36 protein-coding genes and 3 tRNA genes are annotated in these 46213 nt (G+C 68.0%); 17 read left to right on the top strand and 22 right to left on the bottom strand.

Going from position 1 to position 46213, the window contains the following annotated elements; translation table 11 throughout:
• Nucleotides 1-9: 9 nt before the first annotated feature.
• The 4 genes from ABD243_RS05555 to ABD243_RS05570 form a co-directional block, all read right to left on the bottom strand.
• Entirely contained in the window at nt 10-1170 is a 1161-nt protein-coding gene (locus ABD243_RS05555; protein WP_344362997.1) for a globin domain-containing protein, read from the bottom strand.
• A 148-nt stretch (nt 1171-1318) separates the two neighbouring features.
• Entirely contained in the window at nt 1319-1768 is a 450-nt protein-coding gene (locus ABD243_RS05560; protein WP_344363000.1) for an RrF2 family transcriptional regulator, read from the bottom strand.
• 20 nt (nt 1769-1788) lie between these two features.
• Nucleotides 1789-2274, bottom strand: coding sequence for a hypothetical protein (locus ABD243_RS05565; RefSeq protein ID WP_091255386.1), 486 nt, complete (start codon nt 2272-2274; stop codon nt 1789-1791).
• 2 nt (nt 2275-2276) lie between these two features.
• A complete protein-coding gene (locus tag ABD243_RS05570; RefSeq protein WP_344363004.1) occupies nt 2277-3695 on the bottom strand; it encodes a phosphomannomutase/phosphoglucomutase in 1419 nt (472 codons plus the stop codon).
• Nucleotides 3696-3854: 159 nt separating this feature from the next.
• Between ABD243_RS05570 and ABD243_RS05575 the strand changes: the two genes are divergently transcribed.
• The gene (locus tag ABD243_RS05575) at nt 3855-6068 is read left to right on the top strand and encodes a RecQ family ATP-dependent DNA helicase (RefSeq protein ID WP_344363007.1); all 2214 of its coding nucleotides are present in this window, start codon (nt 3855-3857) and stop codon (nt 6066-6068) included.
• Here the strand turns inward: ABD243_RS05575 and ABD243_RS05580 are convergent.
• From ABD243_RS05580 to ABD243_RS05595, 4 genes are all read right to left on the bottom strand, one after another.
• A complete protein-coding gene (locus tag ABD243_RS05580) occupies nt 6013-7482 on the bottom strand; it encodes an MFS transporter (RefSeq protein ID WP_344363009.1) in 1470 nt (489 codons plus the stop codon). The genes ABD243_RS05575 and ABD243_RS05580 overlap by 56 nt on opposite strands.
• Before the next feature lie 22 nt (nt 7483-7504).
• Nucleotides 7505-9118 carry a phytoene desaturase family protein gene (locus tag ABD243_RS05585; protein ID WP_344363012.1) on the bottom strand — a complete coding sequence of 538 codons (1614 nt, stop codon included), beginning with the start codon at nt 9116-9118 and terminating at the stop codon, nt 7505-7507.
• A gap of 105 nt (nt 9119-9223) precedes the next feature.
• Nucleotides 9224-9311: transfer RNA gene (locus ABD243_RS05590), tRNA-Ser, on the bottom strand.
• A 144-nt stretch (nt 9312-9455) separates the two neighbouring features.
• Entirely contained in the window at nt 9456-11753 is a 2298-nt protein-coding gene (locus tag ABD243_RS05595; RefSeq protein WP_344363015.1) for a prolyl oligopeptidase family serine peptidase, read from the bottom strand.
• Between the two features lie 85 nt (nt 11754-11838).
• Here ABD243_RS05595 and ABD243_RS05600 point away from each other — a divergent pair, with 85 nt between their 5' ends.
• The gene (locus ABD243_RS05600; protein ID WP_344363017.1) at nt 11839-13989 is read left to right on the top strand and encodes an FAD/NAD(P)-binding protein; all 2151 of its coding nucleotides are present in this window, start codon (nt 11839-11841) and stop codon (nt 13987-13989) included.
• A 563-nt stretch (nt 13990-14552) separates the two neighbouring features.
• Here ABD243_RS05600 and ABD243_RS05605 read toward each other — a convergent pair.
• The 5 genes from ABD243_RS05605 to ABD243_RS05625 form a co-directional block, all read right to left on the bottom strand.
• A complete protein-coding gene (locus ABD243_RS05605; RefSeq protein WP_344363020.1) occupies nt 14553-19109 on the bottom strand; it encodes an ExeM/NucH family extracellular endonuclease in 4557 nt (1518 codons plus the stop codon).
• Between the two features lie 410 nt (nt 19110-19519).
• A complete protein-coding gene (locus ABD243_RS05610; RefSeq protein ID WP_344363023.1) occupies nt 19520-20323 on the bottom strand; it encodes a VOC family protein in 804 nt (267 codons plus the stop codon).
• A gap of 266 nt (nt 20324-20589) precedes the next feature.
• Nucleotides 20590-21417 (bottom strand): glycosyl hydrolase, encoded by an 828-nt coding sequence (locus ABD243_RS05615; RefSeq protein WP_344363025.1) that lies wholly within the window; start codon nt 21415-21417, stop codon nt 20590-20592.
• A gap of 70 nt (nt 21418-21487) precedes the next feature.
• Complete coding sequence (locus ABD243_RS05620; protein WP_344363028.1) at nt 21488-22819, bottom strand: hypothetical protein; 1332 nt, start codon at nt 22817-22819, stop codon at nt 21488-21490.
• Nucleotides 22820-23046: 227 nt separating this feature from the next.
• Nucleotides 23047-23134 (bottom strand) — tRNA-Ser (locus ABD243_RS05625).
• Between the two features lie 157 nt (nt 23135-23291).
• Here ABD243_RS05625 and ABD243_RS05630 point away from each other — a divergent pair.
• From ABD243_RS05630 to ABD243_RS05660, 7 genes are all read left to right on the top strand, one after another.
• Entirely contained in the window at nt 23292-24275 is a 984-nt protein-coding gene (locus tag ABD243_RS05630) for an NAD(P)H-quinone oxidoreductase (protein ID WP_344363031.1), read from the top strand.
• Nucleotides 24276-24490: 215 nt separating this feature from the next.
• A complete protein-coding gene (locus ABD243_RS05635; RefSeq protein ID WP_116768353.1) occupies nt 24491-25027 on the top strand; it encodes a PadR family transcriptional regulator in 537 nt (178 codons plus the stop codon).
• A gap of 217 nt (nt 25028-25244) precedes the next feature.
• Nucleotides 25245-27587 carry a carbon starvation CstA family protein gene (locus ABD243_RS05640; RefSeq protein ID WP_344363034.1) on the top strand — a complete coding sequence of 781 codons (2343 nt, stop codon included), beginning with the start codon at nt 25245-25247 and terminating at the stop codon, nt 27585-27587.
• A 13-nt stretch (nt 27588-27600) separates the two neighbouring features.
• Nucleotides 27601-27792 (top strand): YbdD/YjiX family protein, encoded by a 192-nt coding sequence (locus ABD243_RS05645; protein ID WP_344363036.1) that lies wholly within the window; start codon nt 27601-27603, stop codon nt 27790-27792.
• 193 nt (nt 27793-27985) lie between these two features.
• Nucleotides 27986-28669, top strand: a complete 684-nt coding sequence (locus tag ABD243_RS05650) for a bacterial proteasome activator family protein (protein ID WP_344363039.1) — start codon at nt 27986-27988, stop codon at nt 28667-28669.
• Nucleotides 28670-28676: 7 nt separating this feature from the next.
• The gene (locus ABD243_RS05655) at nt 28677-29153 is read left to right on the top strand and encodes a hypothetical protein (RefSeq protein ID WP_344363042.1); all 477 of its coding nucleotides are present in this window, start codon (nt 28677-28679) and stop codon (nt 29151-29153) included.
• A gap of 62 nt (nt 29154-29215) precedes the next feature.
• Nucleotides 29216-30061, top strand: coding sequence for an aldo/keto reductase (locus ABD243_RS05660; protein ID WP_116768599.1), 846 nt, complete (start codon nt 29216-29218; stop codon nt 30059-30061).
• 169 nt (nt 30062-30230) lie between these two features.
• Here the strand turns inward: ABD243_RS05660 and ABD243_RS05665 are convergent, their stop codons facing one another.
• Both ABD243_RS05665 and ABD243_RS05670 read right to left on the bottom strand, forming a co-directional pair.
• Nucleotides 30231-30464 carry a hypothetical protein gene (locus ABD243_RS05665; protein WP_344363045.1) on the bottom strand — a complete coding sequence of 78 codons (234 nt, stop codon included), beginning with the start codon at nt 30462-30464 and terminating at the stop codon, nt 30231-30233.
• Nucleotides 30465-30500: 36 nt separating this feature from the next.
• On the bottom strand, nt 30501-31472 hold the full coding sequence (locus tag ABD243_RS05670) for a hypothetical protein (protein WP_344363047.1): 972 nt from the start codon (nt 31470-31472) through the stop codon (nt 30501-30503).
• Nucleotides 31473-31564: 92 nt separating this feature from the next.
• On the opposite strand from ABD243_RS05670, the gene ABD243_RS05675 reads away from it, so the two are divergent.
• Nucleotides 31565-32038 carry a DUF2231 domain-containing protein gene (locus ABD243_RS05675; RefSeq protein ID WP_344363050.1) on the top strand — a complete coding sequence of 158 codons (474 nt, stop codon included), beginning with the start codon at nt 31565-31567 and terminating at the stop codon, nt 32036-32038.
• Here ABD243_RS05675 and ABD243_RS05680 read toward each other — a convergent pair.
• On the bottom strand, nt 32035-33336 hold the full coding sequence (locus ABD243_RS05680; protein ID WP_344363053.1) for an MFS transporter: 1302 nt from the start codon (nt 33334-33336) through the stop codon (nt 32035-32037). The two genes, ABD243_RS05675 and ABD243_RS05680, sit on opposite strands and share 4 nt — an antisense overlap.
• A 295-nt stretch (nt 33337-33631) precedes the next feature.
• Here ABD243_RS05680 and ABD243_RS05685 point away from each other — a divergent pair, with 295 nt between their 5' ends.
• The 4 genes from ABD243_RS05685 to ABD243_RS05700 all read left to right on the top strand — a co-directional run bounded on the left by ABD243_RS05685 (nt 33632) and on the right by ABD243_RS05700 (nt 37128).
• A complete protein-coding gene (locus ABD243_RS05685) occupies nt 33632-33889 on the top strand; it encodes a DUF4190 domain-containing protein (protein WP_344363055.1) in 258 nt (85 codons plus the stop codon).
• A gap of 156 nt (nt 33890-34045) precedes the next feature.
• The gene (locus ABD243_RS05690) at nt 34046-35656 is read left to right on the top strand and encodes a cellulase family glycosylhydrolase (protein ID WP_344363056.1); all 1611 of its coding nucleotides are present in this window, start codon (nt 34046-34048) and stop codon (nt 35654-35656) included.
• 306 nt (nt 35657-35962) lie between these two features.
• The gene (locus ABD243_RS05695; protein WP_344363059.1) at nt 35963-36709 is read left to right on the top strand and encodes a hypothetical protein; all 747 of its coding nucleotides are present in this window, start codon (nt 35963-35965) and stop codon (nt 36707-36709) included.
• A gap of 20 nt (nt 36710-36729) precedes the next feature.
• Complete coding sequence (locus tag ABD243_RS05700) at nt 36730-37128, top strand: hypothetical protein (RefSeq protein WP_344363062.1); 399 nt, start codon at nt 36730-36732, stop codon at nt 37126-37128.
• Between the two features lie 259 nt (nt 37129-37387).
• Here ABD243_RS05700 and ABD243_RS05705 read toward each other — a convergent pair whose 3' ends face one another.
• The 5 genes from ABD243_RS05705 to tmk all read right to left on the bottom strand — a co-directional run bounded on the left by ABD243_RS05705 (nt 37388) and on the right by tmk (nt 42444).
• On the bottom strand, nt 37388-38134 hold the full coding sequence (locus ABD243_RS05705) for a biosynthetic peptidoglycan transglycosylase (RefSeq protein WP_116768629.1): 747 nt from the start codon (nt 38132-38134) through the stop codon (nt 37388-37390).
• Between the two features lie 665 nt (nt 38135-38799).
• Nucleotides 38800-38872, bottom strand: a tRNA-Thr gene (locus tag ABD243_RS05710).
• A gap of 130 nt (nt 38873-39002) precedes the next feature.
• On the bottom strand, nt 39003-40589 hold the full coding sequence (locus ABD243_RS05715; protein ID WP_344363064.1) for an alpha/beta hydrolase: 1587 nt from the start codon (nt 40587-40589) through the stop codon (nt 39003-39005).
• 59 nt (nt 40590-40648) lie between these two features.
• Entirely contained in the window at nt 40649-41791 is a 1143-nt protein-coding gene (locus ABD243_RS05720; RefSeq protein WP_344363067.1) for a DNA polymerase III subunit delta', read from the bottom strand.
• A complete protein-coding gene (tmk, locus tag ABD243_RS05725) occupies nt 41788-42444 on the bottom strand; it encodes a dTMP kinase (protein WP_344363132.1) in 657 nt (218 codons plus the stop codon). Before tmk ends, ABD243_RS05720 begins: the two co-directional genes overlap by 4 nt.
• Nucleotides 42445-42567: 123 nt before the next feature.
• Between tmk and ABD243_RS05730 the strand changes: the two genes are divergently transcribed.
• Both ABD243_RS05730 and ABD243_RS05735 read left to right on the top strand, forming a co-directional pair.
• Nucleotides 42568-43764, top strand: coding sequence for a trans-sulfuration enzyme family protein (locus ABD243_RS05730; protein WP_344363069.1), 1197 nt, complete (start codon nt 42568-42570; stop codon nt 43762-43764).
• A 9-nt stretch (nt 43765-43773) separates the two neighbouring features.
• Nucleotides 43774-44127 (top strand): DUF2516 family protein, encoded by a 354-nt coding sequence (locus tag ABD243_RS05735; RefSeq protein ID WP_091255337.1) that lies wholly within the window; start codon nt 43774-43776, stop codon nt 44125-44127.
• A gap of 232 nt (nt 44128-44359) precedes the next feature.
• Here the strand turns inward: ABD243_RS05735 and ABD243_RS05740 are convergent, their stop codons facing one another.
• On the bottom strand, nt 44360-45208 hold the full coding sequence (locus tag ABD243_RS05740; RefSeq protein ID WP_344363070.1) for a class I SAM-dependent methyltransferase: 849 nt from the start codon (nt 45206-45208) through the stop codon (nt 44360-44362).
• Between the two features lie 144 nt (nt 45209-45352).
• Here ABD243_RS05740 and ABD243_RS05745 point away from each other — a divergent pair, with 144 nt between their 5' ends.
• Nucleotides 45353-46099: a phosphoglyceromutase gene (locus ABD243_RS05745; RefSeq protein ID WP_344363071.1), complete on the top strand. Its 747-nt coding sequence runs from the start codon at nt 45353-45355 to the stop codon at nt 46097-46099.
• Nucleotides 46100-46213: the final 114 nt, after the last annotated feature.

Genomic DNA, 46213 nt, shown 5'->3' on the forward strand with positions numbered 1-46213 from the left:
GATGGGTGTCTAGCTGGCGAGCCAGATGTCCGGGCCGAAGACCTCGTAGTGGATCTTCGTGGCCGGGATGCCGGCGTTGATGGCCTCGTTGCGGATGTTCTTCATGAACGGCAGCGGGCCGCACAGGTACAGGGACGCGTTGGCGGGCAGGTCCACTTCGCGCAGGGACATGAAGCCGGTCTTGGCGCCGGCTTCCGGCTGCTCCAGCCAGAGCTGGAGGTCGGCGCCGTCGAGGCGTTCGACGTCGTCAGTCATCTGGGAGCGCAGCGCCCAGCTGTCCAGGGTGCTTTCCGCGTGCAGGACCAGGACCTGGCGGTCCGAACCGGACTCGGCGAGGGAGCGCAGGATGGACGCCGTGGGGGTACAGCCGATGCCGGCCGAGGCCAGGACCACGGGGCCGTCGCCCTCCTTGAGTGTGATTTCGCCGTAGGGGTTGGAGATTTCGATGACGTCGCCGACCTCCACGGTGTTGTGCAGCACGGGGGAGACCTCGCCGCCGTCGTCGAGCTTCGTGGTGAAGCTGCGGCTGGTGCCGGCGTCGCCGGAGAGGGAGTACTGGCGGACCTGACGGAGCCCGTCCGGCAGGGTGACTTTGACGCTGACGTACTGGCCGGGGAGGGCCGCGGTGATGGGGGTGTCGTCGGCCGGTTCCAGGGTGAAGGTCATGGAGCCGGTGCCGGCGGGAGTCTTGGCGGCAACCTTCCAGGGGGTCCACATCTCGCCGTTCGCCTGGGCGGCGTAGAGGCCTTTCTCGAGCTTGATCAGCGCGTCCGCCATGAGCCAGTAGACCTCGGTCCAGGCCTCGGCGATTTCCGGGGTGATGACCTCGGCGAGGTCCTCGGCGATGGCGGCGAAGAGGTGCTCGTAGACCACCTGGTACTGCGGTTCGGTGATGCCCAGGGAGGCGTGGCGGTGCGCGATGCGGGACAGGACGGTCTCGGGCAGGGTGCCGGGGTTGTTCACCAGGTGGGTGGCGAAAGCGGCGATGCTTCCGGCCAGGGCCTGCTGCTGGTTGCCGTTGCGCTGGTTGGAGCGGCTGAAGAGCCCGTCCAGCAGTTCCGGATGCGCGGCGAAGAGCCGGGCGTAGAACTTGGGGGTGATCTCGCCGATGCGGGAACCGACCAGCGGCAGGGTGGCCTCGATGACCGGGAAGGACTTGTCCGAGAGCATGCTGACTCCTGAGTTAGTGGCCCGGGGTCTTCAACCGGACCGCGATGCGAATACTAATATTTGAAATGCGAGTATTTACACCTCAGTTCTACATGGCGTAGAAGAGTGATGCAAATCGGGTGGGCAGGGCTGTGACGAGGGGCCGTGACTAGAGTCCGGGACGCAGCCCGATCATTTGGAAGACGGGCGTCATTTGCCGGGAGGTCGGCAGCGAGGCGATGACGATCCCGTCGAGTTCGCGATAGAAGGCCTCGCGGGCCCGGGCAAGCGCGGCCCGGAGATGGCATTCGGTGATGAGCGGGCAGGTGCCGCCCGCGGCGACGCAGTCGGCCGGGTCCTGGCGGGTGTCGAGTTCCCGCAGCAGCTGGCCCACCGTCGCGGCGCGGCCGGCGCTGCTGAGCCGGGATCCGCCGTTGCGGCCGCGTTCGACGTCGATCATGCCCAGTTCGCGCAGCTTCGCCATCGCCTTGCTGACGTGGTTGTAGGGCGTGCCGACGGCGTCGGCGATGTTCTGGGTGGTCAGGAGCCCGCCGTCGGGAGCGGCCGCGAGCACCATCATGGCGCGCAGGCTCACATCAGCGAAGGCGTTGATCTTCATATCCCCAGCTTACGGCCGGTCTAGTCCACCCACACGGCGGGTTCGTTGGTATCGGCGGAGAGCTGGCCGAATTCGAGCTCGCGGGTCCCGGGGTTCGGGGCGTAGGGCAGGACCGCGGCGAACAGCGATCCGTCCTGGTGTTCGGCGGCCACGTGAATGGCGTCCGAGTCCTCCTCGATCAGCGTGATGTCACAGACCACCGCGGCGGCCCGGAACTCGTCCCGGTGCTGGCGGAGCAGCTCGTGGAGGTCCCGGATCATGGTGTCCGCGTCGAAGTCAGCGTCGGATCCGTCGCTCGCGTCCGCGGGGGTCACGGCAACCAGCCGGACTTCGCCGTCGTTCTGCACTACGAGCGCGAACGGCAGGAAGCCGCCGTTACGCTCCAGCTGCTCCTGCGCGGCCCCGACGCCGGTGCCGAGCAGATTTTCCAGGTCCGTGGCGCTGGCTTCCGGCACGGACTCGCGCCAGGAGCCGGCGTCCGGGGTTTCTTCGGGATGCGCGGCCACTGCTAGCCCCGGACCAGCGCCAGGACGCGGTCGCGGACCCGCTCCATGGTGGCGGTGTCCGTGGCTTCGACGTTGAGGCGCAGGAACGGCTCGGTGTTGGACGGGCGCAGGTTGAACCAGTAGCTGCCGTCGGTGGCAATGAAGGTGCTGCCGTCGAGGTAGTCGACCTCGACGTCTTCGTCAAGGAAGTCCTCGCGGACGCGCTCGACCGCGCCGGCCTTGTCCTCGATTTCCGAGTTGATCTCGCCGGAGGACCGGTACGGTTCGTATTCGCGGCCGAGTTCGGAGAGCGGGCCGTCCTGTTCGCCCAGGGCGGCCAGGACGTGCATGGCCGCCAGCATGCCGGTGTCCGCATTCCAGAAGTCGCGGAAGTAGAAGTGGGCCGAGTGCTCCCCGCCGAAGATGGCTCCTTCCGCGGCCATGACGGCCTTGATGAAGGAGTGCCCCACGCGGGTGCGCACGGCGCGGCCGCCGTGGCGTTCGACGAGTTCCGGAACCGCGCGGGAGGTCAGCAGGTTGTGGATGACGGTCGGCATGTCCTCGCCGAGGGCCTGGGCGCGGGCGATTTCGCGGCGGGCCACCATGCCGGTGATGGCCGACGGCGAGACGGGCTCGCCGTTTTCGTCGATCACGAAGCAGCGGTCGGCGTCGCCGTCGAACGCCAGGCCGATATCCGCGCCGTGCTCGACGACGGCGGCCTGCAGGTCGCGCAGGTTTTCCGGCTCCAGCGGGTTGGCCGGGTGGTTCGGGAACGAGCCGTCGAGCTCGAAGTACAGCGGCACGATCTCCAGGGGAAGCTTGGGCAGCAGCGCATCACCCAGCACGGCCGGCGTGGTGAGGCCGGCCATGCCGTTGCCGGCGTCGACGACGACCTTCAGCGGCCGCGAGCCGCGCAGGTCCACGAGGCTGCGCAGGTACTCCGCGTACCCCTTGAGGACATCATGCACGCCCACCAGGCCGCGGGTGCCGGCGGCCGGGATGGTGCCGGCGTTGAGGTATTCCTCGGCGCGGGCCTGGATTTCCTTGAGCCCGGTTTCGGAGGAGATCGGCACCGCGCCGGCCTTGGCCATCTTGATGCCGTTGTACTCGGCCGGGTTGTGGCTGGCAGTGAATGTGGCGCCGGCGGCGTTGAGAGCGCCGCACGCGTAGTAGAGCTCGTCGGTGGAGATCAGGTCCAGCAACTGGACGTTGGCGCCGCGGGTGGCGGCGCCGTTGGCAAAGGCCTTGGCGAACTCGGGGGAGGAGGGGCGCATGTCCCCGCCCACGAGCACGGTCTGCCCCGTGAGCTCCAGGACGTCGACGAAGGCCGCACCGACGGCTTCGACGATTTCCGCGGTGATGGATTGGCCCACGATTCCGCGCACGTCATAAGCCTTGAACGAGGCCGAGAGGTCAAAAGTCTTTGTCTTGTCCGTAGTCACGGGTCTTATCTTACGTTGCGGCTCTGACGCTGCGGGCTGACGTGGCCGCGCCGGTGTTGTCCGCCGCGGTGTTGTCTGCCGCGGTGTCCACTGCGTGGGTTGTCCACATAGCGGGGTGCTCGCTGTGGCGGTGTCGGAGGGGGCTGGGATACTGAATCAATGGCCAGTAACCAGAACGTCCTTTCCAGCCCAGCAGATTCCGCCACCTCAATTTCCGGCGCCGCAGTTTCCGGGGCCGCTGTCTCCCCGACCCGGGAACAGGCCCAGGCTGTGCTGCGGGAGCTTGTGGGGCACCCCGAGGCGCAGTTCCATGACGGCCAGTTCGAGGCCATTGAGGCACTGGTCGACGGCGGCCGGCGCGCCCTGGTGGTGCAGCGCACCGGCTGGGGAAAGTCGGCCGTGTACTTTGTCGCCTCGCTGCTGCTGCGCCGCCGCGGCGCGGGACCCACCCTGATAGTGTCCCCGCTCCTGGCCCTCATGCGCGACCAGGTGGCCGCCGCGGCCCGGGCCGGGGTTCGGGCGGTCGCCATCAACTCCGCGAACCAGCTGGAGTGGGACACCGTGCGCGAGCAGCTCGCCGCCGATGAAGTGGACGTCCTGCTGGTTTCGCCCGAGCGCCTCACCAACCCGTCCTTCCGGGAAAACCAGCTTCCCGAACTCGTCCGCCGGACCGGGCTGCTGGTGATTGACGAGGCCCACTGCATCTCGGACTGGGGCCACGACTTCCGCCCCGACTACCGGCGCATCGCGGACCTCATCACTCAGCTGCCGGAGACTGTCCCGGTGCTCGCCACCACCGCCACGGCCAATTCCCGGGTGGTCCATGACATCGAAGAGCAGCTCGGCAAGGACGTCCTGACCATCCGCGGCGCCCTCGGCCGGGAATCGCTCCGGCTGGGCGTCCTGACACTGCCGGATTCCCGCGAGCGGCTGGGCTGGCTGCTGACCCACCTGCAGGACCTGCAGGGCAGCGGCATCATCTACACGCTCACGGTGTCCGCCGCCGAGGACACCGCCCGGCTCCTGGCCGAAGCCGGGCACGAGGTGCTTGCCTATACCGGACGCACCGACCCCGCGGACCGGGAACGCGCCGAGCAGCTCCTCAAGGACAACCAGGTCAAGGCGCTGGTTGCCACCTCCGCCCTCGGCATGGGTTTCGACAAGCCGGACCTCGGCTTCGTGGTGCACCTTGGCGCGCCGTCCTCTCCCGTGGCGTACTACCAGCAGGTGGGCCGTGCCGGGCGCGGCGCGGCGAACGCCGACGTCCTGCTCCTGCCCGGTTCCGAGGACCGCGACATCTGGCAGTACTTCGCCACCGCGTCCATGCCGTCCGAGGACAAGGCCGCAGCCGTCCTGACGGCCCTTGCCGAGGCCGGTACGGCTGTGTCCACGGTGGCGCTCGAGGCCCGGGTGGACCTGCGCCGGACCCCGCTGGAGCTGCTGCTGAAGGTGCTGGCCGTGGACGGCGCCGTCGGACGCGTCGGCGGCGGCTGGCGTTCCACGGGACAGTCCTGGAGCTACGACGCCGAACGGTACGGCCGGATCGCCGAGGCCCGGGTGGATGAGCAGGACTCGATGGTCATCTACCAGGACACCGCCGGCTGCCGGATGGAATACATCACCTCGGTGCTGGACGACGAAACAGCCCACGCCTGCGGCCGTTGCGACAACTGTGCTGGCCGCTGGTTCCCGGCCGATATCGCCGAAGCAGCCACGGAGGCCGCCGGGCAGACACTCCGCCGGGCCGGCGTCGTGCTGGAGCCGCGGCTGCAGTGGCCCACCGGCATGGACCGGCTGGGGGTGCCCGTCAAGGGCAAGATCAAGCCGGACGAGGCCCTCGCGGACGGCCGGGTCCTGGCACGCCTGACGGACCTCGGCTGGGGCGGTGCCCTGCGCGAGGCCTTCGCCGCCGGTGCGCCCGACCGGCCCGTGGACCCCGGCATGCTGCAGGCCTGCGTCCAGGTACTCAGGGAATGGGGCACCGGAGACTCGCGGGCCCCGGGCTGGAGCGGCGCCGGCCGGCCGGCCGCGATCATCAGCCTGCCCTCCCGTGGCAAGCCCGTGCTGGTGGACTCCCTGGCCCGCGGGATCTCCGAGATCGGCCGCATCCCGTATCTTGGCCAGCTGCAGCTCCACCACGGCGGACCCACCGGCGGCCGTGGCGGCAACAGTGCCTACCGGCTCGCCGCCGTCTGGGACCGCCTGGTGGTGGGGCCCGAGCTGGAGGAAGCCCTGGCCGGAATCCGCGGCCAGAGCGTGATGCTCATCGACGACCTCGTGGACAGCCGCTGGACCCTGACCGTCTCCGGGCGCGCCCTCAGGCTTGCGGGCGCCGGCGCCGTTTTGCCGCTGGTGCTGGGCCAGGCCGGCTGACCGCGGCGCCCGCGTGCCGGGGGAGCGCCAGGCTGTCCAGCGTGCTCAGGAGCATCAGGACGGCGATGGCCACGAACGCCGCCCGGTACGGCGCCGCCGGGTCACCGGCCGCTGGGCCGGCGAGGGCATGGCTGCCTGACTCGAATACCCGCAGCAGCAGCGCCCCGACGGCAATCCCCGCCGCGGTCGCGAGCTGCACGAGCGTGGCGGAGACGGCGTTCGCGGACGGCAACTGGGCCGGGACGACGTCGGCGTACTGGACGGACGCGTAGGCCGAGAAGCCGATGGAGCGGAAGGCTCCGCTGGCCACGAGGACCGCGACGATCAGCGGCTCCGGCGTGCCGGCGTCGAGCAGCGCGCACAGCGCAAAGGTGACCGCCGAGGCCAACGATGCGAACACCAGGACGGGCTTGAAGCCGAACCGCCGGATGAGCGGCGTCGTGGCCGGCTTGATCCCGATGTTGCCCACGAACACGGCGGACACCATCGCCCCGGCATGCAGGGGGTCCCAGCCGAAGCCGGCCTGGAACATCAGCGGCAGCAGGAACGGCACGGCGCTGATGGTCAGGCGGTACACAAAGCCGCCCGTGGCCGTCGCGCGGAACGTCCGCGCGCCGAAGACGGACAGATTGAACAGCGGCGTGCTGGACCTCCGCATCCAGGCCACGGCGGCGGTCAGGAACAGCAGGCCCGTCACGATCCCCGCGGCCGCCGCCAGTCCGGCGTCCCGGCCGCCCGTCAGTTCCAGACCCACCAGCAGGGAGCCCACCCCGAGCGTGGTCAATGCCAGCCCCAGCCAGTCGAGTCGCCGCGTGCTGTCGCCGCCGACCGCCGGGACCAGGCGCAGCGCGGCCAGGAACGCCGCCAGGCCTAGGGGGAGGTTGACCAGAAAGATCCAATGCCAGGACAGGTACGTTGTCAGGGCGCCGCCCACCAGCGGGGCCAGGACCGGGGCCAGCAGCCCGGGCCACACCAGGAACGCGGTCGCCCGCAGCAGGTCCTTCTTCGGCGTCCCGCGGAGCACCACGAGGGTTCCCACGGGGACCATCATGGCGCCTCCGGCCCCCTGCAGGACCCGGCTCAGGGTCAGCATGGTGAGGTCCTGGCTCAGCGCGCAGAGCAATGACGCGGCGGTAAAGGTTGCGATGGCCAGGCAGAACACCCGGCGTGCCCCGATCCTCTCCGCGAGCCAGCTGCTGAGCGGGATGCCCATCGCGACCGTCATCAGGTAGGCCGTCATGGTGATGTTGACGTCGGCCGGGGCGACCGAGAAATCGGCGGCGATGCTGGGAATGGCCGTGGTCAGGACGGTCCCGTCGAGGAATTCCATGAAGAACGTTGCGGCCACCAGGAGGGCCAGCCGCGGGCTCCAGCTGCCCTCGGCCGGAACAGTGCTGCGGGAGGAGGTTTTCATGCTCAAGGGTCCGCCGTCGGGGTCACGCATGGCGGAGCGGCTGTTCAGCTTCCAGCACGGCCATGGCGGCGTTGTGCCCGCCGATCGCGCTGACGGCACCGCCGCGGCGGGCGCCGGAGCCGCAGAGCAGGATCTGCGGATCGTCCGTGGCCACGCCCCAGCGGCGCGCCGGCGTGTCCAGCGGGTCGCCGTCTTCCACGAACGGCCAGTCGAGCCCGCCGTGGAAGATGTTGCCCCGGGGCATGCCGACGGCGCGTTCGATATCCAGGGTGGTCTTGGTTTCGATGCAGGGGCGACCGTCCGGACCCGTCAGGAGCAGATCCTCTATGGGTTCAGCCAGGACAGAGTTCAGAGAGGCCAGGACGGCGGACTGCAGTTCGGTCCGCCGGTCCTCATTGTTCTCCGCCGTGACCAGCCGGTTCGGGACGTGCAGCCCGAAGACCGTCAGCGTCTGGGCACCTGCGGCCTGCAGTTCCGGGGACAGGATGCTGGGGTCGGTCAGCGAATGGCAGTAGATTTCACACGGCAGCGGCGAGGGCACGGATCCGCCCGCGGCGCTGAGGTAGGCGGCGTCGAGCTGGGACCACGTCTCGTTGATGTGGAACGTCCCGCCGAAGGCCGCCTCCGGGCTGACGGACCCGTCCAGCAGCCGCGGTAGCCGTTTGAGCAGGAGGTTGACCTTGACCTGTGCGCCCTCGCGGCGATGGTTCGGGTTGTCGGTGCCGTTGCGGGTTCCGCTGTCCCGGAGCCGGTCCAGGACCACCGGTGCCACATTGGAGAGGATCCACCGCGCGGTTGCCCTGTGGTCCTCCCCGCCGTGGCGGTAGCCCACGACACCGCCTGGGCGGACGGCCGTGACGTCTGCCGAGGTCAGGATGGTCGCGCCGGCGTGGCGGGCGGCCCGCTCCAGCTCACCGGACACGGCGCCCATGCCGCCGACCGGCACGTCCCAATCGCCCGTCCCGCCGCCGATCAGGTGGTACAGGAAACAGATGTTCTGCTGCAGATCCTCGTCGTCGGCCCGGGCGAAGGTGCCGATCAGCGCGTCGGTGAGGACCACGCCGCGGACCAGGTCGCTGTGCAGGTCCTGGCTGATGGCATCTCCGATGGGACGTTCGATCATGGCCTCCCAGGCCGCGGACGCCCCGGCCCGGGCGGCGAGGGACCGCGCTTCGGACCGCGGCAGCAGCGGCGCGGTCATGGTGGGCCAGAGGGCTTCCGTGAGCTTCCGGCACGCGGCGTAGAACGCGGTGAAGGCGCCGAATTCGCCGTCGGGCGCGCCGACGGCGGCGAAGGACGCCGCGGTGGCGGCCGCGTCCTCGTTGTCCACCAGCAGGGCCCGGCCGCTGTCCCGGGGGTCCGGGGTATACGAGGAATAGCGCCGCCGCGCCAGTTCGATGCGCAGGCCGAGGTCATCGATGATTTGCTGCGAGAGGAGGCTCACGAGGTACGAGTAGCGCGAAAGACGGGCGTCGACGCCGTCGAACGCGTGCGCTGAGACTGCGGCGCCGCCAGCGTGCTCCAGCTTTTCCAAGACCAGGACGTCCCGCCCGGCCTTGGCCAGATACGCCGCCGCGGCAAGGCCGTTGTGGCCGCCGCCGACGATGATCGCGTCAAATTCCGTGTTGCTCGACATGGGCCTATCCTGCCATCCGGATCCGCCGTCGGGCGCGCGGCGTCCGGCCACCGGACGGGTGCCCCGGGAATGCAAAAGGCCCCGGTCAGGGACCGGGGCCAAACGCGGAGACGGGGGGATTTGAACCCCCGGTGGAGTTGTGCCCCACACTTCATTAGCAGTGAAGCCCATTCGGCCGCTCTGGCACGTCTCCAATTGCTATTAACTAGCCAACCAAGGATACGCAGAAGGTGCCACACAGTGCAAAACGGCCGGTCCGGGACAACGCGGGATCACCTACGGCCCATGATGGGCCGGATGTGACCCCGCGTTGCTTGTCGCTAACGGGAGTGCGGGATCAGGCCTCCCGGCCGGCCAGGGCACGCCACAGGAAATGCTGACTCCGGCTTTGCAGGGCCGCGGCCTGCCGGTTGTCGGACGCGCCCGCGTGACCGCCCTCCAGGGCCTCATGGAACCAGACGTTCGGGATGCCCATGGCCTGCATGCGCGCCGCCATCTTCCGGGCCTGGACCGGCCCCACCCGGTCATCGGAGGTCGCCGTCCAGATGAACGTCTCGGGGTAGTCCACCCCGTCCTTGAGCAGATGGTAGGGCGAGAACGTCTTGATGGACTCCCACTGTTCCGGGTCGTCAGGGTCGCCGTATTCGCCGATCCAGGAGTAGCCCGCGGAGAGTTTGGTGTACCGGCGCATGTCCAGGAGCGGGACCCCGCAGGACACGGCGCCGAACAGTTCCGGATACTGCGTGAGCATGTTGCCCACCAGCAGCCCGCCGTTGGAGCCTCCCACGCAGCCGAGCCGCTCGCGGGACGTGACACCGCGGGAGATCAGGTCCTTCGCCACGGCGGCGAAGTCCTCATAGGCGCGGTGGCGGTTGCCCTGCAGTGCGGCGCGGTGCCAGGACGGCCCGTATTCGCCGCCGCCGCGGATGTTCGCCACCACGTAGACGCCGCCCCGGCGGTGCGGGGCCCCGCCCTCAGCGCCGGCGGACGCCGCGGTGCGCCGTTCCAGCCAGGCCCGGCCGACTGCCCCGCTGTAGGCCGGGGTCCGCGAGATCTCGAAGCCCCCGTAGCCGGACAGCTGGGTGGGGTTCTGGCCGTCCAGGACCAGGTCCTTGGAGCCTACCTGGAAGTAGGGGATCTTGGTGCCGTCCTTGGAGACGGCGAAGTGCTGCTGGACTTCGTAGTCCGCCTCGTTGAAGAACGACGGCGAGGTCCGGATCACCTCGTGCGTGCTGGTTGCGCCGGCGCCGGAGTCACCGCCGCGGGTGAGTGTTCCCCGGGTCAGGGTGGTGGGGGTCGTGAAACCGGTGGCGATGAGCCAGAAGTCATTCCCGGCGCCGGGCGACTCGCCCTCGGACACCGAGGCGGCGCCGCCGGTGCCGTCATCGCCGTCATCGTCCGTGCCTTCGGCGTCGTCTTCGTCGTCAACTGCGAAGGCGTTGACGTCGTGCAAGGGCGGGCAGGCGTCCAGGACGGTGGCCTCCCATGCCGAGTCCGTTCCCGGGCGCCGCGGATCCAGGACATGGATCTCCGAGGACACGTCCCGAAGCAGATTCAGCAGCAGGAAGTCCCGCGTCCAGCTCCAAGACTGCAGGGAGGTGTGCGGATCGGGCGAGAAGAGCACGGCCAGGTCCCGGCTGCCGGCGAGGAAGTCCTCGAAGCCGGCCGCGAGGAGGGAACCCGCGGGATATGTGGTGCCGTTGACCGTCCAGTCGCGCTGCGGGCGGAACAGCAGCCATTCGCGGTGGGAGCTCAAGTTCACGTCCGCGGGCACGTCGATCTGCACCCACTGGCCGTCGCGCAGCACGGAGGTGTTCTTTTCGAAGAAACTGATCCAGTCGACGGCAAACGTGCGTTCGAAGCCCGGCGTGGAGTCGTGGGCCACGATCGCCATCATGTGGTCCTCGGGGATGTCGAAGAGCTTCTCGGCCTGTGTGAGGGATTCGCCCCGGCGCAGCTTCACCCCGGTCCGGGCGTAGGAGGAGGTGGTCCGCGGCAGGCCGTCGGCCGTGGTGGCGACAAGCAAGGTGTCAGCGTCCAGCCAGGAGGCGTTGCCCTTGCCGGTCGGGAGGTCGAAGCCGCCGTCCGCCGGATCCACGAAGCCGCGGGCCTCGACGTCGAACTCCCGGTAGCGGTTCGCGTCCCCGCCGTCGGGAGAGAAGGCCAGCAGCGCCCGACGGTGCGGTTCGCCCGGGGCCGGGCGGAGGAAGTTGCCGCCGTGGAAGACCCAATCCTGGCCTTCGGCGGCGGCGAGGGCATCGACATCCAACAGGACGTCCCATGCGGGGGCCCCGGCCCGGTAGCTGTCCCAGCCGGTCCGCCGCCACAGTCCCTTGGGGTTGTCCCGGTCCTTCCAGAAGTTGTAGTACCACTCGCCGTGCTTGCCCACCATGGGGATCCGGTCGGTGGAGTCGAGGACCTCCAGGATTCTGTTTTCGAGGTCGGTGTAGTCGGCATCCTCGAGGAGTTCTTCGGTGCGGGCATTTTGCTCACGGACCCACGCCAACTGCTCCTGGCCGTAGACGTCCTCGAGCCAGATGTTCTCGTCGATTGGTTCGGGTGCAGTCCCTGCAGCCGGGGCGGCGCCGGCGGCTTGGCCGGACGCGGACGGGTGATCAGCTTCTGTGGCGGTCATTTTTCCATCCAAGAACATCGGTGCGGCAGTAGCAAGTCATGCGGCGGGTCCGGCCCGCGGCCGGGTTGCCGATACGCTGGATGCCGTGGGCATATCGCGAAGCATCCGGACGGCAGTGATTGGCGCCGGTCCCCGGGGCACGAGCGTGCTGGAGCGGCTCCTCGCCAACTGGGCCGCCGCCGGCCCCGCCGGAACCCTGCACATCGACGTGATTGACCCGTACCCTGCCGGGCCCGGGCATGTCTGGCAGCCCGGGCAGTCGCGGCTGTACCTGATGAACACGCAATCGTTCTATCCCACGGTCATCCCGGAAGACCCGGCGCTCGCCGCGCCCCTGGCCGGGCACACCTTTGACCAGTGGCGCGACCTCCAGCAACGCCACCCGGATCCGTCGCTGACTGACGAGGAACGGGCCGAAGTCTCCGGGCTCGGCCAGGCGGACTTCCCCAGCCGGGCCCTGTACGGCCGCTACCTGCGCTCCACCCTCGAGGAGCTGCTCACCCGGATCCCGGCCGGCGTCACCGTGGACTTCCACCCGGCGACGGCGACCTCCGTGCGCCACGCGGCCGCAGCGGGCGCTGACCCGGCGGCTGCTGACCCTGTTGCCGCACAGGATTCTGCGGTGCGGTTCGACGTCGTCCTCGACGACGGCACGGTGCTCACCGTCGACTCCGTGGTGCTGGCCCTGGGCCATCTGGACGCGCGGTTGAACGCCGAACAGCGGGAGCTGCTCACCGCGGCGGAGGAGCTCGGCCTCCTGTACCTGCCGCCAGCGGCGCCCGCCGACGTCGACTGGTCCGTGGTGCCGGCCGGAGAACCAGTCCTCGTGCGCGGTATGGGCCTGAACTTCTTTGACGTGATGGGACAGCTGACGGAAGGGCGCGGCGGGCGGTTCCTGGCCGCGGAGGACAACGCCGAACTGACATACGTGCCGTCCGGCCGCGAACCTCTCATCATCGCCGCCTCACGCCGCGGGACCCCCTACCGGGCCAAGGCGACGCTCACCGGCTACTACCCGGGCTCGGTCCAGCTGCGGTACTGCACCGAGGACGCGATCGCGAAGTTCGCCGAGTCCGGCATCCGGCCGTCCTTCGACTTTGACCTCTGGCCGCTCCTGCACCGCGACGCGATCTGGGCCTACTACTCGACGCTCGCGCGCTCGCAGCCCGGTGCGGTCCTGACCGATCCGGCCGAGTTCCTGCGCGCCCTGGACGAGTCACTGCGGCCGCACGCGCATTCGACCGGCAAGTGGGAAAACACCATGGAATCCGTGGTCGCCATCCATGTCCGGGCAGCCCACCGCCTGGACTTGCTCGGCCTCGCAGCTCCCCTGGCCGGGCGCTCGTTTGGCTCCCGGTCTGAACTGGATGCCGCCGTCGTGGACTATCTGCTCGACGACGCCCGGCGTTCGGCGCTCGGCGAGAACGACGCCGTGAAGATGGCCATCGGCGCCCTGCACCACGGCCGGGCGGTGCTCAAGACTGCTGTGGCCGACAGTGGCATCACGGACGAATCGTGGGTCGCGGGCCTGCGCGGCTGGTTCGAATCTTTCGTGGAAGGCCTGGCGAGCGGTCCGCCGGCGCTGCGTGCCGCGCAGCTCGCGGCCCTGGCCCGCGCGGGGGTTGTCCGCTTCGTGGGCCCGGACCCCAAGTTCGGCGTGGACCGCCGAGCCCGGACGTTCATCGCGGCGTCGCCCTGGGTGGGCTTCGGCACCGATGAAAGCGTCGACGGCGGGTCCGGCGGTGTTCTGGGCGGCGCGGGGGGTGCCGGCGCGAGCTCCCGGACGGGGAGCGGCGCGGGCGGTGCCGGCCTGGGGACCGCCTCGGGCGGTGCTGGCTTGGGGGCCGCCGTGGCGGGCGACTCCGCGGCGGGCTCCGTGGCGGCGTCGGCGATGATCGAGGCGCTTGCGCCGGCCAACCGGGTGGCCGCGAACGCCTCGCCCCTGCTGGAGCAATTGCTGGCCGAGGGGCTGGTGCGGCCGCGCCTCATGATGAGCGTGGAGGGGACCCCGGTCCAGACCTCGGGACTGGATGTCGTCCCGCATCCGTATCGGCCGCTCGGGGCTAACGGGTCCGTGACGGAGGGAATCTACGTGCTCGGGCTCCAGCTCTCCGCCGCGCAATGGGGCACGGCAATCGCCGCCGAGGCCCGGCCGGCGTCGGGTCCCGTCTACCGCAGCGGGCAGCGCACCCTGCGCGACGCCGACGAGATCGCCCGGGACATCCTGGGCCGCTGACACGCAGCTGCACGTCTCTGGCCCGCATCCGCCCCTGTGAAAAGTGGACATGCCCTCCCCTGGGGCCCGGCGGTGGGCTCTTGGTGCTTGTGTCCACTCCTGAGGCTTAGGGCTGAGCATGTCCCGTGTTGTGGCGGGCCGTGAAAAATGAGCATGCCCTCCCGGGGCGCCGGGCGGTGGGCTCTTGGTGCTTATGTCCACTCGTGAGGCTTAGGGCTGGGCATGTCCCGTGATGTGGCCGCGGCATCCTGACTCCTTGGGTTCCACCCCGACACCTCGAAAAATGGGCATGCCCTGCCGTGGGGCCCGGCGGTGGGCTCTTGGTGCTTATGTCCACTCGTGAGGCTTAGGGCTGGGCATGTCCCGTGATGTGGCCGCGGCATCCTGGCTCCTTGGGTTCCACCCCGACACCTCGACAAATGGGCATGCCCTCCCGTGGCGCCGGGCCGTGGACTATTGGTGCTTATGTCCACTGCTGCGGGCCAGGGGAGGGCATGCTCACTGCTGCGGGAGCTACGAGAACCCGGCTACGTGCCCCGGGCTACGGAAGCCCGGGACACGGATCAGCCCTTGAGGCACTTCCTGTAGGCGGCCATGGCTGTCCCGTAGTTCACCTGGCCCACGACGTCCGCGGGCCGCGTCGGCTTGACCGGCGGGACGCACTTCGGCGGGACGGGGGTGCTGGCCGCGATCAGCACCGCAGTCTTCACCACAGTGCCGGATTCGACGGCGGTGAGCACCAGGGTGCCCGTGCCGGCAGCCGCGGCTGCAGGAACCTTCACGTCCACCGTGGCGGCGCCGGCGGACACCGGAACTGAGCCAAGGGACGTCACGGCACCTGCAGCATCCGTGAATTCGACGCGCAGCGAGGTATTCAACGGGCTGCCCAGCGAGGTGAGGTCCAGCTTCGAAACCGCCAAGGTGACGGACTCACCACTCTTGACCTCGGCCGCCGTCGTGTTCACGACCGCCACGGAGCGCCGTGCGAAATCAGGCGAAACGGGGTTGTGGGTCTGCAGGTACTTGATCCACGCGTCGCGGTCCACCAGCCCGGAGTCCTTGGTGCCGGCACCTTCCTTGAAGATGCGGAAGTTGTCGCCGCCGGTGGCCAGGAAGTTGAACGTCCCGATTCGGTAGGACTTCGCCGGGTCGACCAGCACACCGTTGACCCGGATCGAGGTGATCCGGTCACCGGCGGCGCGAGCGGCGTCGTAGGTGTAGTTCACGTTCTTGGACAGGCCCAGCTGCTGGTACGCGCGGCTGGGAACCGTGCCGTCCGGGTTGGTCTGCCACTGCTGCTCCAGCAGCGTCTTGAACTGCGCGCCCGTCAGGGACGTGGTCCACAGATTGTTCACGAACGGCAGCACCGCGTTGGCCTCGGCGTACGTGATGGTGCCGTCGGGCGCGTAGTACAGCTCGTTGCGCAGACCGCCCGGATTGACGACGCCGATTTCTGCGGCGCCGAGTTCCGGCGCCTTCAGCGCATCCACGAGGGAGTCGGCCACCAGGTTGCCGAGCGTGGACTCGCTGGCCCGGTCATCGCGCACGGCCGGGGAGCCGCCAAATGCCGTCGTGATATCCGCGGTGACCTTGCCGACAGGCTGGTTGCCCACCACGGCGGCGTCGGCCAGGGCCTTGTCCACGATGGTCTTGACGGCGGCGACCCGCGGGTACTGGGCCACGAGGTCCGCTGCAGGCTGCGCGGCACTCGTGGTGCGCTGGACGTTGCCGGCCTTGTAGCCGGTCACCGACATGGTCTTGGTGTCGACGGTGAGCTGGATCTGGCCGATGAACTCGCCGTAGTTTCCGGTCTGGACGATCGGGCGGGTCCTGCCGGTGGGCTGGCCCGCCGAATCCAGGACCGGCGCGTCCCAGGCGTACTGCTTGTGGGTGTGGCCGTTGAAGATCGCGGCAACATCCGGGGTGACCTTCTGGACCATCTTGGCGAAGGGGCCGCCGGCGGCGACTTCCTGTTCCAGGGTGGCGCCCTCGGGCGCACCGGACCCGGCGCCGTCGTGGTTCTCCACGATGATGACGTCGGCGAGCTTGTCCGCCTTGATCTTTGCCGCGACCCGGTTGATGGCGTCGACGGGATCCCCGAACTCCAGGTCCGCGATGCCCGACGGCGTGACGAGCGAGGGCACTTCCTGGGTCACGGTGCCGATCACGGCGACCTTGACGCCGTTCATGTCCAGGACCGTGTACTCCGGCAGAACCGGCGTGGTGGTGCCCTTGGCATAGACGTTGGCGCCCAGGTACGGGAATTTCGCGTTGGTTCCGCCGGCGCTGACGCGGTCGCGCAGGTCCGCCCAGCCGCCGTCGAACTCGTGGTTGCCCACCGCGGAGGTGCGCAGGTCCAGCGCGTTCAGCACGTCGATGGTCGGCTGGTCCTTGGCGGTCGCGGAGGCGAACAGCGAGGCGCCGATGTTGTCTCCGGCCGAAATGAACGCCGTCGCGCCCGGCACGGCGGCGGCGCGAAGCTTCTCGATGGTCCCCGCGAAGAACACGGTGTTGGAATCGATGCGGCCGTGGAAATCGTTGATGCCCAGGAAGTTCAGCTCAACGCTGGCCGGGGTGACGGGCAAGTTCAGGCCCACCACCACCGGATCGTGATCGCTCGCCCGGAACTGGTCCGGCGTGTAGTAGTCGGTGACGTTGTTGTTGTAGCGGCTGTACTCCAGCGCCACGGACTCCACGGAGTTGATGTTCCAGATGTCAGCGCCCGTGACCGCGGCGTTGGCTGCGGGGGAGGCGAGGATGTGGTCCAACGAACCCACGAGGCCGCCGAAGAGGTAGGAATGCTTGGCGGAGCCGTCGGCGTTCTTTGCCTTCTCATCCTGGTTGACGTAGCCGGCGCCTGTGAGGACGTTGATCGGGTCCTCCTTGGCGTAGGAGTTGAAGTCGCCGATCAGGAAGACCTTGTCCGTGCCCTTGGACTTCTGCAGTTCATCCGAGAACGCCAGCAGGGACTTGGCTTGGGCGGTGCGGGCGAGGTTGGAGGCGCCCTGGCCCTTGTCGGTGTCCTCCGGAGTGGCGGCGGAGCCCTTGGACTTGAAGTGGTTGGCGATCGCGATGAACTTCTTGTCATCCGAGGCGCCGACGGGCTTGAAGACCTGGGCCAGCGGCTTGCGGGCGCTGGCGAATGCGACGGTGTCGTTGTGGATGATGGACTCGCCCACCGGCTCGGCGGTGGCCTTTTTGAAGATGAACGCGGTGCGGATCATGTCCTCGTCGGCCAGCGGGGGTGCGTTGGCGGGCGTTCGGACGTAGTCCCAGATCCCGGGCGTGGCGATGTTCAGGGCATCGACGAGCTTGGCGAGGGCGTCGTCACGGTTCTTGCCGAACTGGGCCGAGTTCTCGACCTCCATGAGGGTGACGACGTCGGCGCCGGACTTGGAGATGGCGGCGACGATCTTGTCCTGCTGCCGCTTGAAGTTCTCCGCGTTGGCGGCGCCGCGGACGTCGCAGCCGCCGCTGACGGTGATGGGGTTGCCCGCCCGGTCGTTGTAGAACTTGCAGCCGGAGATCGTGTCGCCCGTGGTGGGAAAGTAGTTCAGCACGTTGAAGGAGGCGAGCTTGAGGTTGCCGCCGACGGCCGCCGGGGAGTCCGCGCGGGTGGCGCCGAAGCTTGCCGGCTGCACGGTGTCCGCGTTGGCGGCCGTGAGCTGTGTCAGGGGCTGGAACTTCCAGACGTTGTTCGCGTAGCTGAGCACCACATTGGTTTTGAACGTCACCGGCGCGCCGACCCGGACGTGGTCGTCCGTGGTCAGGTACGGGAGCAACTGGGCCTTCGTGGCGGCGTCCTTGAGGAAGTTCGTGGTGGCACCGTCGTCGAGCTTGATGCCGCGGGCGGCATTTGCCGCCACAGCGGCGGTGTATTCCGCGGAGCCGAACGGCGCGACGGCGGTGGGCTGCTCCAGCGCGGTGGTTCCACCGGCCAGGCCGATCTCGCCGTACTGGTTCAGCGAGAAGTTGTCCGCCACGGTGACCGGTCCCTGCGGGGTGAGCAGCATGCCTTCGAGGGACTCACGGAACGCCTCGTCGGCCGGGAGGGCGAAGCCGGTGGCCTTGACCTCCGGGGCGGCCTCGGTGAGCTTCTTCAGATCGGCTGCCGCGGCAACGGTCAGCTGGGTCATTCCGAAGAATTCGCTGACGGCGCCGGTGAGCTCGACGTAGTCACCGATCCTGACGGAGTCCACCGTGGAGGGCGAGTAGACGAACACAGCGTCCGACGCCGTGTGGTTGGCCGGCGTGAGATCGCCGCCGGTGCCGGCGGTCTGGACGTAGTAGCCGGCGAAACCGCCGGTGGGGAACGTCGCGGTGACCCTACCGCGCGTCGTGACCGTGGACCCGGCCAGCGGGCTGGCCGCGCCGGTGCCCTGGATTTCGGCGATGGTCTTGGTGGCCGGGGGCGTGCCGGGGTCCGCGGGCGGGTCGACCGGGCCGGGATCTGCGGTGCCGTTGGCAGCCTTCGGCGTGATGGCTGCGTTGAGCGCGAGGTCGGCGGAGTTGTTGTTGGTGTCCGCGCCGTTGCTGCGGTTCAGGCTCTTGACGTCGGTGTTGCCCGACGGCGCCGCGGCCGCCTGGGTCTCGAAGGTGTTCGACGTGCCGTAGCCGAGCACGTCCGCGACGTTGGCCGGTTCAATGACAGAGCCGGTCAGCAGCGGGTTGAGTGCGGTGGACTGTTTGGCCAGCACGATCGTGCCGCCGCCCCCGGCCGGGTTGAACCCGGTGGCGGTGGCGTCCGCGGCCGGGAGGTCCGCGCCGGCGGTGCCGTTGCTGCCGCCCTTGAGGAGGTAGTACCCCTGGGCGGGGATGCTGCCGCTCAGGGCTGCAACCGAGCTCGGCGCTCCCGTGCCTGTGGCGGAGCGGTACTGGAGGGACCAGCCGTCCACCGAAACGGGCGCGTCGGAGCTGTTGTAGAGCTCGACGAATTTGTTCTTGAAGGCGGCGCCGGTGCTGCCGCCGCTGAGGTAGGCCTCGTTGATGACCACCGGTGAGGTTCCGGTTGCCGCCGGGGAAGCCTCCACGGCATATGCCGGGGCTGCCGCCAGCGGAGCCGCTATGAGCGCCGCCGACAGGGCTGTGCCCAGCACTGATTTCCAGGGTGTTTGTTTCATCCGCTCTAACTCTCATTAGGGTGCCCCGGGTAAAGGGCAGGGTGCAGTGCGTCCGCCGGGTGCAGCGGACAGTGGCCGGCCTGAACTCCTGGTCAAGTCGTGCCGGGCCCATCCAAACAGGGGTGAATGAACAACGTATGGATTAAACGTGCATTCGGCGGGACGTCCCCCAGCGAGACGCGCCGCAGCCTTCCCGGAGCGGCTCGAAAGCCCCGGGCAGCGGTGACTGATGATGCAGGTGAGCGGTGTCCGGGTGCCTCCACCGGGCGCTCCACAGCAGAATACCGGCCAGTAGCCCTCGGGGAAGGGACTGGCCGGTATTTCTTACAACAATTTTTGTAATTAGGTGGCAGAGGCCTTTCGGCCCCGCCTGTCGGGGAGGCCGGGGTTAGCGGTCCCGGGCTCCGGGGCTACGCGTCCGCAGCGGGCTGGCCTCCCTGGCCGGTGTCAGCCACGATCTTGAACATCGCGCCGGTGGGGTCGGTCAGCGTCGCGAGCCGGCCGAAGGGGGTGTCCTCCGCCTCTTGGATCACCGTGGCGCCGAGGGAGACGGCCTGGGCAACCGTGGCGTCCGTGTCTTCCACGGCGAAGTAGACCTGCCAATTGGAGGGAACCTCCGCGGGCAGGTAGGCCGAAGCGTCCATGATGCCGGCCTTGGCCGCCGGTCCCGCGCCCAGCGTGGTGTAGCGGAATTCCGGGGTGTCGCTCATGACGTCGGTGTCCCAGCCGAACACGTCCTGATAGAACTTGACTGCAGTGGCGTAGTCCTTGGTGTGGAGCTCATGCCAGGCCGGCGCGCCCGGTTCGGCCGCCAGCTCAAAGCCCTTCATCTCGGCCGGCTGCCACACGCCGATCGACGCGCCTGTGGCGTCCGCGATCATGGCCATGCTGCCCTGCTCGGGAACTTCCATGGGCTCCATATGGACCTGCCCGCCATGCTCCGTCGCAGCCTCGACCGTGGCCGCGGCGTCCTCAGACCGCAGGTACGTGGACCACATGTCGGGCCAGGCTGCCTGGTCCGGCCGCTGCTGCATCATGCCGGCCACGGACTTTCCGTTCTTCGAGGCGGTGATGTAGCCGCCGTACTTTTCCGCGTCGCCGGTCTGGAAGGTCCAGCCGAACAGTGCGCCGTAGAAGGACTTCGCCTTCTCGGCGTCCGATGTACTGAGGTCGATCCAGCATGGTGCGCCGTTGGAGTGGTCGGGTGTGGGCATGGGGACTCCTGCTCTCTGTGGCGGACTGGCATCGTCGTGCGGCCGCCGGACTAGTGTGCGTGTTGGAGGCGTTGTGGTGGAGACGAACTGGTGGAGACACAGCGAGACTATGACGGGGCCCCGACACTTTCAATGGGGAGGCTGTCCGCGGCGCAAATGGCAGCACGCGTGGCCGCACTCAACCCGTGCTCCGCTGCGGCCGCCGTCGTGTTCCCCGCGCGGTCAACAAGCGGTCAAGCACCGCCGCAAACGCGCACCACGCGCGCTTAGAGTGACGCGTAGAGCTTGCCCGTTGATGTCAACGTGCCGTCCAGTTTGAACAGCGAAGACGTGCCCATTTGGGGGTCGTTGATGGGGCGGTTCTTCCACGCGAACCGTTCGACGTACGGCAGCTTTCGCATGCCAGCGACGGTCTCGCGCATGAACTTCTCGACCATCGGGCGGGTGAACTCGTTCTTGTGGGTCTTGGAGACATTCCAGTCTGCGACGGCGTATTCGGTGACCCAGACGGGGCGCTGGTACTTGTCGTGGAGGCGGGCAACCTTCCTGAGGAAGTCTGCGGTGTCCGGCCAGGCGTAGCAGTGCATGGTCATGAAGTCGACGCGCAGGTTTTCCCGCTTGACCCGGAGCATGAACTGGTCCAGCCATTTGGCGTCCGGGCTGATCGTGGCCGGAGAACCGAGCCGCAGCCCGGTCGTCTGCAGCAGCGGCCACAGCCGGACGGCTTCATCGACGGACATGTTGGCCTGGAGCGGGTGGTCGGGTTCGTTGAAGCCGAGGAGGTTGGCGGTTTTCGTCTGGCTCAGCTCCCGGTTCACAAAGCCGAGCGCATCTTGTTGGAGCAGTCTCCTGCCGTCCTTGATCATCGGGACGAAGGGTTTGCCGGTGTAGGTCCGCGTGGCCTGCCAGGTGTAATACCAGTCGGGGTTGAGGCTCGTGATCTGCCTGAATGACAGGGCGTCACTGCCGCCGTTGGATGCGCCTTTGAGAGCCCGGACAGGAGTGGCCGCATTAGCCGAGCCGGCACCGGCTGCCATCAGTCCGGGGACCGCCAGAGCGGCCAGCGGGAGTGTGAGAAAGTGTCGGCGTTCCATGGGTTCCTTTATCAGGTCGTGGGGCGTTCTGCCTTGGCCCCGCTGTTCGATGGGCCTTTCGCTTCAGGTGTCAGCTTTTGTACGCAGGGTAGCTTGCGCGCAGACGCGCCAGCGCCGTGGTGTATTTCGTCCCTGCCGCCGCGAAGGCGGTGACGGTGGCCGCCAGCCGGGTTCCATTGCCGGCTACTGTCCGGGCGTATTTGGTGCGGAGCGCAGAGGTGCTGGCTTTGTAGTCGGCCACGGCCTTGGCGTGCGCGTCCGCCAGCTGGGCCCGTTTGAGGCTGTAGTCGGCCTGGGATTTGGTGTACCCGTCTTTGAGGGCGGCGACCCGCGCGTCCCGGGCGGGGGCTTCCTTGGCGTAGGCGTTCTTGAGCTGCGTCCGGGCCTTCTTGTAGTCGGCCTTGGACTGGGTGTAGGCGTTCTTTAGGGCTTCGATGCGGCTGGATTTGGCGCGGTATTCGCTGTCGCGTTGTGCCGCCAGCTGGGCTCGCGCGGCTGTGTAGGCTGCCTTGGATTGGGTGTACCCGTCGCGGAGCGCCTGGATGCGGGCGTCCCGGGCGGGGGCCTCTTTGGCGTACGCGGCCTTGAGTGCGGCGATTTCAGCGGTGTAGCTGGCTGTGGCTTTCGCGTACGTCGCTTTGGCCAGGTCCTTCGCTGCGGTGGTTTTCGCCGCTGCGTATTCCTTGGCGTAGGCGACTTTCTTCGCGGAGAGCGTCGTATTGGCTTTGGATACTGCCGCGTCGTAGGCCGCTCTCGTGCTGGCGTATTTGGCGTATTCGTTGGCGATGCCTTGTTCGAGCGCTGGTTTGACCCGGTTATTCGCTTCCGTCAGGTCGGCGACGGCTTTGGCGTAGGCCTGGGTCTTCCGGTCGAAGGCAGCGTTTTCGGCCGCGATAGCGGCATCCAGGGCGGGCCGCTTTTTGTCTTGGGCGGTGGCGAGATCGTCCATGGCTTTGATGTGCTCGGCGGCTTTCTGGGCGTACGCCGCCTTTTCCGCTGCCAGAGCCCTGTCGAGCGCGGGCCGTTGTGCGCTGTTCGCCTTGCTCAGCGCCGCGGTCGCTTTGTCGTAGGCCGCGTTGGTGGCGTCAATGTCGGCTTTTTTGGCCGCGAGTGCTTTGTCCAGGGTGGGCCGGAGGCTCGCCTGGTAGGCGTATTCGCTGGCCTGAGCGTCAACGAAACGCTGGGCGGCGGCCTGATAGTCAGCCGCCAGGAGGACGAAGGATGCATTGTATGCGGCCCTGGTCATGGGGGCTGCCGTGACAGAGGGGGCCGCTGTGCCTGCGGAGCGGGTTGCGGTGGTTTGGGTGGCAGCGCCGGCGGCTGGAGACACCGCCATGGCACCAAAGGTCAGCGCAAGGCTGAGGCCAAAGATGCTGGTGATGCTGGTGGTGTTCTTCTTCACGAGGCTGATCGTACCGCCCAGCTTTGCGTTTTGGGCATCAGAGTGCTAGTCACGCGGAAAGAATGCGCTGATCTTGCGGCATGCAAAGCGAAACCCTCGGCCGCAATGCCGGACGAGCGAGCCGGGGAACGAGTGAGGCCGGCTGGGACAATCTCTCGATTGCCTCAACCGGCCCCTGAACCGCGCAAACTTTGCGCTAACTGCATCGCGCAGACTCTGCGCTCTCGCGGAAGGTAAGAGATTCGAACTCTTGGTACGGGGTTACCGCACACTGGTTTTCAAGACCAGCTCCATCGGCCGCTCGGACAACCTTCCCTAACGAGTAGTCTTTCATAGGCAGTCGGCTGCCACAAAAAACGCGCTGCGCTTGCGGACGCGTATGGCTCCCCGCCATATTCTGGGGAGAGATGTTGATCGGACCTGGCGATCGCGGCGCAGGTGCGCGGGGCCAGTTAGGAATCGGGAGTGCTCCATGAAGGCTGTCTATATCTCTGAGCCCGGCGGACCCGAGGTCCTGGAAGTCCGTGAGGTCGAGGCCCCGGTGGCCGGCCCCGGCGAGGTTCTGATCGACGTCGTGGCCGCCGGCCTCAACCGTGCGGACGTCCAGCAGCGCAAGGGGTTCTACCCGCCGCCCCCGGGCGCCTCCGAGATCCCCGGGCTGGAGGTCTCCGGCAGGATTGCGGGCTTCGGCCCGGGCGTCACCAAGGCGTTCTCGGTGGGGGACAAGGTGGTGGCGCTGCTCTCCGGCGGCGGCTACGCCCAGAAGGTTGCCGTGCCCGCCGGGCAGGTTTTGCGGATTCCCGACGGCGTGGACCTGGTCACTGCGGCATCGTTGCCGGAGGTCGCGGCCACCGTCTATTCCAACCTGATCATGACGGCGCAACTGCAGCCGCGCGAAACCGTCCTCATCCACGGAGCCACCGGCGGTATCGGCACCATGGCCATTCAGCTGGCCAAAGCCATCGGCGCGCGGGTGGCCACGACGGCCGGGAACGCGGAGAAGGTCAGCACTGCCAAGGCGTTCCTCGGCGCTGACATCGCCATCAACTACGCGGAGGAAGACTTCCCCGCGAGCCTGCGCGCGCAGAACGGCGGCAAAGGGGCGGACGTGATACTCGACGTCGTCGGCGCCAAGTACCTTGGGCAGAACGTCGAGGCGCTCGCCGACTACGGACGTCTGGTGGTGATCGGGCTGCAGGGCGGAGCGAAAGCGGAACTGGACCTAGGGCAGCTGCTGCGCAAACGGGCGGCCATCATCGCCACGGCACTGCGTCCCCGACCGGTCGAGGAAAAGACCGTCATCATGAACGCCGTCCGCGACGCCGTCTGGCCGATGCTGACCGACGGCAGGATTCGGCCCCTCGTGGCCAAGACCTTCCCCTTGGACCAGGTCGCCGCCGCGCACACCTACTTTGATTCAGGCGACCACGTCGGCAAAGTCCTGTTGGTCATGTAGCGCCGGGCTCGGAGCGGACGCTGTGGACTAGACGCCACGGCCCCGCCGGGTCTTAATCCGCAGGTCAAACAGTAGGTCGGCAACGACTTATTCCATCAATGGCATGCGCTGTTTTGCTGTCGGTCCATGAATGACGATAATGTAATTCCATACGCGGTATACACGCGTCTTGGGGCGCGTGTATGCTGTGTGGTTTCCTGCCCTCCGGGAGTGCCATGTCTATCCGCCACAGTCTCCTCGCCCTCTTGCAGGACCGGCCGCGCTACGGCTACCAGCTCAGGACCGAGTTCGAGGACCGCACGGGAGCATCCTGGCCACTGAACATCGGGCAGGTATACACCACCTTAGACCGGCTGGAACGCGACGGACTCGTCCAAAAAGACGGCGGCGACGGCGACGGGCACATCATCTACAGCATCACCCCGGCCGGCCGAACCGAGGTCCGGGAGTGGTTCGCGCTCCCGGTCTCCCGCGCGAATCCGCCCCGGAATGAACTGGCCATCAAGCTCGCGCTCGGTCTGACGATTCCCGGAACCGACGTCGGCGCCATCATCCAGGCCCAGCGCGCCGTGTCCATCCGGGCCCTGCAGGAGTACACCAAGTCCCGGCGCGACACCGCCGCCCTCCAGCGCCCGGCCGATACCGCCAGAGTCCTGGTGCTGGACTCCCTCATCTTCCAGACCGAGGCCGAAGTGCGCTGGCTGGACCTCTGCGAGGCCCGCCTGATGCAGCTCAGCAACCCCCCGGCTTAGACCGCGGCCCCCGGCCTACCCCGCCGCCCCCGGCCGCGGCCTCAAGGGCCCTAGCCCAGCCGCGCCCCCGGACCGTTCACCGCGTCCGGCCGACCGCTCGTCGCGCGGACTGCACCGCCGGGCGCAGGTGCGGCGCCGGGGCGCGGCCGCGTTGGTAGGGTGCGGGGGGCAGTTCTGCACCGGTGGGCTGCCCAGCTGGGATTCTCGAGGAGGAGACATGGGCACAATGCCAGACGGCACACAAGGCGACAGCACACACAGAACCACGCAAGAAGTCAGCACGCACGGAACAGTACAGCTCGACGACGGGATCGTTCCGGACCCGTCCCTTCCGCGGACGTCGGTGGATGAGTCGGTCCGCGACGCCGCGGATCGCACATGGACCCCCGCCAAGATCGCGCTGTGGGCGGCCATCGCCCTGCTGGGCGGCGTCGCCTGGTTCATGCTCGCCATCATCCGCGGCGAGACCGTCAACGCCATCTGGTTTGTGTTCGCGTCAGTGTGCACGTACCTGATCGGCTACCGCTTCTACTCCAAGGTCATTGAGCGCTACCTGCTCAAGCCCAACGACCGCCGTGCCACCCCGGCCGAATACAAGGCCGACGGCAAGGACTACGTCCGCACAGACCGCAACGTCCTCTTCGGCCACCACTTCGCCGCCATCGCCGGCGCCGGCCCGCTGGTGGGCCCGGTCATCGCAGCCCAGATGGGCTACCTGCCAGGCACCATCTGGATCATCCTCGGCGTCGTTTTGGCCGGTGCCGTCCAGGACTACCTCGTCCTGTTCTTCTCCATGCGCCGCGGCGGCCGCTCCCTGGGCCAGATGGCCCGCGAAGAGCTTGGCGTGATCGGCGGCACCGCCGCCCTGGTCGCGACGCTGCTGATCATGGTGATCATCGTGGCCATCCTCGCCCTGGTGGTCGTCAACGCCCTGGGCGAAAGCCCGTGGGGCGTCTTCTCGGTGGGCATGACCATTCCGATCGCCCTCTTCATGGGCGTGTACCTGCGCTACATCCGGCCGGGGAAGGTCATGGAGGTCTCCATCATCGGCTTCGTGCTCCTCATGGCCGCCATCATCGGCGGCGGCGCGGTGGCAGGCACCGACTGGGGTGCCGCGTTCTTCCACCTGGACAAGGTCACCATCGCCTGGGGCCTCATCATCTACGGCTTCATCGCCGCAATTCTTCCCGTCTGGCTCCTCCTGGCCCCCCGCGACTACCTCTCCACCTTCATGAAGATCGGCGTGATCGTGATGCTGGCCCTGGCGATCATCGTGGTCCGTCCCGAGATCACCGTCCCGGCGTTCAGCGAGTTCGCCAGCCGCGACAACGGCCCGGTCTTTTCCGGTTCCCTGTTCCCGTTCCTGTTCGTCACGATCGCCTGCGGCGCCCTGTCCGGCTTCCACGCGCTGATCGCGTCCGGCACCACGCCGAAACTGATCGAAAAGGAACGCCAGACCCGCCTGATCGGCTACGGCGGCATGCTCATGGAATCCTTCGTGGCCATCATGGCCCTCGTGGCCGCCATCTCCATTGACCGCGGCATCTACTTCGCCATGAACGCACCCGTGGCGCTGACCGGCGGCACTGTCGAAACCGCAGCCGCGTGGGTCAACAGCCTGGGCCTGTCCGGGGTCAACATCACCGCCGGCGACCTTGCGCAGACGGCCAAGGACGTGGGGGAGCAGAGCATCGTGTCCCGCTCCGGCGGCGCGCCTACGCTCGCCGTCGGCCTGGCTCACATCATGCAGCAGTTCATCGGCGGCACCGCGATGATGGCGTTCTGGTACCACTTCGCCATCATGTTCGAGGCACTGTTCATCCTCACGGCCGTCGACGCCGGTACCCGGGTTGCGCGCTTCATGCTGCAGGATTCGATCGGCAACTTCGTTCCGAAGTTCAAGGAGCACTCCTGGCGTCCGGGGGCGTGGCTCTGCACCGCCATCATGGTGGTTGCCTGGGGTGCGGTGCTGCTGATGGGCGTCACCGACCCGCTCGGCGGAATCAACACCCTGTTCCCGTTGTTCGGGATCGCGAACCAGCTGCTGGCGGCCATCGCCCTCTCGGTCTGCCTGGCCATCGCCGCCAAGCGCACCGCCCTGAAGTATCTGTGGATCGTGGCGGTGCCGCTGGCGTTCGCCGCCGTCGTGACCATCACGGCGAGCTTCTACAAGATCTTCTCGCCCGTTCCGGCAGTGGGCTACTTCGCCAACAACGCAGCCTTCGCCAAGGCGCTTGCGGACGGTAAGACCTCCTTCGGCACTGCCAAGACCCAGGCGGCGATGGAGGCCGTGGTGCGCAACACCATGATCCAGGGCTGGCTGTCGATCATCTTCGTGGTGCTGAGCATCGTCGTCATCATCACGGCCGTGATTGCAACTATCAAGGCCCTGCGGAACACGGCCGCGGGGCTGCCCAACGCCGAGCACGAAGACCCCGCCCAGGCCTCCCGCGTCTTCGCCCCGGCAGGGTTCATCCCCACCCCGGCGGAGCGCGAACTCGTGGCCGAGTGGAACAGCCTTCCGGCCGGGCAGCGGCTGGAAAAGTCCGGACACCACTGATGCGGAGTCGGCCATGAACGTGGTAATCGCCGGGATTCGGGGGATTGCCGGGTATCTCAGCGGGGTGCTGGGCGCGGATGCCTACAAGAAGTACTTGGAACACCACGAGGCCTCCGGTCATGCCGGTCCGGCCCTGACGGAGCGGGAGTTCTGGCGCGACCGGACCGACCGCCAGGACGCCACCCCTCAAGGGCGGTGTTGCTGAGCCGCCGCTGCTGAACACGCAGTCGTGATGTACCCGGTGGTGGCGGGCGGCATATGCCGCTGACCGGCCGAATGCGGGACGCCGTCAAGGATCCGGGGGAAGGGCGCCGTCGGGCACAATCGTGTCCGACGGCGCCCTTCCGCTTCCGGCGGACGCCGGACCCGCGCCTCCGGACGCGTGAGAGTATGAAGCCATGAGCGATCAGCACGACACTCAGCCCGGAGATCAAACTGCCGACGACGTGCCCGTCGAAGGCACACCCGTGGACGACGTCCTGCCCCTGCCCGGAGCGCCGGTGGCATTGCCGGCTTCAGTCCCGGACGGCCACGCCGGCGCTCCAGGCCCCGTACCCAGACCGCCCCGGGGGAGCGAACTTCAGGACCTGGTGGACGAACCCGCGAAGGTCATGCGGATCGGCACCATGATCAAGCAGCTGCTGGACGAAGTGAAGTCGGCACCCCTGGATGACGCGGCCAGGGTCCGGCTGGCCGAAATTCATGAGCGCTCCATCAAGGAACTCGAGGACGGCTTGGCCCCGGAGCTCGTTGAGGAGCTCGAACGGATCAACCTACCCTTTCCGGAGAACGCCACCCCGTCCGACGCCGAACTCAGGATTGCCCAGGCCCAGCTGGTCGGCTGGCTTGAGGGGCTCTTCCACGGCATCCAGACGGCCATCGCGGCTCAGCACGCCGCCCGAGAGCACGCCTACGCGCAGATGCAGCTGCGTCAGCTGCCGCCGGGAACGGTGATCGCACCCGGCGTCATCATCGGGGAGAATGGCGAACCGGTTCGCGCCGCCGCGCCCCGCCGCGGCGCTGACCCCTCCCAGCCTCCCGAGCCCGCCGACCCGGACCACGGTCCCGGCCAGTACCTTTAGCGCGACCTTGGGCTTCTTCAGCGCGGCGCGGCAAGGGCGCAGGGACGACGCCGAACTTGGGAAGGGTCTCTGGCGGCGCGCCCATGACCGCTTCAACCGCGGACTAGACCGCTACCACCAGGTCCTCGAAGGGGTCGAGGACGAGGCACTGTACGGCGAGCTCGTCGAGGTCGCCAATGAGCTCTCCGCACTCGCGCCGCGGGTCCGGGAGATCTGCGTGGAGGCCCAGCGGCGATATCCCAGTAACGGACTGGACATTCCCGGGCCTCTGGCAGGTGTCCACCGCGCCCTCTCCACGGCGGGCAATTCACTGGCCATGACGGCGGAAGCGGCGGCGATGCTCCGCCTGGCCGTTGGGCCTGTCCCGGCGGGCGCTGCGTCCGTGCGGCGGCGCGCCGACGCCGTACTGGAACACGTCCACGACGCCGAACGGCGGCTTGCCGAGGCAACCGGCCGCGGCCCGACGCCGGGTATTCCCGGTTAAGCGCCTAGCTTAGCTTCGCCCTGGCGCTAGCCGGACTGCACCGATGTTGGCAGGATAGTTATATGACTTTTTCACCGGAACTGACTTTCAATGACGGCAACACCATTCCCCAGCTTGGCTACGGGGTGTGGCAGGTTGAAGATGACGTGGCCGAAAAGGTGGTTGTCCAGGCGTTCGAGGCCGGCTTCCGCCACATCGACACCGCCAAGATCTATGGCAACGAAGCAGGGGTTGGCCGCGCTATCGAGCGTTCCGGCCTCAAGCCCGAGGAAATCTTCATCACCACCAAGCTGTGGAACGCGGACCAGGGCTACGAATCCACCCTGAAGGCATTCGAGGAGTCCATGGAGCGGCTGGGCCTCGAGACCCTGGACCTGTACCTCATCCACTGGATGCAGCCCCAGCAGGACAAGTACGTTGACACCTGGAAGGCTCTCATCGAGCTCCAGAAGCAGGGCCGGGTCAAGACGATCGGCGTCTCCAACTTCACCAAGGAGGGCCTGCAGCGCCTGATCGACGAGACCGGCGTGGTGCCGGCCATCAACCAGGTCGAGCTGCACCCGTTCTTCAACCAGGCCGACCTGCGCGAATTCAACGCCTCCAAGGGCATCCTCACCCAGGCATGGTCGCCGCTGGGCCAGGGCGGCGAGCTCCTCGAAAGCCCCGTCATTGCCCAGATTGCCGCCAAGCACGGTGCCACCCCGGCCCAGGTAGTCATCGCCTGGCACCTGGCGATCGGCAACGTCGTCATCCCGAAGTCCGTGACCGAATCCCGGATCCGCGAGAACTACGCGGCCCTCGATGTCACCCTTGACGAGACGGACGTCCAAGCCATCAACGGACTGGACCGTTCCGCCGAAGGCGCTGGCAGGATCGGCCCGGACCCGGCAGTCTCAGACTTCGCTTAAGCAACAGCCCTAAGGCACCGGCCCGGCGCTTCACAGCATCGGGCCGGTTGACCCGGCCGGCGTTCGCAGAGGGCCTTCACCCCGCACGGGGTGGAGGCCCTTTCTGCTGCCCGGCCGTTCCCGCAGGACGGGACGGTGCCGACCCGGCGTGCGCTGTGCCGCACCGGACTCAGGCGGCGGCCCGGCGTACCTTTCCCGGGATAGCATCCACGACCGCCCAGCCGTCTTCGCCCGAAACGCACCGGCTGGCGAAGCGGTCCGCGGCGGCCGCGTCATCGAAGCTCTCGGTGCGGATCCGGCCGGAGTCTGTGTTCCAGTACGTGACTTCGAAGTACTGCGCGCCGTCCTGTGCGTTGTCGCAGTGCTGCTGGAAATGCTGCTGGAAATCCTGGTTGTTCTCCATGACTCCAGTGTGCAACCGACCTCCGACACTAAGAGTTCACGCCTCCGGCGTGTTGCCGAGCCGCAGCATGCGTTCCCGGGCCAGGCCTTCCTTGCGGCGTTCCCGGTCCGCGGCCCTCGCCGTCTGCTGAGCCATGGCCGCGGCCAGCTCGTGACGCTTCCGTGCCGCTTTGAGCTCGGCTTCGGCCAGATCAAGGCGCCGCCGGAGCTCGTGCGCCTCATCGGCCAACCGCCTGGTATCGGCTGCAGCCTCCTCCAGTTCCGCCGCCGCGCCGCGTGCCTCGTCGTCGGCCGCTGCGGCGGACTCTTTGGCCTCCTGCAGCCGGGCCCGGGCCCGTTCCACCGCCGACGGCGCCGGGGTCACCTGCGCTTTCCCGGCAACCCGGAGACGGGGCTGCACCGCTGTCGGTTCTCCGCCGGGTAACCCGCCGTCGGCTCCTCCGTGCACGGCCCGGGTGTCGGCTTCCCGGGCCGGAAGGCTGCCGGGGACGGCCACCGCGCCGGCGAGATCGACGACGTCGACCCCGTCCGCCGAGAGTGCCCGGAGCAGGCAGCCGCTCTGAACGGCTGCTGCGGCCCCGGCGTCCGTGGTGGCGGCCCGCAGTGTCTTCTCCACTTCCGCGGCCACGGCGTCGCTGATCGGCCGGCCCTGCCGAATTGCCAGTTCGCGTGCCGCCTTCACGGCGCCGGAGAGCAGCTGCCGCCGTTCCTGTGAGAGGAGGCGCAGGCCCGCAGCGTCCAGGGCGGACTGCGCGGCCTGCATCGACGTCCCCAGCTCGGCCAGCTCCCGCAGCATTTCGGGGCTGTGCGCCGCCATCATGTTCACCGCCCACGCGGCCAGGGAGGGTTTGGGCAAGGCCCGCACGTCGGCTGCCAGGGCCCTCTGCCCCGCGGCAGCGATGTTCTCGGAACTGAGGCGGCGGGCGGCAGCCGTTCTTGCCGCAACAAACTCGCCGTACGGCAACGCGTACAGCGGCCCGGCAATGCCCGCAAGTCCCGGGGTTCCCATGCAAGAATCATAGAAGTCCCGGCCCGGCCGCGAGCACCGGCTCGCGGCCTTGTCATGAGACCCGGCGGCGCCCGATACTGAGGAGTATTCACTTGATCGAAATTGGCGGGCTACCGGCCCACGTCCTGCTCGTCCACGCCGTGGTGGTGTTCGGACCGCTTGCGGGTCTGGGCGCCATTGTCTACGCCGTGGCACCGCGCTGGCGGAGCTACCTGGCCTGGCCGCTGGGCGTGTTGTCGCTGATTCTGGTTCCCATAACCGTGGTGACGGCTCAGGCCGGCGAGCAGTTGCAGAAGGCCCGTCCGGCATCGGCCCTGGTCCGCGAGCATGCCCAGCAGGGCGATGTGCTCAAGGTTTTTTCGGTGATTTTCTTCGTCATCGTCGCGGCCATGCTGGTGGTCACCTATGAGCCCTTCGGCCGGCGTCTGGCGTTCCTCGGCGGACTGCGGGACAACCGGATCGTCCGAGTGGTCCTCCTCATTGCCGGCGCCGTCGCGGGCGCTTTCTTCATCTACCAAAGTGTCATCACAGGGCATTCCGGCGCGGCGTCCGTCTGGAGCCGCTAAGTCCGCGCTTCGGCACGCCCGTGACCCGCTGACGGGCGCCGGCTTCTGCGCAGGGTGATAAGGAGCAGGACGAGGGCCGCCGCCTGGAGTGCCGCCACCGCAGCAATGAGCACCGGCCGCGCGCCGTAAAGCGATCCGTACAGTACCCCGCCCGCCAACGCCCCGGCCCCTTCGAATGCCGCGAACACCCCGTAGGCGGTGCCCTGCCGGGGCTGCGGCACGAGATCGGCCACCAACGCCTTGACCGTGGAGTCCTGGACGCCCGTGGCGGCGCCCCAGACCAGGACACCGGCCAGAACGACGCCGGCACTCGGCGCCAGGGCCAGGACAGGCACCCCCGCGATCAGCACGGGAAGGCCGAGCAGCACGGCCGCCCCGGCACGGTCGTAAAGGACGCCACTGGCGAGGGCCCCGACGGCGGCCGCCCCCATGGCGGCCGCGTACAGCAGTGGAACGACTGAGACAGGAACCGCCACGTCGGCCGTCAGATGGTAGGAGATGACGCCGAAAGCCACCAGGCCGGCGCTCCAGAAGAAGGCGGCGGCGGCAAACAGGACAAAGGCGCCGGAAAACACCGACGGCGGCCGGCCGCCGTTCGCAGGGAGAAGCACGGAACCCGACGACGAAGCCGGCGAAGAACCCGGTGCCGAAGCTGGGACGGACCCGGGAGCCGAGCCCGGTGCCGCGGCGTCTGCGGGGAACTCGGTGACGGCGGCAACGGGTCCTGCCGGGACGTCGCCCGGGTCCGGCACCCTGCGACGCAACCACACGAGGATCGCCAGCGCTGCCGCCGCCGGTAAGACGAGCACCGCAAACGCCGCCGACAGCGAGCCGGTGGCCACCAGCACCGCGGAGACGAGCAGCGGGCCGAGGAGCGCGCCGGCCAGATCGAGGGATTTGTGGACGGCGAAGCCACGGCCCCGCCCAACCGGCCCGGCAGCGGCAGCCAGCAGGACGGTCTTTGCCGGGCTACGGACGGCTTTGCCAACCCGGTCCCCGATCAGGAGCGCGGCCGCCAGTGCCAGTCCGGCGGATCCGGCCAAGGGCGCCAACGCCAGCAGCGGGACGCACACCGCCGTGAGCACGTACCCGGCCATCGTGAAAGTCCAGTATTTCCCAGTGCGATCCGCCCAGGGACCGAACACCAGCCGCAGCCCCTGCGCCGCGGCTTCTGCGGCGCCCGTCACGAGACCCACAAACAGCGCTGATGCGCCGAGTTGGGCGAGCAGGGGACCTCCCAGCGGCCGGGCGCCGTCGGACACCATGTCCGTGGCGAGGCTGACGAGGCCGAACGCCACCACTGTGCCCCATTGCGGGCGCCCCCGCAGGCCTCGCCGTCCGCCGGTCCGTGCCGGCGGACTTTCCTGCTGCCGGGCTGGCAGCCTGCGGCCGGGCCGTTCCATTCCCTAAGGCTCGCCGACGACCCGGAAAAAGACAATACGCAGGTCAGGGCGCTGTGCCCCTGCCGTGGCGCGGGAGGAAATATTGGGCGAGGTGGACCGTTTTCGGCATCTGCTTGGTACTTTTTGAGAGCCGATCCGCATTGTGCGGGCCGGGGGGACCCACACCGACGGATTGAAAGGCTTCACAACCATGAGCTCACCCCAATACCAGGGCTACGCGCCCGCATCCGCGAAGACCAACGGTCTGGCCATCGCGGCACTCGTTTCATCCTTCTTTATCAGCCTGCTCGGGATCATCCTGGGTCACATCGCCCTGAACCAGATTAAGACCACCGGTGAAAGCGGCCGTGGCCTGGCCATCGCCGCACTGGTCATCGGCTACGCGTCGATCGCCTTTACGGTGATCTTCCTCGTTGTAGTCATGGGCACTGCGGCCGCAAACCGCTAAGACTCGGCAGACGGCCCCCTCCGGCACCGGCCGGAAGGGGCCGTTTGCGTCCCGCCTGCCGCCCCGGGTCACCAGGGCCGCACCCGCACGCCACTCTCAGGAGGAACTGTGAAGCTGCTTTCCAACCCGTCCCGCCACGCTGGCCATCGACCTTCCGTGCCTGCCGCCCTTCTTGGAATTGCGGTGGCTGCCGGGCTGGCTTTCGCCGGCGTCGCCGTGGCCGCGCCGCCCCCGGCCATCGCCGCAACAACCCCGGCGCCGACCGGCTGGCTGCACACCTCCGGCGGCACGATCCTGGACTCGAACAACGCCCCGTATACGATCAAGGCAGCATCCTGGTTTGGCATGGAAACTCCTGACTGCATGCCGCACGGGCTATGGGGGACCCTGACCATTGACGACGCCCTGGCCAACATCAAGTCAATGGGCTTCAACACCGTCCGACTGCCGTTCTCCAACGAGTGCCTGGCCGCGACGTCCATCAAGGGGAACCTGAATTACTGGGCCAACCGCGCCTATGGGCTTGAGGGCAAGACGCCCCTGATCCTGATGGACACGGTGATCGCCCGCGCCAAGGCCAACGGCCTGCAGGTCATCCTGGACCGGCACCGGCCGTCTTCCGCGGACCAGTCCCCGCTCTGGTACACATCCGCCTACCCGGAGTCGAGGTGGATCGCGGACTGGAAGATGCTCGCCGCGCGTTACAAGACCGATCCCACTGTCATCGGCGCCGACCTTCACAACGAGCCCGCCGGAGCTGCGACCTGGGGCGGGGCCGCCGCCACCGACTGGCAGGCCGCGGCCACCCGCGGCGGGAACGCCGTCCTGGCCGCCAACCCCAACCTGCTGATCATCATCGAAGGCATCGAGAACCAGGGCAACGGAACCTCCACGTGGTGGGGCGGCGGCCTGGCCGATGTGAAGAACAAGCCGGTCACCCTGGCCACGCCCAACCGCGTGGTGTACTCCCCGCACGACTACCCGGCGTCGCTCTTTGCGCAGAAGTGGTTCAGTGATCCCACCTACCCCAACAATCTGCCGGCCGTCTGGGATGCCAACTGGGGCTATATCCAGAAGCAGGGCATCGCCCCAATCCTGCTCGGCGAGTTCGGGACCGCGCTGCAGACCACATCGGACCAGCAGTGGATGGCGAAGATTGTCTCCTACCTCGGCACCAACTCCATGAGCTTTGCGTACTGGGCGTTTAATTCGAACAGCGGCATCACCGGTGGCCTCGTCCAGGCAGACTGGCGCACCCCTGAGGCCGCCAAACTGGCCGCGCTGGCGCCCATCCTGAAGAACACCCCGTCCCCGACAGTATCGCCGACGGCGTCCCCGTTGCCGATTGTCACGGCGTCCCCGACGGCGACCGTCACCGCAACACCAACGCCCACAACCACTGCGACACCAACCATCACTGCATCGCCGTCGCCGTCGGCGACGGCGTCAGCGTCTCCCGTGCCGACGTCGGGCGGGTCCATCAGCGCGGTCTGGAAACTGACCAGTTCGTGGACCGGCGGCTACGTGGCCAACATCGAGGTCACCGGGCTCCGTGCGGCCGCCGGCTGGAGCGTGAGCTGGCCCGATGCCAATGTCACCCGGGTGGCCAACTCCTGGGGCATCACCTGCACGGTCATTCCCAGGGTGTCGGTGACCTGCAGCGGATCGGACTGGGCCACCAAGATCGCCGCCGGCCAGAAACTGTCCGTGGGCCTGCAGGTGGACTCGCTGATGGCTCCCGTCAACCCGGTGCTGACCCTGAAATAGCCGGACCAGCCCGGCTCGTCGCCGTCGGCGTCATTATCTCGAATGCTTGCTCGGCCACCTACAAGGTCAGGGCGGTCGACCGGAACGCGAAGATCGCCGTCCGGGTCACCGGGTCGCTTCTTGGCTACACGACCGCGTCCCGGGACAGCGGCGCGTTCATCGCACGCTGAGCGCCGCCCTCCCTTGGTGGTTGGGCTGCCGGACGTATCGACAGATGTGCCGAAACCGGCGCATGGTTAAGGCCAGCGGCGGGCCCGAGTTTTCTCTTCTGCCAGCCTCCGTTGCCGCACTTCTTTGGGGGATAACTTGAAGAAACGCACCACGCGCCTGCTGGGCACCGCGACCCTGACGGGCATACTCCTCACGACCGCGGCCTGCGCCGACCCGCAGGCGAGCACGCAACCGATCTCCACAACCCCGGCTGCACCCGCTGCAACGATTACCGCTGCCGACTCTGCCCGGGCCGCAAGCGAGACCACGTCTCCGGCCCCCGCCCCGGAGACACCCCGGGCTGCAGCATTGCAGACGTTCACGTTCCCGGACGGCCACATTTCGTTTATTCACCCGGCCGGCTGGACGGTCAAGGTCAAGCCTGGTCCGGCGCTCAACGCGGAAGCCCAGAAGAACTCATTCGAAGCGATCATCTCGGATGCGTCCGGTACAGGATTGGCCCGCATGTATAGCGGCATGTACGGCGACGGCGCCGCCGGGCCGGCAAGTCGGACCATCCTGGATCACGCACCGGCGCCCGGCGTTACCAACATGGCGGGGGAAGCCACAGAGTTCGGCTTCGCCTATGACGAGTACCCGGGGGCCACCGGAGGCCCTTATTACTTCATGGACGTCCGGAACGCGAGGGAATTCCTGGCAACCACCGACTCCTCCGGTTCCAGCCAGATCCGGCTGCCCAACGGCGTCCTGAGCGCCTGGGTCGTTTTGTCCGATGCGCCGTCCACACCGGCTTTTGCTTCCCCGGCCGAAGCGAAAGCCTGGATGGGCACAGAGCGCTACGCGCAGCTGAAGGCGATGCTGCTGAGCCTGCACTACGCCTAGGCAGAGGGTACCGTCAGTCCATGAGAGATCATGTCCGCTGGGCCGACGGAGCATGGTCGTTGCTTGTCCTGTTCGCTGTTGCGGTGACGGCGTGCGGGCTGGCCGAGTCGTTCAGCCTCATCGTCAGGTCACCCACGGACGCGGAAGGGCACGGCCTGGTATTCCTCGGATCTACGGCGTTCGCGGCGGCGGCCGTGTGGGCGAGGCTGAGGCGAAGGCCGCTCTGGGTGTCGATTTTGACGGCGCTGCCCGCAGTGGTCGTCGGAGGGTTGTCCGCGGAAAATCCTGACGGGCTCTACGCCCATTTGGCGGGGCTCTTCCTGGTCCCCGCAGCGCTGAGCGCGATGCTGGCGGACCTGCTGTTCCCCGACCCTCAAATTTTGCCGGCCTGGGACGCCGAGGCCGATCCCGCCAACTGATTCCTGTGCCACCGCTGTCAGTGCGGCCAGCAACTCGCGCTTCTTCGCGACGGACGACGGGAACGCGTTGTGAACCTGAATGATTGGCATCCGCCGAGACTCGCACGATGCCCGGCGAGCTCAAGACTGACAGCGCCCAGGGCTCTTTCACCGCCGACGCGGACGGGCTCCCGCGTAACCCTGAAAGTACGGATCGGGGCTGTATCCGACTGAGAAATTCCCTAAGGCCCGGTTGCGGAGGAAGCCCGGCGCTGAGACGCTAGCCGGCTTCGCTCTGGATACGGTCCTTTACGCTTTGAGGCATGGTCGAGCACGCGTCGTCGTCGGCGCGCCGGTCAGCATGACTGTCGGCGGTGTCGGTGATACCGACCGTTGCGACGGCCGCCTGCCACCCGCCCAGACCGGTGATCTGCCGCGGCACCCAGACGTTGGCCGCCCCGTTCACCAGGTTCCAGACGGCGGGGTGGACGCCATCGCCGAGGTAGATTCCACCGTTGGGGTCTCTCCTGACCAGATCCGGCAAGGGCAGGACGCCCATCAGTTGAGCAGACTGGTAGTCGGACATGTTCCACGGCGGTGTTCCGAAGTAGTACCAGCTGGCGGCGCAGACGCCGTACAGGTGAGGGCCGAACTGGGCATAGTTCAGGTAGAGCTCCAAAGCCCGTTGGGGGCTCAGCGTGTAACTGAACTGGGTTGCCAGGACGGCCTCGATGCCTTTGCGGGCGGCGCTTTGGTCGTCCCAGAGGAAAATGTTCTTGACCAGCTGCTGGGGGATGGTGGAGCCGCTCGGGTCGGGCTTTCCCTGGAAGTACGCCTGCGCCCTGGCCTGGAAGTCTCCTAGGTCGAAAGCGCCAGAGCGGGTGCCGAGCTGTTCGTCTTCATGGGCGATTGTCGCGGCGAGCAGGTGCCGGCTGATGTGGTTGATCGAGACAAACTGGTAGACGTTGGGCTCGCCGGCCTCCAGCATGTAAGCAGTGCGCGGCAGGGTCACGCCCATGCTGAACATAAACGCAATGATCTGGACCAGAACCAGCGGGGCGATCAGAGCCAGCAGGAGTTTGCGGCGCCACCTCCGCTTAGGACGCTTGCCGGGATGACCGACCGGAGGGCCAGGCTGCTTAGCTTGATCCGGCTCCACCGCAGGCGGGCTTACAGTCGGCGACGCAGGCTCCTGAGACGCCGGGGCCCCGGGCACCGGGTAGCTGACAACTTTCGCCGGCGCTTCCTCCGGTCCCTCAGTAGTCCACAGGCCAGGCTGACCGTCCTGCGAGGTTGGGCCCGGCACCGGGTAACTGACGACCTTCGCAGGTGCTGTGCCCGGACGGCCAGATCGCGGAGGGTGGTCCGGCGGTGGCCGCCGCGGCGGGGTAGGTGATGTCGGGTTGTCCATCAGTTTGCCTTCGCTGCTCGCTCCCGGATAAATCTCAAAGAGATGAAGGATGGGACGAAATTCTACCGGGCAGTCCTGGGAATTGTTCTCAGCCGGCTACGCGGTGGGCGCCGCTGCACACCTGGAGTTCAAATTAAGTCCGTGACCGGAGGAGCGCCGGCGGGGCTGGTGAGGGTCCGGCCGCACTCGGCGCGCTCGGTGCGGTCATAAGGGCATCCCACGGCCACCAGCAAAAAACCCCGTATCCCCGCTGAATCAGCGGAAATACGGGGTTCTTCCCGAGCTTCCTGCCAGAATCGAACTGGCGACCTTCTCATTACGAGTGAGACGCTCTACCAACTGAGCTAAGGAAGCAACCACATGAAAGCCCGGCGAACCGGGCGGATCATGCAAGAGATAACTGTAATAGAGTCCCGGCGTCCGGGTCAAAATGAGCGTCCGCGGCCGCCCGCCGGCCCAGCAAACCGTGCCGAGCAGACGCTACCTAGCAGACGGTGTTGTCCGCCGGAGTCTTGCCGTCCACGAGGTAGTCATCGACGGCGTTGCCGATGCAGCTGTTGGAGCGGCCATAAGCCGTGTGGCCCTCGCCCTTCCACGTCAGCAGCGAGGCATTCCCGAGCTGCTTGCGCAGGGAGCTGGCCCATTCGACGGGGGTGGCCGGATCGCCAGTCGTTCCCACAACGACAATGGGGGCCGAACCCTTGTACTCCACTGGGGCCGGGGTCCGGACGTTTTTGTATGGCCAGTCCATGCAGTTAGTTCCGCCGTAGGCGAAGTAGTAACCCAGGGTGGGGGAGAGCTGGCGCAGCTTCTGGTCCTCGGCCCGCATGGACGCGGTGTCGGTCACCATGGGGTAGTCCAGGCAGTTGATGGCGTTGAAGGCGAAGGAGCTGTTCGACGTGTAGGTGCCGCTGGGGTCCCGGTCGGCGCCGAAGTCGGCCAGCTGCATCATGCCCGTGCCGTCGCCGGCCAGGGCCTGGCCGAGCGCCCGGGTGAGGATCGGCCAGTTGTCATTGTTGTAGAGCGGGATGATGAGGCCGCTGACAAACGTCGACCCGGAGACCTTCCGGCCGTCCTTCGACGGCAGCGGGTTGGCCTCCGCGGCGTTGATCGCGTTGCGGATCTGCTGGACGCCGTCCTCGGCGCTTCCCGTCATCGGGCATCCGCTGGTCTGCTGGCAGTTGGCAACGTAGGTGTGCAGGGCCTTGTCGAAGGCCACGGTCTGGCCGGCAGTCAGTTCCTCGTAGCTCAGAGACGGATCCAACGCGCCGTCGAGGACCAGCCGGCCGACGTTGTCCGGGAACAGCGACGCGTAGGTGGCGCCCAGGAGCGTCCCGTAGGAGTAGCCGAGGTAGTTCAGCTTGGCGTCGTTGACCACACCGCGGAGGATGTCGAGGTCCTTGGCCGCGCTGACGGTGTCGATCTGGCCCAGGACCGGCCCGGTATTTTCTGCGCATTTGGCTGCGATGGCCTTGTTGTCGGCCAGGGCCGCTTGCAGTCCGGCATCGGTGTCCAAGGCATAGGTCTTGGCACGGGACGCGTCACGTTCCGCGTCCGTGAGGCACGTGACCGGGGCGGAGCGCTTCACGCCGCGGGGGTCGAAGCCCACGATGTCATAGGCGGACCGGACCTTCTCCGAAATGTTGGTGTTGGCCGCGTCCCTGACGAAGTCATAGCCCGATCCGCCCGGGCCGCCGGGGTTGACCAAGAGGGTGCCCTTCTTGTTGCCCTTCGTGGGGAGCTTGATGGCGGCGAGTTCGATGTGGTCACCGTCAGGCTTGCTGTAGTCCAGCGGGACCTTGATTTTGGCGCACTGGAAGCTGCTCTCGCACGGCTTCCAGTCGATCCGCTGGGAGTAGAAGCTGCGCAGTTCCGCGGGCGCCGCCGCAGCGATCGACGGGTCCGCCTGTCCCGATGCGGCCCCCGACGTTGCGGCACCCGAGCCGCCGCCGCTGCCACCACCGAAAAGGCTGCACGAGGCCAGTGTCACGGCCAAGGCCGCGGCGCCGACGGCCCGCATGCCGATCGCCAGGGATCGGGATCTTGCGGACTTGGGTCGAGCAGGCTTCATGCGGATCTCCTTGGAGGATAGGAACGAAAGCGATGGTGTCGGTGGAGTGGCCGCGGCCATCAAATCAGGCTGGAGGCCATGGACTCAATCGCCAGCAGCGGAGCCACGTTGGTGGTGGTGATCCGTTTGCGGGCCTTGTTGATGGCGTCCATGCGGGCAAGGGTCACTTCGGCGGTGGAACGGGAAGCGAAGTCTTCGAGTTCGCTCCGGAGTTCAAGATTGACCAGTTCCACGGCGTTCCCCATCTGGATGATCAGGACATCCCGGTAAAAGGACAGCAGGTCCGTCAGCGTGCGGTCAAGGGAATCGGTGATCGAGCGCTTGGCGCGGCGTTTCTGGTCATCCTCGAGCTGCTTGACCTGGCCCCGCATGGCCGGCGGCAGCGTGCCGGTTTCGGGTGCCCCGAGGGTGGCCAGCAGCGCCGCTTTCTCGGCGGCGTCGCGCTCGTCATTGGAACTGGTGGCTTCCTCGGTGGCGATCTTGACCAGCTTCTCCGCCATCATGACCGCCGCCGTGACACCACGCAGGGACAGCGGAAAACGAACGGTCTCCAGGCGGCGCTCACGGGCCTCCGGGTCCCGGGCCAGGCGGCGGGCGATCCCCACGTGGCTCTGCGCCGCCCGGGCAGCGCGCTCGGCAACCGCCGGGTCCACGCCGTCGCGCTTGACCAGCAGGGCCGCGACGTCGGCGGCCGGCGGAAGCCGCAGCGCCACCGGACGGCAGCGGGAGCGGATGGTCACGAGGACATCGGCGGGGGAGGGGGCACAGAGCATCCAGACGGTGCGGGGTGTGGGTTCCTCAATGGCCTTGAGCAGGACGTTGGTGGTGCGCTCGGCCATCCGGTCCGCGTCCTCCACCACAATGATCCGCCACCGGGCCGACGACGGCCGGTTCCCTGCCGTGGACACGAGCTCGCGCGCCTCATCAATGGTGATGGTGACCTTTTCGGTGCGCACGAACGCGACGTCGGAATGGGTTTCGCCGAGAATGGTCAGGCATGCCGGGCACTCGCCGCACCCGCGCTGGCTGACGTCCTCCTGGTCGCAGTTCAGGGCCGCGGCGAAGGCCTTGGCGGCGTTGGAGCGGCCGGAACCGGGCGGACCGGTGAATAGCCACGCATGCGTGAGGCCTTCGCCCTGGGCCGCCTGGCGCAGCTGGGCCACGACGGCGTCCTGGCCCTGGAGGTCGTCCCAGACGGTCATGCCGTGCTGCTTTGGGCGACGGCCAGCAGGGATTCGACGCGCTCAAAGATTCGTGCGGCGAGTTCGGTGACGGGCAGACGGGCCGGAAGCACCAGATACGCCTCGGGCCGGGCGGCGGCCAGGTCCAGGAAAGCTGCCCGGATCTTGGCGTGGAATTCGTCGGCTTCGGACTCGAGGCGGTCTTCGGCGGCATCGCCGGCGGTGCGTCGCTGCCGGCCGACGGCGGGGTCGACATCGAGCAGTACCGTGAGGTCCGGCTGCAGGCCTGACGTCGCCCAAGCGTTGATGTCCCGCACCGCCTCCGTCCCGAGGCCGCGCCCGGCGCCCTGGTAGGCGACCGAGGAGTCAATGTACCGGTCCGTGAGGACGATCTCGCCGCGTTCCAGGGCCGGCCGGATAACCTGGCTCGCATGGGCCGCCCGTGACGCCGCGAAAATCAGGGCCTCGGTATGGGCATCGATGTGGCCGTGCCCGTGATCCAGCACAAGGGAACGCAACTTCTCGCCGATCGGCGTGCCGCCCGGCTCCCGGGTCCGCAGCACCGTGAAGCCGCTCGATTCCAGGGCTTTGGCGAGTTCAGCCGCCTGGGTGGACTTGCCGGCGCCGTCTCCGCCTTCGAAGGCAATGAACAGTCCGGGCAACAGACCGGGCAACTGTTGAGGGGACGCTCCGGGGCTCTGGGTAGTCACGGTTCTAGACTACCGACAATCACCGACACCAGAGTCTGCGGCGTAACGGCTTGGGTGCCCTGAGCGGCTCACACGTACCCTGTCTCCATGAGTCTTTCTGAAGAACTGGCCGCAACGCTTTCGCCGGAATCCTTGGTCGTGGCAGCAGGGCGCCCGCCGCGCACCCGCGACGAACCGGTCAACCCGCCGCTGGTGCTGTCCTCCACGTACTTCGGCACCGGACCGCTGGGCGACGGCGACCGCGGCTACGGCCGCTATTCCAACCCCACGTGGGATCCCTTCGAAGAGGCGCTGGGCCAGTTGGAAGGCGCAGACCTGCCGGGCCTGCTCTACGCCTCGGGACTCGCCGCCGTCAGCTCGGCCCTGTCTCTGGTGCCCGCCCAAGGCGTGCTCGTGATGCCGTCGCATAGCTATGCGGGCTCGGTCACCATGGCCACCGAACTGGCGGCCAAAGGCTTCCTCGAATTGAGGACGGTGGACATCGCCGACACCGACGCCGTCCTGGCCGCGCTCGCCCCGGCCGGCGGCCGTGCCGCCAGCATGCTGTGGCTGGAGAGCCCCACCAACCCCATGCTCGGCATCGCCGACATGCGGGCCCTGACCGCCGCGGCACACGAGGCCGGTGCGATCGTGGTCACGGACAACACCTTTTCCACGCCGCTCGTGCAGCAGCCCCTCAGCCTGGGCTCCGACGTCGTGCTGCATTCGGTGACAAAGTACCTCTCCGGGCACTCCGACGTCGTGCTCGGCGCCCTCGTGACCTCCGACGCCGGTCTCCGCGCCGCGTTGCTGCACCACCGCACCATCCACGGCGGGATCGCCGGACCGTTTGAGGCATGGCTGGCCCTGCGCGGGCTCCGGACCCTGGCACTGCGGATCGAGCGATCGCAGGCCTCCGCGCAGATCCTGGCCGAGCGGCTGGCCGGTCATCCGCGGGTTGCCGCCATCCGTTTCCCCGGTCTGTCTTCGGACCCCGGCCACGAGCGTGCCAAGGCCCAGATGAAGGGATTCGGGTCCATCCTGTGTATCGAGGTGGCACCGGGACGTGGTCACGGGGGCAGCCTTAGCGGCGCGGCGGCGGCGGACCGCATGATCCGCGCCCTCCACCTTTGGCTTCCGGCCACGTCCCTGGGCGGGGTGGAGTCCCTGATCGAACGCCGGCGCCGGCACACGGCCGAGCCGGAGAGCGTGCCGGACAATCTGGTCCGGATGAGCGTGGGAATTGAAAACGTGGAAGACCTTTGGGCCGATTTGGAGCAGGCGTTGGGGACGCTGGACGGCTAGGCTGGGGGAGTGGACGGACGCTTACTCATTTTCTATGTCGAATCCGGGATCTACCTGGTCCTGGCGATCGTGGCCTTTGCCTTGGAGGCATGGGCGTTTTTCGACTGCCTCCGGCACAAGGCCAACGCGTTCGAGGCCGTATCGAAACGGACCAAGACCTTCTGGCTAGCCTTGACCGGCGGCGCCTTCGCCGTGGGCCTCTTCTCCCTGCTCGCGCAGCTGGGAAGCGGCGGCGGAGCCAGCTCGCTCGGCATTTTCGGGCTTGCCGCCGTGACAGCGGCGTCCGTCTATCTCGCCGACGTTCGCCCCGCGGTCAAGGACGCCGGCCGCGGCCGCAACATGGGCCCCTACGGCCCCTGGTAGTCCCCGTCGGCCCCCTAAGCTCGCAAGCTCGCTGAGGGAACCCTGCCGCCGTGGGCCCACCCGCCGGCCCCCTAAGCTCGCAAGCTCGCTGAGGGAACCCTGCCGCCGTGGGCCCACCCGCCGGCCCCCTAGGCTCGCAAGCTCGCTGAGGGAACCCTGCCGCCGTGGGCCCACCCGCCGGCCCCCTAGGCTCGCAAGCTCGCTGAGGGAACCCTGCCGCCGTGGGCCCAGGCTAATTCCCCGGCGCCACAGCGTCCCAGCCCACCGTGACTTCGCCCAGCCGCCACCGCGACGGGCCGTCTTGGACGGGCCAGCCGGCGTCGAGCAGCGCGCGGCACATCGCCGACCAGCGCTGGCGGTTGCCGAAGGACGCCAACGGTGCCGCCTCCAGCCAGGCCTGATCCATCGCCTGAAGGTAGGCGTGGATCTTTTCGCCGGGCACGTTGCGGTGGATCAGGGCCTTCGGCAGCCGTTCGGCGACGTCGGAGGGCAGCGCGAAGGCGCCAAACCGCATGGACACGCTCAGGCTCAGCGGCCGCATGGCGTCGAGCGCCACCCAGGCGGCGCGCCGCCCGATTTCATCGCACGTGCCGTCGACGAACAGCCCGCCCGGGGCGAGGCGGTCCTGCACGAGCCGCCAGATGCCCGGCACGTCGGCTTCCTCGTACTGCCGAAGCACGTTGAAGGCCCGCACCAGCACAGGATCTCCGGCCACAGGCAGCTCAAAGCCGCCTAGCTGGAAACTCAGGCCGGGTCGTTCCAGTGCCTGGGCCTGCCGGACCCTTTCCGGTTCGATTTCGATTCCCACCACCCGCACGTCCGCGCGGATCGTGGAGAGTCGGTCAAAGAGTTCGACGGCGGTTGCCGGCGAGGCGCCGTAGCCGAGGTCGATGGCGAGGGGATCGGCCGCGGCGCGCAGCCGCCAGGCCTGCGGGCCGGTCAGCCAGCGGTCCACGCGGCGCATCCGGTTGGGGTTCGTGGTTCCCCGGGTCACGTTGCCCACCGGCCTGCCGCCGCGGACACCGCTTTTCGCCCCGCTCTGGTTCCGGGGGGCCAGCACCCGTTCAGCCTTTTGCACCACAGCCCCAGCCTATCGTTCGGGCTTCCACCATCGTGGGGTCAGATACAGGCCCCGCGATGGGCCGTATCTGACCCCGCGTCGCGGTGAAACGCACGCGGTGTAACGCTCTGCGCCCCCTGCGGGGGCTCGGCTAGGATAAAAACCATGACCTACAAGCTGATTCTGCTGCGCCACGGCCACAGCGAATGGAACGCCAAGAACCTGTTCACCGGCTGGGTGGACGTTGACCTGAACGACCAGGGCCGCGCCGAGGCGGTGCGCGGCGGTGAGCTCCTCGTGGAGAACAACATCCTCCCCGACATCCTCTACACCTCAAGGCTGAAGCGGGCCATCAACACGGCGAACCTGGCCCTTGAGAAGGCCGACCGCGGCTGGATCGACGTCAAGCGCGACTGGCGCCTGAACGAGCGCCACTACGGCGCCCTGCAGGGCAAGGACAAGGCCCAGACTCTCGCCGAGTACGGCGAGGAGCAGTTCATGACCTGGCGCCGTTCCTACGACACCCCGCCGCCGCCCTTGGCTGACGACTCCGAGTTCTCCCAGGTCGGGGACCCGCGCTATAAGGACCTCGGCGACGCCGTCCCGCGCACAGAGTGCCTCAAGGACGTCCTGATCCGGCTGCTGCCGTACTGGGAATCGGACATCAAGGCCGACCTCAAGGCTGGCAAGACCGTCCTGGTCACGGCCCACGGCAACTCGCTCCGGGCCCTGGTGAAGCACCTTGACGGCATCAGCGACGAAGACATCGCCGGCCTGAACATCCCCACCGGCATACCGCTGGTCTACGAACTGGATGAAAACTTCAAGCCGCTGAACCCGGGCGGCACCTACCTTGACCCCGAGGCCGCCGCCGAGTCCATCAAGGCCGTCGCCAACCAGGGCAAGAAGTAAGTAGTTCCCGCCCTGCGCCGAGCGCAAACCTACGCACAAAGCGCAGCACGGAGCGACGCGCAAGAGCTTAAAGAACAAACGACGGCGTCCGGTCACCCCCAAGGTGACCGGACG

The sequence above is a fragment of the Arthrobacter humicola genome (assembly GCF_039531445.1).
Classification (GTDB): Bacteria; Actinomycetota; Actinomycetes; order Actinomycetales; family Micrococcaceae; genus Arthrobacter; species Arthrobacter humicola.

Excerpts from the sequence above, each read along its gene's own strand:
- ABD243_RS05555 (WP_344362997.1), bottom strand. The coding sequence starts at position 1,170 with ATGCTCTCGGACAAGTCCTTCCCGGTCATCGAGGCCACCCTGCCGCTG.
- ABD243_RS05560 (WP_344363000.1), bottom strand. The coding sequence starts at position 1,768 with ATGAAGATCAACGCCTTCGCTGATGTGAGCCTGCGCGCCATGATGGTG.
- ABD243_RS05575 (WP_344363007.1), top strand. The coding sequence starts at position 3,855 with ATGGCCAGTAACCAGAACGTCCTTTCCAGCCCAGCAGATTCCGCCACC.
- ABD243_RS05580 (WP_344363009.1), bottom strand. The coding sequence starts at position 7,482 with ATGAAAACCTCCTCCCGCAGCACTGTTCCGGCCGAGGGCAGCTGGAGC.
- ABD243_RS05585 (WP_344363012.1), bottom strand. The coding sequence starts at position 9,118 with ATGTCGAGCAACACGGAATTTGACGCGATCATCGTCGGCGGCGGCCAC.
- ABD243_RS05595 (WP_344363015.1), bottom strand. The coding sequence starts at position 11,753 with ATGACCGCCACAGAAGCTGATCACCCGTCCGCGTCCGGCCAAGCCGCC.
- ABD243_RS05605 (WP_344363020.1), bottom strand. The coding sequence starts at position 19,109 with ATGAAACAAACACCCTGGAAATCAGTGCTGGGCACAGCCCTGTCGGCG.
- ABD243_RS05610 (WP_344363023.1), bottom strand. The coding sequence starts at position 20,323 with ATGCCCACACCCGACCACTCCAACGGCGCACCATGCTGGATCGACCTC.
- ABD243_RS05615 (WP_344363025.1), bottom strand. The coding sequence starts at position 21,417 with ATGGAACGCCGACACTTTCTCACACTCCCGCTGGCCGCTCTGGCGGTC.
- ABD243_RS05630 (WP_344363031.1), top strand. The coding sequence starts at position 23,292 with ATGAAGGCTGTCTATATCTCTGAGCCCGGCGGACCCGAGGTCCTGGAA.
- ABD243_RS05635 (WP_116768353.1), top strand. The coding sequence starts at position 24,491 with ATGTCTATCCGCCACAGTCTCCTCGCCCTCTTGCAGGACCGGCCGCGC.
- ABD243_RS05640 (WP_344363034.1), top strand. The coding sequence starts at position 25,245 with ATGGGCACAATGCCAGACGGCACACAAGGCGACAGCACACACAGAACC.
- ABD243_RS05645 (WP_344363036.1), top strand. The coding sequence starts at position 27,601 with ATGAACGTGGTAATCGCCGGGATTCGGGGGATTGCCGGGTATCTCAGC.
- ABD243_RS05650 (WP_344363039.1), top strand. The coding sequence starts at position 27,986 with ATGAGCGATCAGCACGACACTCAGCCCGGAGATCAAACTGCCGACGAC.
- ABD243_RS05660 (WP_116768599.1), top strand. The coding sequence starts at position 29,216 with ATGACTTTTTCACCGGAACTGACTTTCAATGACGGCAACACCATTCCC.
- ABD243_RS05665 (WP_344363045.1), bottom strand. The coding sequence starts at position 30,464 with ATGGAGAACAACCAGGATTTCCAGCAGCATTTCCAGCAGCACTGCGAC.
- ABD243_RS05670 (WP_344363047.1), bottom strand. The coding sequence starts at position 31,472 with ATGGGAACCCCGGGACTTGCGGGCATTGCCGGGCCGCTGTACGCGTTG.
- ABD243_RS05685 (WP_344363055.1), top strand. The coding sequence starts at position 33,632 with ATGAGCTCACCCCAATACCAGGGCTACGCGCCCGCATCCGCGAAGACC.
- ABD243_RS05700 (WP_344363062.1), top strand. The coding sequence starts at position 36,730 with ATGAGAGATCATGTCCGCTGGGCCGACGGAGCATGGTCGTTGCTTGTC.
- ABD243_RS05705 (WP_116768629.1), bottom strand. The coding sequence starts at position 38,134 with ATGTTCAGCATGGGCGTGACCCTGCCGCGCACTGCTTACATGCTGGAG.
- ABD243_RS05715 (WP_344363064.1), bottom strand. The coding sequence starts at position 40,589 with ATGAAGCCTGCTCGACCCAAGTCCGCAAGATCCCGATCCCTGGCGATC.
- ABD243_RS05720 (WP_344363067.1), bottom strand. The coding sequence starts at position 41,791 with ATGACCGTCTGGGACGACCTCCAGGGCCAGGACGCCGTCGTGGCCCAG.
- ABD243_RS05730 (WP_344363069.1), top strand. The coding sequence starts at position 42,568 with ATGAGTCTTTCTGAAGAACTGGCCGCAACGCTTTCGCCGGAATCCTTG.
- ABD243_RS05745 (WP_344363071.1), top strand. The coding sequence starts at position 45,353 with ATGACCTACAAGCTGATTCTGCTGCGCCACGGCCACAGCGAATGGAAC.